The 56,024-nt window shown below is 59.3% G+C and carries 55 protein-coding genes, 4 tRNA genes and 1 pseudogene (1 of these 60 cut by a window edge); 23 read left to right on the top strand and 37 right to left on the bottom strand.

All coding sequences use genetic code 11. The features are described from left to right. The 5 genes in view from pilB to yacG are tightly spaced (at most 3 nt apart) and all read left to right on the top strand, a layout consistent with a single transcriptional unit that may run on beyond the window. On the top strand, positions 1-496 hold the 3' end of the coding sequence (gene pilB / locus AC3WK5_RS06500; protein ID WP_103320181.1) for a type IV-A pilus assembly ATPase PilB. The gene continues 1,205 nt to the left of window position 1, outside the view; 496 of the gene's 1,701 nt are visible here — the last part of the coding sequence; its start codon lies off the left edge, out of view; its stop codon occupies positions 494-496. 3 nt (positions 497-499) lie between these two features. Next, on the top strand, positions 500-1,717 hold the full coding sequence (locus AC3WK5_RS06495) for a type II secretion system F family protein (RefSeq protein WP_103320183.1): 1,218 nt from the start codon (positions 500-502) through the stop codon (positions 1,715-1,717). 2 nt (positions 1,718-1,719) lie between these two features. Further along, positions 1,720-2,592 (top strand): prepilin peptidase, encoded by an 873-nt coding sequence (locus AC3WK5_RS06490; RefSeq protein ID WP_103320185.1) that lies wholly within the window; start codon positions 1,720-1,722, stop codon positions 2,590-2,592. Continuing rightward, positions 2,589-3,212 (top strand): dephospho-CoA kinase, encoded by a 624-nt coding sequence (coaE, locus tag AC3WK5_RS06485; protein WP_103320186.1) that lies wholly within the window; start codon positions 2,589-2,591, stop codon positions 3,210-3,212. The genes AC3WK5_RS06490 and coaE overlap by 4 nt, the downstream gene beginning before the upstream one ends. Beyond that, entirely contained in the window at positions 3,209-3,409 is a 201-nt protein-coding gene (gene yacG / locus AC3WK5_RS06480) for a DNA gyrase inhibitor YacG (RefSeq protein ID WP_054595543.1), read from the top strand. Before coaE ends, yacG begins: the two co-directional genes overlap by 4 nt. A 9-nt stretch (positions 3,410-3,418) precedes the next feature. Here the strand turns inward: yacG and AC3WK5_RS06475 are convergent, their stop codons facing one another. From AC3WK5_RS06475 to AC3WK5_RS06465, 3 genes are all read right to left on the bottom strand, one after another. Then, complete coding sequence (locus AC3WK5_RS06475; RefSeq protein ID WP_054595542.1) at positions 3,419-3,634, bottom strand: hypothetical protein; 216 nt, start codon at positions 3,632-3,634, stop codon at positions 3,419-3,421. A 63-nt stretch (positions 3,635-3,697) separates the two neighbouring features. Continuing rightward, positions 3,698-4,384, bottom strand: coding sequence for an energy-coupling factor ABC transporter permease (locus AC3WK5_RS06470; protein WP_103320189.1), 687 nt, complete (start codon positions 4,382-4,384; stop codon positions 3,698-3,700). A gap of 130 nt (positions 4,385-4,514) precedes the next feature. Beyond that, a complete protein-coding gene (locus AC3WK5_RS06465) occupies positions 4,515-5,447 on the bottom strand; it encodes a LysR family transcriptional regulator (RefSeq protein WP_103320191.1) in 933 nt (310 codons plus the stop codon). A gap of 121 nt (positions 5,448-5,568) precedes the next feature. On the opposite strand from AC3WK5_RS06465, the gene AC3WK5_RS06460 reads away from it, so the two are divergent. Then, positions 5,569-5,808, top strand: coding sequence for a DUF2790 domain-containing protein (locus AC3WK5_RS06460; RefSeq protein WP_103320193.1), 240 nt, complete (start codon positions 5,569-5,571; stop codon positions 5,806-5,808). Positions 5,809-5,828: 20 nt separating this feature from the next. Here the strand turns inward: AC3WK5_RS06460 and AC3WK5_RS06455 are convergent. From AC3WK5_RS06455 to AC3WK5_RS06445, 3 genes and pseudogenes are all read right to left on the bottom strand, one after another. Further along, a pseudogene (locus AC3WK5_RS06455) lies at positions 5,829-6,221 on the bottom strand (methyl-accepting chemotaxis protein); the annotation flags it as partial. A gap of 494 nt (positions 6,222-6,715) precedes the next feature. Next, positions 6,716-7,984, bottom strand: coding sequence for an OprD family porin (locus tag AC3WK5_RS06450; RefSeq protein ID WP_103320196.1), 1,269 nt, complete (start codon positions 7,982-7,984; stop codon positions 6,716-6,718). Between the two features lie 74 nt (positions 7,985-8,058). Further along, on the bottom strand, positions 8,059-9,402 hold the full coding sequence (locus AC3WK5_RS06445) for an aromatic acid/H+ symport family MFS transporter (protein WP_103320198.1): 1,344 nt from the start codon (positions 9,400-9,402) through the stop codon (positions 8,059-8,061). Between the two features lie 252 nt (positions 9,403-9,654). Here AC3WK5_RS06445 and AC3WK5_RS06440 point away from each other — a divergent pair, with 252 nt between their 5' ends. The 3 genes from AC3WK5_RS06440 (at position 9,655) to AC3WK5_RS06430 (ending at position 11,890) form a co-directional block, all read left to right on the top strand. Beyond that, complete coding sequence (locus AC3WK5_RS06440) at positions 9,655-10,281, top strand: DUF1780 domain-containing protein (protein WP_054595535.1); 627 nt, start codon at positions 9,655-9,657, stop codon at positions 10,279-10,281. A 76-nt stretch (positions 10,282-10,357) separates the two neighbouring features. Continuing rightward, the gene (locus AC3WK5_RS06435; RefSeq protein ID WP_054595534.1) at positions 10,358-10,531 is read left to right on the top strand and encodes a DUF3094 family protein; all 174 of its coding nucleotides are present in this window, start codon (positions 10,358-10,360) and stop codon (positions 10,529-10,531) included. 60 nt (positions 10,532-10,591) lie between these two features. Beyond that, the gene (locus AC3WK5_RS06430; RefSeq protein ID WP_103320200.1) at positions 10,592-11,890 is read left to right on the top strand and encodes an NAD(P)/FAD-dependent oxidoreductase; all 1,299 of its coding nucleotides are present in this window, start codon (positions 10,592-10,594) and stop codon (positions 11,888-11,890) included. 177 nt (positions 11,891-12,067) lie between these two features. Here AC3WK5_RS06430 and AC3WK5_RS06425 read toward each other — a convergent pair. From AC3WK5_RS06425 to rluD, 7 genes are all read right to left on the bottom strand, one after another. Continuing rightward, a tRNA-Pro gene (locus tag AC3WK5_RS06425) sits at positions 12,068-12,144 on the bottom strand. A gap of 98 nt (positions 12,145-12,242) precedes the next feature. Then, positions 12,243-12,318, bottom strand: a tRNA-Lys gene (locus AC3WK5_RS06420). A 5-nt stretch (positions 12,319-12,323) separates the two neighbouring features. Next, positions 12,324-12,400: transfer RNA gene (locus AC3WK5_RS06415), tRNA-Pro, on the bottom strand. A gap of 9 nt (positions 12,401-12,409) precedes the next feature. Further along, positions 12,410-12,485 (bottom strand) — tRNA-Asn (locus AC3WK5_RS06410). Positions 12,486-12,781: 296 nt separating this feature from the next. Further along, complete coding sequence (gene clpB / locus AC3WK5_RS06405; RefSeq protein ID WP_103319395.1) at positions 12,782-15,346, bottom strand: ATP-dependent chaperone ClpB; 2,565 nt, start codon at positions 15,344-15,346, stop codon at positions 12,782-12,784. A gap of 129 nt (positions 15,347-15,475) precedes the next feature. Further along, on the bottom strand, positions 15,476-16,201 hold the full coding sequence (gene pgeF, locus AC3WK5_RS06400) for a peptidoglycan editing factor PgeF (protein WP_103319397.1): 726 nt from the start codon (positions 16,199-16,201) through the stop codon (positions 15,476-15,478). Next, a complete protein-coding gene (gene rluD / locus AC3WK5_RS06395; protein WP_054595530.1) occupies positions 16,198-17,160 on the bottom strand; it encodes a 23S rRNA pseudouridine(1911/1915/1917) synthase RluD in 963 nt (320 codons plus the stop codon). Before rluD ends, pgeF begins: the two co-directional genes overlap by 4 nt. 152 nt (positions 17,161-17,312) lie before the next feature. Here rluD and AC3WK5_RS06390 point away from each other — a divergent pair, with 152 nt between their 5' ends. The 4 genes from AC3WK5_RS06390 (at position 17,313) to AC3WK5_RS06375 (ending at position 21,609) form a co-directional block, all read left to right on the top strand. Further along, entirely contained in the window at positions 17,313-18,329 is a 1,017-nt protein-coding gene (locus AC3WK5_RS06390) for an outer membrane protein assembly factor BamD (RefSeq protein WP_054595529.1), read from the top strand. A 124-nt stretch (positions 18,330-18,453) separates the two neighbouring features. Continuing rightward, complete coding sequence (locus AC3WK5_RS06385; RefSeq protein WP_054595528.1) at positions 18,454-18,687, top strand: PP0621 family protein; 234 nt, start codon at positions 18,454-18,456, stop codon at positions 18,685-18,687. Beyond that, a complete protein-coding gene (locus AC3WK5_RS06380; protein ID WP_103319398.1) occupies positions 18,677-20,266 on the top strand; it encodes a sensor histidine kinase in 1,590 nt (529 codons plus the stop codon). The genes AC3WK5_RS06385 and AC3WK5_RS06380 overlap by 11 nt, the downstream gene beginning before the upstream one ends. Further along, complete coding sequence (locus AC3WK5_RS06375) at positions 20,263-21,609, top strand: sigma-54-dependent transcriptional regulator (protein ID WP_103319400.1); 1,347 nt, start codon at positions 20,263-20,265, stop codon at positions 21,607-21,609. The genes AC3WK5_RS06380 and AC3WK5_RS06375 overlap by 4 nt, the downstream gene beginning before the upstream one ends. 52 nt (positions 21,610-21,661) lie before the next feature. Here the strand turns inward: AC3WK5_RS06375 and thiO are convergent, their stop codons facing one another. Genes thiO through AC3WK5_RS06340 form a run of 7 tightly spaced genes read right to left on the bottom strand, consistent with a single transcriptional unit; the run spans position 21,662 to position 28,499 of the window. Further along, complete coding sequence (thiO, locus tag AC3WK5_RS06370) at positions 21,662-22,762, bottom strand: glycine oxidase ThiO (protein WP_103319402.1); 1,101 nt, start codon at positions 22,760-22,762, stop codon at positions 21,662-21,664. Positions 22,763-22,819: 57 nt separating this feature from the next. Further along, entirely contained in the window at positions 22,820-23,221 is a 402-nt protein-coding gene (locus AC3WK5_RS06365; protein WP_054595524.1) for a type IV pilin protein, read from the bottom strand. Positions 23,222-23,236: 15 nt separating this feature from the next. Then, a complete protein-coding gene (locus tag AC3WK5_RS06360) occupies positions 23,237-26,398 on the bottom strand; it encodes a pilus assembly protein (protein ID WP_103319404.1) in 3,162 nt (1,053 codons plus the stop codon). After that, on the bottom strand, positions 26,385-26,870 hold the full coding sequence (locus AC3WK5_RS06355) for a pilus assembly PilX family protein (protein ID WP_371917639.1): 486 nt from the start codon (positions 26,868-26,870) through the stop codon (positions 26,385-26,387). The genes AC3WK5_RS06360 and AC3WK5_RS06355 overlap by 14 nt, the downstream gene beginning before the upstream one ends. A 5-nt stretch (positions 26,871-26,875) precedes the next feature. Beyond that, entirely contained in the window at positions 26,876-27,586 is a 711-nt protein-coding gene (locus tag AC3WK5_RS06350; protein WP_103319406.1) for a PilW family protein, read from the bottom strand. Continuing rightward, a complete protein-coding gene (gene pilV, locus AC3WK5_RS06345; protein WP_103319407.1) occupies positions 27,583-28,029 on the bottom strand; it encodes a type IV pilus modification protein PilV in 447 nt (148 codons plus the stop codon). Before pilV ends, AC3WK5_RS06350 begins: the two co-directional genes overlap by 4 nt. After that, positions 28,026-28,499, bottom strand: coding sequence for a GspH/FimT family pseudopilin (locus AC3WK5_RS06340; protein WP_054595520.1), 474 nt, complete (start codon positions 28,497-28,499; stop codon positions 28,026-28,028). The genes pilV and AC3WK5_RS06340 overlap by 4 nt, the downstream gene beginning before the upstream one ends. Positions 28,500-28,622: 123 nt before the next feature. Between AC3WK5_RS06340 and AC3WK5_RS06335 the strand changes: the two genes are divergently transcribed. Continuing rightward, entirely contained in the window at positions 28,623-29,171 is a 549-nt protein-coding gene (locus AC3WK5_RS06335) for a GspH/FimT family pseudopilin (protein WP_054595519.1), read from the top strand. On the opposite strand, the gene ispH is transcribed toward AC3WK5_RS06335, so the two are convergent. The 6 genes from ispH to murJ form a co-directional block, all read right to left on the bottom strand. Further along, positions 29,148-30,095: a 4-hydroxy-3-methylbut-2-enyl diphosphate reductase gene (gene ispH / locus AC3WK5_RS06330; protein WP_103319409.1), complete on the bottom strand. Its 948-nt coding sequence runs from the start codon at positions 30,093-30,095 to the stop codon at positions 29,148-29,150. The genes AC3WK5_RS06335 and ispH overlap by 24 nt on opposite strands. Positions 30,096-30,228: 133 nt before the next feature. Beyond that, positions 30,229-30,666, bottom strand: coding sequence for an FKBP-type peptidyl-prolyl cis-trans isomerase (gene fkpB, locus AC3WK5_RS06325; RefSeq protein WP_173860013.1), 438 nt, complete (start codon positions 30,664-30,666; stop codon positions 30,229-30,231). 7 nt (positions 30,667-30,673) lie between these two features. Continuing rightward, positions 30,674-31,186, bottom strand: coding sequence for a signal peptidase II (gene lspA / locus AC3WK5_RS06320; protein ID WP_019691622.1), 513 nt, complete (start codon positions 31,184-31,186; stop codon positions 30,674-30,676). Continuing rightward, the gene (gene ileS, locus AC3WK5_RS06315; protein ID WP_103319411.1) at positions 31,179-34,010 is read right to left on the bottom strand and encodes an isoleucine--tRNA ligase; all 2,832 of its coding nucleotides are present in this window, start codon (positions 34,008-34,010) and stop codon (positions 31,179-31,181) included. The genes lspA and ileS overlap by 8 nt, the downstream gene beginning before the upstream one ends. 13 nt (positions 34,011-34,023) lie before the next feature. Continuing rightward, positions 34,024-34,962: a bifunctional riboflavin kinase/FAD synthetase gene (gene ribF / locus AC3WK5_RS06310; protein WP_054595515.1), complete on the bottom strand. Its 939-nt coding sequence runs from the start codon at positions 34,960-34,962 to the stop codon at positions 34,024-34,026. Between the two features lie 129 nt (positions 34,963-35,091). After that, positions 35,092-36,630, bottom strand: coding sequence for a murein biosynthesis integral membrane protein MurJ (murJ, locus tag AC3WK5_RS06305; protein ID WP_103319413.1), 1,539 nt, complete (start codon positions 36,628-36,630; stop codon positions 35,092-35,094). A gap of 251 nt (positions 36,631-36,881) precedes the next feature. Between murJ and rpsT the strand changes: the two genes are divergently transcribed. After that, on the top strand, positions 36,882-37,160 hold the full coding sequence (gene rpsT, locus AC3WK5_RS06300; protein WP_003185593.1) for a 30S ribosomal protein S20: 279 nt from the start codon (positions 36,882-36,884) through the stop codon (positions 37,158-37,160). A 184-nt stretch (positions 37,161-37,344) separates the two neighbouring features. Here the strand turns inward: rpsT and AC3WK5_RS06295 are convergent, their stop codons facing one another. The 5 genes from AC3WK5_RS06295 to rplU form a co-directional block, all read right to left on the bottom strand. Further along, the gene (locus AC3WK5_RS06295; protein WP_103319415.1) at positions 37,345-37,809 is read right to left on the bottom strand and encodes a CreA family protein; all 465 of its coding nucleotides are present in this window, start codon (positions 37,807-37,809) and stop codon (positions 37,345-37,347) included. Positions 37,810-37,820: 11 nt separating this feature from the next. Then, positions 37,821-38,939, bottom strand: coding sequence for a glutamate 5-kinase (gene proB, locus AC3WK5_RS06290; RefSeq protein ID WP_103319417.1), 1,119 nt, complete (start codon positions 38,937-38,939; stop codon positions 37,821-37,823). 123 nt (positions 38,940-39,062) lie between these two features. Continuing rightward, positions 39,063-40,286 carry an Obg family GTPase CgtA gene (gene cgtA, locus AC3WK5_RS06285; protein WP_019691616.1) on the bottom strand — a complete coding sequence of 408 codons (1,224 nt, stop codon included), beginning with the start codon at positions 40,284-40,286 and terminating at the stop codon, positions 39,063-39,065. Between the two features lie 195 nt (positions 40,287-40,481). Continuing rightward, positions 40,482-40,739 (bottom strand): 50S ribosomal protein L27, encoded by a 258-nt coding sequence (rpmA, locus tag AC3WK5_RS06280; RefSeq protein ID WP_003176049.1) that lies wholly within the window; start codon positions 40,737-40,739, stop codon positions 40,482-40,484. Between the two features lie 35 nt (positions 40,740-40,774). Next, complete coding sequence (gene rplU / locus AC3WK5_RS06275; protein WP_003176051.1) at positions 40,775-41,089, bottom strand: 50S ribosomal protein L21; 315 nt, start codon at positions 41,087-41,089, stop codon at positions 40,775-40,777. Between the two features lie 240 nt (positions 41,090-41,329). On the opposite strand from rplU, the gene AC3WK5_RS06270 reads away from it, so the two are divergent. The 3 genes from AC3WK5_RS06270 (at position 41,330) to AC3WK5_RS06260 (ending at position 43,297) form a co-directional block, all read left to right on the top strand. Continuing rightward, positions 41,330-42,298, top strand: a complete 969-nt coding sequence (locus tag AC3WK5_RS06270) for a polyprenyl synthetase family protein (RefSeq protein ID WP_054595512.1) — start codon at positions 41,330-41,332, stop codon at positions 42,296-42,298. A 194-nt stretch (positions 42,299-42,492) separates the two neighbouring features. Then, on the top strand, positions 42,493-42,834 hold the full coding sequence (locus tag AC3WK5_RS06265) for a zinc ribbon domain-containing protein YjdM (RefSeq protein WP_054595511.1): 342 nt from the start codon (positions 42,493-42,495) through the stop codon (positions 42,832-42,834). A gap of 205 nt (positions 42,835-43,039) precedes the next feature. Continuing rightward, positions 43,040-43,297, top strand: coding sequence for a PA4570 family protein (locus tag AC3WK5_RS06260; protein ID WP_054595510.1), 258 nt, complete (start codon positions 43,040-43,042; stop codon positions 43,295-43,297). 161 nt (positions 43,298-43,458) lie between these two features. Here the strand turns inward: AC3WK5_RS06260 and bamJ are convergent, their stop codons facing one another. The 3 genes from bamJ to AC3WK5_RS06245 all read right to left on the bottom strand — a co-directional run bounded on the left by bamJ (position 43,459) and on the right by AC3WK5_RS06245 (position 45,199). Next, a complete protein-coding gene (gene bamJ / locus AC3WK5_RS06255) occupies positions 43,459-44,076 on the bottom strand; it encodes a BamJ family beta-barrel-assembly machinery protein (RefSeq protein ID WP_054595509.1) in 618 nt (205 codons plus the stop codon). A gap of 127 nt (positions 44,077-44,203) precedes the next feature. Next, positions 44,204-44,497: a DUF6482 family protein gene (locus AC3WK5_RS06250; protein ID WP_103319432.1), complete on the bottom strand. Its 294-nt coding sequence runs from the start codon at positions 44,495-44,497 to the stop codon at positions 44,204-44,206. A gap of 213 nt (positions 44,498-44,710) precedes the next feature. After that, on the bottom strand, positions 44,711-45,199 hold the full coding sequence (locus AC3WK5_RS06245; protein WP_019691610.1) for a TIGR00645 family protein: 489 nt from the start codon (positions 45,197-45,199) through the stop codon (positions 44,711-44,713). A 161-nt stretch (positions 45,200-45,360) separates the two neighbouring features. On the opposite strand from AC3WK5_RS06245, the gene AC3WK5_RS06240 reads away from it, so the two are divergent. Beyond that, a complete protein-coding gene (locus tag AC3WK5_RS06240; RefSeq protein ID WP_103319419.1) occupies positions 45,361-47,190 on the top strand; it encodes a hypothetical protein in 1,830 nt (609 codons plus the stop codon). Between the two features lie 3 nt (positions 47,191-47,193). Here the strand turns inward: AC3WK5_RS06240 and AC3WK5_RS06235 are convergent, their stop codons facing one another. Both AC3WK5_RS06235 and AC3WK5_RS06230 read right to left on the bottom strand, forming a co-directional pair. After that, a complete protein-coding gene (locus AC3WK5_RS06235; RefSeq protein ID WP_019691608.1) occupies positions 47,194-47,535 on the bottom strand; it encodes a PA4575 family protein in 342 nt (113 codons plus the stop codon). Between the two features lie 271 nt (positions 47,536-47,806). Next, a complete protein-coding gene (locus tag AC3WK5_RS06230; protein ID WP_054595507.1) occupies positions 47,807-50,251 on the bottom strand; it encodes a Lon protease family protein in 2,445 nt (814 codons plus the stop codon). 278 nt (positions 50,252-50,529) lie between these two features. Between AC3WK5_RS06230 and AC3WK5_RS06225 the strand changes: the two genes are divergently transcribed. From AC3WK5_RS06225 to AC3WK5_RS06210, 4 genes are all read left to right on the top strand, one after another. Then, a complete protein-coding gene (locus AC3WK5_RS06225; protein ID WP_054595506.1) occupies positions 50,530-51,018 on the top strand; it encodes a DUF3015 domain-containing protein in 489 nt (162 codons plus the stop codon). Between the two features lie 85 nt (positions 51,019-51,103). Then, on the top strand, positions 51,104-52,957 hold the full coding sequence (locus AC3WK5_RS06220) for an Lnb N-terminal periplasmic domain-containing protein (RefSeq protein WP_103319421.1): 1,854 nt from the start codon (positions 51,104-51,106) through the stop codon (positions 52,955-52,957). A gap of 159 nt (positions 52,958-53,116) precedes the next feature. Further along, positions 53,117-53,422, top strand: coding sequence for a chorismate mutase (locus AC3WK5_RS06215; RefSeq protein WP_103319423.1), 306 nt, complete (start codon positions 53,117-53,119; stop codon positions 53,420-53,422). Positions 53,423-53,538: 116 nt separating this feature from the next. Next, positions 53,539-54,030: a GreA/GreB family elongation factor gene (locus tag AC3WK5_RS06210; protein ID WP_103319425.1), complete on the top strand. Its 492-nt coding sequence runs from the start codon at positions 53,539-53,541 to the stop codon at positions 54,028-54,030. A 76-nt stretch (positions 54,031-54,106) separates the two neighbouring features. Here AC3WK5_RS06210 and ettA read toward each other — a convergent pair whose 3' ends face one another. Continuing rightward, entirely contained in the window at positions 54,107-55,771 is a 1,665-nt protein-coding gene (gene ettA, locus AC3WK5_RS06205) for an energy-dependent translational throttle protein EttA (protein ID WP_054595502.1), read from the bottom strand. Between the last annotated feature and the right edge of the window lie 253 nt (positions 55,772-56,024).

The raw sequence follows: 56,024 nt of genomic DNA, 5'->3' as shown, positions 1-56,024 counted from the left end.
CGCCGAAATCGCGATCAAGGCTGCGCAAACCGGCCACCTGGTGCTTTCCACCCTGCACACCAACAGCGCAGCTGAAACCCTGACCCGGCTGCACAACATGGGCATCCCGGGGTTCAACATCGCCACGGCCGTGCACCTGATCATTGCCCAGCGCCTGGCCCGCAAGCTGTGCCCCCACTGCAAAAAAAACCTCTCGATTCCCGACGAAACTCTGATCAAGGAAGGCTTCCCACGGGAACGCATCGGCTCCTTCACGATCTACGAACCCGTCGGTTGCGATCTCTGCAACAACGGCTACAAAGGGCGAGTCGGTATCTATGAAGTGGTGAAAAACACCCCGCAGCTGCAACGACTGATCATGGCTGAAGGCAACTCTCTGGAAATCGATACGCAGATGCGCAAGGACGGCTTCAACGACCTGCGCACCTCGGGCTTGCTCAAGGCCATGCAGGGCATCACCAGCCTCGAAGAAATCAACCGGGTCACCAAGGATTGAGTCATGGCGGTCAAAGCAATCAAGGTCAGCGTCTACGCCTGGGAAGGCACCGACAGGAAAGGCAGCAAGGTAACCGGCGAGCTGAGCGGTCATAACCCGGCCTTGATCAAGGCGCAGCTACGCAAACAAGGGATCAACCCGGGCAAAGTACGGAAAAAAACCGCTTCGCTGTTCAACCTCGGCAACCGTATCAAGGCGCTGGACATTGCTCTCTTCACCCGGCAAATGGCGACCATGATGAAAGCCGGTGTGCCACTGCTGCAGTCGTTCGACATCATCGGCGAAGGCTTCGACAACCCGAACATGCGCAAGCTGGTGGACGAGGTGAAACAGGAAGTCGCCGCCGGCAACAGCTTCGCCACCGCACTGCGGAAAAAGCCGCAGTACTTCGATGAGCTCTACTGCAATCTGGTCGACGCAGGCGAGCAGGCCGGCGCGCTCGACACGCTGCTGGAGCGGATTGCGACCTACAAGGAGAAAAGCGAAAGCCTCAAGGCCAAGATCAAAAAAGCCATGACCTATCCGCTGGCCGTGGTCTTTGTCGCAATCATCGTCACCGGCATTCTGCTGGTCAAAGTGGTCCCGCAATTTCAGTCGGTGTTTTCCGGATTTGGTGCAGAACTCCCGGCCTTTACCCTGATGGTGATCGGTCTGTCCGAGTTCATGCAGGCGTGGTGGTGGCTGTTACTCGGCGGCCTGATCATCGGGGCCCTGAGCTTTCGCCATGCGCTCAAGCGCTCGCAACGCTTTTGCGACTGGCTGGATGCCAAACTGCTGAAAATGCCGATACTCGGCGCACTGCTCTACAAATCGGCGGTGGCGCGCTTTGCCCGTACCCTGTCGACCACCTTCGCCGCAGGCGTCCCCCTGGTCGAAGCTCTGGATTCGGTAGCAGGTGCTACTGGCAATATCGTGTTCAAACGGGCGGTTCTGCGCATCAAACAGGATGTCTCCACCGGCATGCAATTGAACTTCTCGATGCGCACCAGCAGGATTTTCCCCAACATGGCGATTCAAATGGCCGCCATTGGCGAGGAGTCTGGCGCACTCGACGATATGCTCGACAAAGTTGCGATCTACTATGAAGCTGAAGTCGACAATATGGTCGACAGCCTGACCAGCCTGTTGGAGCCGTTCATCATGGTGGTGCTCGGCGTCATTGTCGGCGGGCTGGTGGTTGCCATGTACCTGCCCATTTTCCAACTCGGTTCAGCGATTTGAACATGCCCTTGAGTGAATTCATGGCCGGTTACCCACTGGCATTCGTTGTCAGTGCGCTAGTGCTTGGGCTGGTGATCGGTAGTTTTCTCAACGTGGTGGTCTGGCGCCTGCCGAAAATGCTTGAGGGCGACTGGCGGCAACAAGCCCTGGATGTACTGGGTTTACCCCCTGAAGCACCGGGCCCGACCTACAACCTGATGTTGCCGCATTCACACTGCCCGCAGTGCGCCCATCGAATCCGCGTCTGGGAGAACATTCCGCTGCTCAGTTACCTGGCACTGCGCGGCCGGTGCTCGAATTGCAAAGCACCGATCAGCGCCCGCTACCCCTTGACCGAACTGGCCTGCGGCGTGCTCTCGGCGTTTGTCGCCTGGCACTTCGGCTTCGGTTGGACAGCTGCGTGGGTGCTGGTCCTGAGTTGGGGGTTATTGGCGATGTGCCTGATCGACGCCGACCACCAATTGCTGCCGGATGTGCTGGTGTTGCCGTTGTTGTGGCTGGGTCTGATCGTCAACAGCTTCGAGCTTTTCGTGCCTTTGCAGGCGGCGATGTGGGGGGCGGTAGCCGGCTACCTGCTGCTGTGGTCGGTGTATTGGCTGTTCAAGCTGATGACTGGCAAGGAAGGTATCGGTCACGGCGACTTCAAGCTCCTGGCGCTGCTCGGTGCCTGGGGCGGTTGGCAGATTCTGCCGCTGACGGTCCTGCTTTCATCGCTGGTGGGTGCTGTGGGGGGAGTGATTTTACTGCGCCTGAAAGACGCCAACACCTCGACGCCGATCCCCTTCGGACCCTATCTGGCAATTGCCGGCTGGATTGCCTTGCTCTGGGGTGGTCAAATAACCGGCTTCTATTGGCAGTTTGTCGGTTTCAAATGAATACCCCTGTGGAAAAACCCTGGATTCTCGGCCTGACCGGTGGCATCGGCAGCGGCAAAAGCGCGGCGGCCCAGCACTTCATCGATCTGGGTGTGCACGCGGTGGATGCCGATCATGCCGCGCGCTGGGTGGTCGAACCCGGTCGCCCGGCGCTGGCGCAGATTGCCGAGCACTTCGGTGTCGGCGTGCTGCAAGTCGATGGCCAATTGAATCGCGCGGCACTGCGCAAGCTGATCTTTGAAGTCCCCGAAGAACGCCGCTGGCTCGAAGCGTTGCTGCATCCGCTGATCGCTCAGGAAATCGCCGCGCACCTGGCACGCGCACAATCACCTTATGCGATTCTGGTGTCGCCGCTGTTGATCGAGTCCGGGCAGTACAAAATGACCCAGCGAGTGCTGGTGATCGACGCACCGGAACACTTACAGATCGAACGAACCTTGCAGCGCGACCAGACCAGCGAACAGCAGGTCCAGGCGATCCTCAAGGCCCAGTCCAGCCGTCAGGACCGCCTCAGCCATGCCGACGATGTGGTGGTCAATGACCGCGACCTCGCCTGGCTGCACAGCGAGGTCGAACGCCTGCATCACTTTTACCTTACTTTGCGTGGAGGCCAGTCATGAGCCAACCCCCTGTCGTCGAATGTCCAACCTGCGGCGCCCCTGTTGAATGGAGCGCGACCAGCACCTTCCGGCCGTTTTGCTCGGACCGTTGCAAACTGATCGATCTGGGCGCCTGGGCCTCGGAAGAACACAAGATTCCGGTCAGCCCCGACTCTGAAGACGAGTTGTTCTCGGAAGATTTCGACCCGCGCCACTGATCCCGCCCCTCAGGGCCGCATGAACCCGTAGTCCTGGCTGTCATCGAGATTCTCCGCCAGAAACTGCAACTCATCGGCCAGATCCTCGACACTGCGTACGCCCTTGCTCTGCTGCACCACCGCACTGAGCAAGGCACGCAGGCTCAACCCCGGTTCAAACCCCGCCTCATGCGCCGACTCGAGACTGTTGCGCAATTCCTGCCTTGCCCATTCGTAAACGCTCATGCCACTGCTCCTGAGGATTTTCCAGAGCATGGAATCGCAGCCGATTCGAACATTTGATATGGATCAAGGCTTGTCGTCGTCCTTCCACGGCGCCGACAAATAACGCGTGCGGTTGAAGGTCTCCAGCCACTCGGGACAGAACACCACCAGCGAACTGATCACCATGCCGTTGATAAACGCCTCGGGGAAAATGATCAGCCACAGGTAACCGACAAAATCCTCCAGCCATTCCGGCATCGCAAAACGCTCGTCGAACCACAACAGCCCCAACCCCGCCAGCAGGCAGAGCAACGCCGAAAGCCCGGCGGCCAAAAAGCCCGAGCAAAAGATATACACAAAGGGATTACGCGGTTGCGCCCGCTCCACCAGGATCGCGCAGCCTTCGGTGACCAGCACCGGCAACAGAATCAGCAACGCGCCATTGACCCCCATTGCGGCCAGGTCCTGACGCCCGAGCAGCACCAGCCCCACCTGCGCCACCAGCCCGCCGACAATCGCCAGCGGCCAGTCCAGCAATAACGTCACCGCCGTCATGCCGATGATGTGATAAGACACGCCGGTGTCGAAGTCCCGTCGCACCAGCCAGAGGACGAACAACGCGAACACCGTACCGAACAGCAAATGCTGACGCCGACTGTCCGTGAACAACTCGACCCACGGTGCTCGGGCAACGGCCCAGATCAGCACTGGCACGTAGATCAGCCAGCCGACCGTGAGGGTTTCGGGCGAGAGCAATGCGGCACCGATCATCGCGGCAGGCACTCCCACGCCCACAACGGCACAAAACCCGGTAACCCTACTGAGCAGACCTTCACTCCAGACTCCTTCCTGAACCGAAACAAGCCTTGAGTCTACACCGCCCTGCGCGCGCCCTCAGATCTCAGGCCCAGTGGCGTGGATCGCTCATCACTGCCTCATGCTCGGCGAACAGGCGCGGTAACTCCGCCTTGAGAAAATCCACCCAGGTTCGGACCTTTGCATCGAGAAAGCGCCGAGACGGGTACAACGCGTAGACATTGCGCTCACGCGGGCGATAGGTCGGCAGCAGGCGCAGCAACGTGCCGTCGCTCAACGGCCGAGTCGCGGTATAAAACGGCAACAGACTGACCCCCATCCCCGCCTCGGAAGCCTTGACCATCGACTCGGCTACATTGCACTGAAAGGTCTTCGCCGGGCTGACGCGGTGCTCACCCTCCTCGTCATGGAACACCCATTGATCGCTGTACAACGGATCCAGCATGCGCAGGCAGCGATGATCGTTCAGGGCCAGCGGCTTGTCTGGCACCCCCTGGCGTTGCAGGTAGTCGGGGGAGGCGCAGGGCACGCTGTAGATCTGCCCGACGACCTGGGCGACAAACTGCGAGTCGGCCAGCTCATGGGCAATCGAAATCACCACGTCATGGCCTCCTTCCAGCGGATCCGGATTGCGTTGCGACAAGGTCAGCTCGAACACCACATCAGGATAGAGTTCGGTGTATCGAGCGATCAGCGGCGTGATCAGCACACCCAGGCCATGCATGCTGTGAACCCGCAACCGACCGCTGGGCTTGAGATGAGCGCCACGCGCTTCGGCCGTAGCCTCCTCCATCTCTTCGAGTATTTGCCGACTGCGCAGCAAAAAGCGCTCGCCGGCCTCGGTCAGGCTCAAACGCCGAGTGGTGCGTTGCAGCAGGCGCGCCTGCACATGCAGCTCCAGGTCCGCGACCAACCGGGACACTTGCGCGGTCGAGAGTTCGAGCGCGTCGGCGGCGGCGGTAAAGCTGCCGCTGTCCACCACGCGGACAAACACCCGCAAGTTATTGAGCAAATCCATAGGCCCTCCTCGGGCACTGACTGTTGCGTTTCACGTAAGGCTGCATCAGGCACTTGCCCCTTTATCGGTAGCGGGTAAGGCATAGACTTCAATCATCGGAACCCACACGGAGTACACAAAAATGAAAACCTTGATCAGCCTGTTTCTGACCGTTGTCGCCACCTCCGCCATGGCCGCCGGCAACGAACCCGCCACTCCGTACAACCCGGCGCAACCGCTGGACATCGCCAAGGTGCTTTCCGTGACAAACACCGCCACCGCCTGCGACGTAGTGCCGGCGACCATGGTCTACATCGATCATCAAGGCCAGACCCATCGCGTGACTTACCAGGTCATGGGCAGCTGCACGAGCGACCTGTGATCCCTGGCTCGCTGCACGACTCAAACGACCATCCGTTTCGCCTGCAAGGCCAGATCATGCAGCCCGGCCAAGCGCGCCATGATGCGCTCGACCACTTCGACCCGGGCCAGCGCACCACTTTGCAGTTCGCCCATCGAGTGCAGCGCCACTTCGGCCTTCTCCAGCCCCAGACGCGTTGAACCGGCCAACTGCTCGATACCTTGGCGCGCATGCTCGGCGGACTGTTCCAGGCCCGTCGCGATCTGCCTGATCTGCGCACTGGAATCCGCCGCCTGACGTGACAGATTGCGCACTTCGTCCGCCACCACCGCAAAGCCTCGACCATGACTGCCCGCCCGCGCCGCCTCGATGGCTGCGTTCAACGCCAGCAGATTGGTCTGACGGGAAATGTCCTGAATGCTGCCGACAATCGCACCGATGCGCATCGACTGACCGCCAAGTTCATCGAATACTTGATCGAGACGCTGCATATAGAGGTTCAGGTCCCCCAGCACACTGGCCGAAGACTGCATGCTCAGCGCACTCGCCTTCACCCGCTCACCGGCCGTGCGCGCCAGCTGATTGGCAAAACGCATGTCTTCCTCGGTTTGCAGCACCGACTCGGTCAATTGCTCCAGCGTGAGGTGCACAATCGCACCGGGCCATTCGCGCTCGGGTTGCACTGCCGGGGTCGGGGGCTCGATCAGCTCCACGCTCGGCACGGGAGTTTCAGACTCAAGCGGCAGCGTCACTGTCACCGGTGGCTGTCGACGATACAGCGCCGCAGCGAACAGCAATGCGAGGTTGATCCCGCCAGCCAGCAGCAGCCGCTCGTTATCGCCCCAGGCCAACATCACAGCGCCCACGCCAGCGCTCATCAACAGTAAACCTGCACCGATCTTGCGCGGCCGGCGTTCTTGCGCGCCGGTCATAGCAGCGTCCAGGTGTAACTGAGGATCAAGCGGTTTTCGTCGATATCACTGCGGTAGTTGGAACGCGCCACGGCGTTGCGCACGCGTATCCCGAGACCTTTGAGGGTGCCGCTCTGCAGCACATAACCGAGATCGAGATCGCGTTCGCGGTCCTTGCCTTCGAAACCCTTGCCGGTGTCGACGTTGTTGCCGGTGATGTAACGCACAGTGCTGGTCAGCCCAGGCACCCCGAGGGCGGCGAAGTCGTAGTCATAGCGCGCCTGCCAGGAGCGTTCGTCGGTGTAGGCAAACTCGTAGGTCGGCACCTCGTTGCCCAGCGGCGAGATGTTGGCGAAGACTCGTGGGAAGGCACTATCACCATACATCCCCTGATAACCGACATAGAACGTATGGCCGCCATGCTTGGCCGAGAGCAAGGAGAAGAACGCCCGGTTGTCGATGTTACCCAGCAATTTTTTGCCGTCCTCATGGGAGTCGTAGTACCCGAGGTTGGCGCCCAGGGTCCAGTCGCCCAACGGTTCACTGTGCTTGAGGCCGAGGAAGCGCTGGTTGTAGATATCTTCCAGTTGCCCGTACCAGGCGCTGACCGAGGTGCGTTTGTCATTGAAGGCGTAATCGGCGCCCGCAAAGTTGAAACCGTCACTGCTGGCCTGGCGCTGCGGCACATGACCGAGCATGGCCTGCATCTTTTGCTCGCCGGACTCGTTGCGCAGGCTGGTCGAACTCAAATGCCCAGCCTGCAAGGTCAGGCCGTTGATCTCGTTGGAGCTGATGCTCGCCCCTTGGTAGGTCGGCGGCAGCAAGCGAATATCGCTGAAGGCCAGCACCGGCAGGTTGGGTTGCAACTCACCGAGCTTCAACTCGGTACGCGAGTAACGCAGCTTCAATGCGCCGGCCAGACGACTGTAATCATCCGCCGCCCGCCCATCGCTCTGTACTGGCAACAGCCCGGTATTGACCCGGTCCGGACTGCTGTCGAGCTTGAGGCCGAGCAAGCCAATGACATCCACGCCGACACCGATAGTGCCTTGGGTGTAACCGGATTTGACGTTAAGGATGAAGCCTTGGGCCCACTCTTCGGCCTTCGACTGTTTGTTGGCCCCGACAATGTCGGAAAAGTCCCGGCTGAAGTAGTAATTGCGCGCCTGCAAGGTGGCGCTGGCGTCTTCGATAAAGCCGCCCTCGGCAGCCATCAGGCCACTGGAAAAACCCGAGACGACCGTCAGGGACACCGCTGAACCCAGTGTGGGGAGAATCTGTTTCATCGCTTTTCTCTTATTGTTATTGATCGACAGGTTGGCGTGCGCCACCCGCAGCGTTGCGATGCGGGTGGTGGAAGTCAGACGCTGGTCGGCACCAGTCTCGAGGCGAGGCCTTTGCTGCTGCGTTGGCAGCTGATGGCGAACACGGCCATGGCGATGGCGGCGATCGCCCCCGGCAAGGCGAACGCCATGAAATTCAGTTGCAGCGGCAGACTGATTCCCAGCAACGCACCGCCCAGCAGCGGGCCGACGATGGCCCCGTTGCGGCCGATACCCGAGGCCCAGCCCAAACCGGTGGAACGAATGGCCATGGAGTAAAACTGCGCGGCGCAGGCATACAACAGGATCTGCGAGCCGATCGTGGTGGCACCGGCAATGGCGATCAGCAGGTAGAGCACCGGCGTCGGGCTGTTGAAGCCGAGCAAGGTGATGGATACGGCGGCGATGCTGAAGAACACCGCCAAGACCCTCGGCAGGTTGAGTTTGTCACCCAATACGCCGCCGCCGACCGCGCCGAAGATGGCACCGAAGTTCAGTACCAGCAGGAATGACAGACTCGAACCCAGGCTATAACCGGCGTTGGCCATCAGTTTCGGCAGCCAGGAGCTCAAGGCATACACCATCAACAGGCAGCAGAAAAACGCCAGCCACAACATCAGCGTGCGCATCGCCCGACCTTCACGAAACAGCTGTAAAACCGGGGTGCCGCGGCCTTTTACTTCGGTCATGTGCAGTTGATCGGTGGCGTGCGCAACATAAGCCGGGTCAACCCGTTGGAGAACCTTGCGCGCCTGTTCATTGCGGCCCTGACGCAGCATGAAACCTACCGACTCGGGCAAGAAATACATGATCAGCGGCAACAGCAACAACGGCACAATCGCCACATAAAACACCGACTGCCAGCCAAAGCTCGGGATCAGAACGATGCCCAGCCCGGCCGAGAGCATGCCGCCCACCGAGTAGCCGCTGAACATGATCGCCACCAGGGTACTGCGGATCTTTTTCGGCGCGTACTCGTTCATCAGCGCCACCACGTTAGGCATCACCCCGCCAATCCCCAGCCCGGCGATGAACCGGCAAATGCCAAATTCAGTAGGGTTGCCGGCAAAACCATTGAGTACGGTAAAACCGCTGAAAAGCATCACGCACAGGGTGATGGCTTTTTTGCGGCCGATCCTGTCCGACAGCGGGCCGAAAAACAGCGCCCCGAACATCATGCCAAACAATGCATAACTGCCTAATGCACCTGCCTGCAGAGGACTCAGCCCCCAGTCCTTCATCAGCATCGGCAGCACCACGCCGTAGATCACCAGATCGTAACCATCGAAGATGATGATCAGGGCACACCAGCACAGCACCCTCCAGTGAAAACGGTTGAAGCGTGCGTTGTCGATAACCTCATGTACGTCGATCGTGCGCATGGCATCTTTTCTCTTGTTGTTGTTTTTTTAAGAGCTTCGGTAACGCGGTAAACGTCCGTAAAGCCGAGGGTAGGGACGTCTGGCGCGCGGAAATATCCGCTTTGTGCAGATCGCTATCCGTTTTGTGCAGTGCCCTGGACCGGGCCTTGGAGGAAAATCGCCGGATGCTTGCAACGATGAAGACTCGGGAAAGTTTTTCCTCTCCGACAAACTGTCTTCTTTGCGATCGCATTTGAACGCTAAGCTTGGCCTATGGATGACTCAGATTATTTGCGCCTGCTGACCATCGCGGCCGAGCAAGCCAACGCGTTCCTTTCCAATGCCCGCAAATGGGAGCGTGAGCGTTGGGTTTGCCAACGCCTGTTGCAAGGCTTGAACATTCCCTACCGCGTCGACGAATTCACCCCCGCCGGTGAACCGCCGGATGTACTGTTTCGCGAGGCGAATTTCGAGGTGTTCTTCGTGCTCGACGAAGGTCGACGGTTGAATGACGAGTGGCGCGACGAGCTGCAACGCCGGCGCAGTGCATTCTCCCTGAGCCAACTGGTGCGCCGCGAAGCCAAGCCCAGGCGTATTCCAGCCAACGAGTTCTTGCTGAGACTGGCACCGACCTTGCGCAAAAAAGCCCATAACTACAAAGAACGCGGGATGGACCTGGGCGAACTGGACATCATCGCCTTCGCCAGCCTCAAGCGCGAAGTGCTCGACCTCAACAGCCATTTCCCGCCGCCCACCGAATACCTGCGCCAGGGGTGGCGCTCGCTGTCGCTGGTCGGCCCGACCTTCGCTCGAGTGCTGTTCGCTCACCCGGATGCACCGGACTTTTTGCGCGGTAACCTGGGACGCAGCATCCTCTTCGACGTCGGGATCAGCTTGTGAACCCACGACAGCAATTGTTGGCGCCCCTGCTGTAGCTTCTATACATTTAGCAACGTCTACCTGACGAGGGCTTATCATGACCAGCCGCCTGAAACCCGACGACCAGCAGCATGTCGAAGAGTATCTGCAACTGTCCCAGAACCGAGTCGAGCGCCGGCCTTTCCGGCCGTGGATGCTCCTCGTGGTGGTATTGGCAGTGACCATTGGCCTGGGCCTTGTGAGCCGACTTATCAGTTACCTGACGCTATGAGCAGCGTGGCGCTCGCTCGGGTAATTGCACCGATTTCCTTTAGCCTTGCGAGATATCCCCATGACTCATCGTATTGTCATCGTTGGCGGCGGCGCCGGCGGTCTGGAGTTGGCTACCCGTCTGGGTAAGACTCTGGGCAAGCGTGGCACGGCCAGTGTGATGCTGGTCGACGCGAACCTGACGCACATCTGGAAACCGCTGTTACATGAAGTGGCGGCAGGTTCGCTGAACTCTTCCGAAGACGAACTCAACTATGTTGCCCAGGCAAAATGGAACCACTTCGAGTTCCAGCTGGGGCGCATGAGCGGGCTCGATCGCGCACAGAAAAAAATCCAGCTGGCTGCTACCTACGATGAAAATGGCCGGGAACTGGTGCCGGCACGCGAAGTGGCTTACGACTCGCTGGTGATTTCGGTCGGCAGCACCACCAACGATTTCGGCACCCAGGGCGCGGCGCAACACTGCCTGTTCCTCGACACCCGTAAACAGGCCGAGCGCTTCCACCAGCAATTGCTCAACCACTACCTGCGCGCCCACGCCGGGCAATCCGATGCGGTGCAACAGATCAGCGTGGCCATCGTCGGCGCGGGTGCCACCGGCGTCGAACTGGCGGCGGAACTGCACAACGCGGCCCACGAACTGGCGGCATACGGCCTGGACCGGATTCTTCCGGAAAACATGCACATCACCCTGATCGAAGCTGGCCCACGGGTGCTGCCTGCCCTGCCGGAGCGGATCGGCGGACCTGTGCATAAAACCCTGGAAAAACTCGGCGTCACGGTGCTGACTAACGCAGCCGTCAGTGAAGTCACCGCCGATGCGCTGATCACTGCCAGCGGCCAGGAGATCAAGGCCAGCCTGAAAGTCTGGGCGGCCGGGATCCGTGCGCCGGGTTTCCTCAAGGATATCGACGGCCTGGAAACCAACCGGATCAACCAGCTGCAAGTGCTGCCGACCCTGCAAACCACCCACGACGAAAATATCTTTGCTTTCGGTGACTGCGCAGCCTGCCCGCAACCGGGCACCGATCGCAACGTGCCGCCACGTGCGCAAGCCGCGCACCAACAAGCCTCGCTGCTGGCCAAATCGTTGAAACTGCGCATCGAAGGCAAGCCGTTGCCGACGTACAAGTACACCGATTACGGTTCCCTGATCTCGTTGTCGCGTTTTTCGGCTGTGGGTAACTTGATGGGCAACCTGACCGGCAGCGTAATGCTCGAAGGCTGGCTGGCGCGGATGTTTTACGTGTCGCTGTACCGCATGCACCAGGTTGCGTTATACGGCCCGTTCCGCACAGCGATGCTGATGCTCGGCAGCAGGATTGGTCGCGGCACTGAACCGCGCCTGAAGCTGCATTAACTCAATCCAGTGTGGGAGCGGGCTTGCTCGCGAAGCTGACAACTCGGCGCATCTGATGTACCAAGTCATCGTTCTTCGCGAGCAAGCCCGCTCCCACATTTGGTTTCGTCGCCCAGAAGATCGCTTTCTCGCAGGCAAAAAAAATCCCCGTATCTTTCGATACGAGGATTTTTAATATGGTCGGGGTAAGGGGATTCGAACTCCTGACATCCTGCTCCCAAAGCAGGCGCGCTACCGGACTGCGCTATACCCCGGTAAAAAAAAGGCACCCTTTTAAAAGAGCGCCTTCTTCGATCAGCGCTTTTGGCCTCTGATCTTAAGATTCGATTCCAGCGCTAACTGGTTTCAAAAATGGTGGGTCGTGTGGGATTCGAACCTACGACCAATTGGTTAAAAGCCAACTGCTCTACCAACTGAGCTAACGACCCAAAAATGGTCGGGGTAAGGGGATTCGAACTCCTGACATCCTGCTCCCAAAGCAGGCGCGCTACCGGACTGCGCTATACCCCGGTTTGAAATTGGCTCCGTGACCAGGACTCGAACCTGGGACCCAATGATTAACAGTCATTTGCTCTACCGACTGAGCTATCACGGAACTACATATTTCAATTACAACTGTGAAGCTTGCCTCACCTCTTCGACCCGTTCGCATCGCTGCGTTCGTGTGTCTGAGGCGCGCTATTTTACAATCTTAAGCACCTCTGTCAACCCCCTAAATTGCTTTCAAGACAATGATTTGCAACTTATTTCAGATTTCTCCTTGGGGAGAAGAAACCGCTGGGGTGACTTACTGCGGGGCGCACTTTACAAGCCTTTTCCTTACAGTTCAACACCCTAAGAAAAAAAAGGCCCCGCGATGCGGGGCCTCCTTCATTGCCGTGCAGCGAACGGTCAGTTGAAAACGATTTCGTCGTTCGCCACAGTGGCCGTCACAGTGGTGCCTGGCAAGAAAGTACCGGCCAGAATCAGCTGTGCCAACGGGTTCTCGATCCAGCGCTGGATCGCTCGTTTGAGTGGCCGTGCGCCATAGACCGGGTCGTAACCCACCGCAATCAACTTATCCAGCGCCTCGCTGCTCAGCGTCAGTTTCAGCTCGCGCTCGGCCAGACGGCTGCGCAGGCGACCCAACTGGATCTCGGTAATGCCGGCAATCTGATCCCGTGCCAATGGCTCGAAGATCACCACTTCGTCGATCCGGTTGATGAACTCCGGACGGAAGTGTGTCGACACTGCATCCATCACCGCTGCACGCTGCGCTTCACGATCACCGACCAGTTCCTGGATCTGCACCGAGCCCAGGTTGGAGGTCATGACGATCACCGTATTGCGGAAATCCACGGTACGCCCATGGCTGTCGGTCAGACGGCCATCTTCCAGCACTTGCAGCAACACGTTGAACACGTCCGGGTGGGCCTTCTCGACCTCGTCCAGGAGAATCACCGAATACGGCTTGCGACGCACCGCCTCGGTCAGGTAACCGCCCTCCTCGTAGCCCACGTAGCCTGGTGGCGCACCGATCAGCCGCGCCACGGAATGTTTCTCCATGAACTCGGACATATCGATCCGCACCATCGCCTCTTCGGTATCAAAGAGGAATTCGGCCAAGGCTTTGCACAACTCGGTTTTACCGACACCGGTCGGGCCGAGGAACATGAACGAGCCGCTTGGACGATTCGGGTCGGACAACCCGGCACGCGAACGGCGCACAGCGTTGGCCACCGCCACCACGGCTTCGTTCTGGCCGATCACGCGTTGGTGCAACAGGCTTTCCATCTTCAGCAGCTTGTCGCGCTCGCCTTCGAGCATTTTCGACACCGGAATACCGGTCCATTTCGACACGACTTCGGCGATCTCTTCTTCAGTCACCTTGCTGCGCAGCAACTGGTTTTCGCTCTTGCCATGCTGGTCGACCATTTGCAGGCTGCGTTCCAGATCCGGGATCACCCCGTACTGCAATTCGGCCATGCGGTTGAGGTCGCCTTTGCGGCGGGCAGCTTCCAGTTCCTGGCGGGACTGTTCGATTTTCTGCTGGATCTGCGCAGAACCCTGCACTTCGGCTTTTTCCGAAGCCCAGATTTCTTCCAGATCCGAATACTCACGCTCGTGCCGGGCAATTTCTTCCTGGAGCTTTTCAAGACGCTTCTTCGCCGCTTCATCGTCCTCTTTCTTCAGCGCCTGAGACTCAACCTTCAGTTGAATCAAACGCCGCTCCAGACGATCCAGCACTTCCGGCTTGGAGTCGATCTCCATGCGAATGCGGCTGGCCGCTTCGTCGATCAGGTCGATAGCCTTGTCCGGCAACTGACGGTCGGTAATGTAGCGATGGCTCAACTTGGCCGCCGCAATGATCGCGCCGTCGGTGATCGCCACCTTGTGGTGAACCTCGTAGCGCTCTTTCAGACCACGCAGGATCGCGATGGTGTCTTCTTCGCTCGGTTCATCCACCAGGACCTTCTGGAAGCGCCGCTCAAGGGCCGCATCCTTCTCGATATATTGGCGATACTCGTTGAGCGTGGTCGCGCCGACGCAATGCAGCTCGCCACGGGCCAGGGCCGGTTTGAGCATGTTACCGGCGTCCATCGAGCCTTCGGCTTTACCGGCACCGACCATGGTGTGCAGTTCGTCGATGAACAGGATGATCTGGCCTTCCTGCTTCGACAGCTCGTTAAGCAGGGATTTCAGGCGCTCTTCGAACTCGCCACGGTACTTGGCACCGGCAATCAGCGCGCCCATGTCCAGCGACAGCAGGCGTTTGCTTTTCAGACCATCCGGCACTTCGCCGTTGATGATGCGCTGGGCCAGGCCTTCGGCGATGGCGGTTTTACCCACGCCAGGCTCACCGATCAGCACCGGGTTGTTCTTGGTGCGGCGCTGCAGGACCTGGATGGTCCGGCGAATCTCGTCGTCACGGCCGATCACCGGGTCGAGCTTGCCTTCTTCGGCGCGCTTGGTCAGGTCAATGGTGTATTTGTCCAACGCCTGACGCGATTCCTCGACGTTGGCGTCATTCACCGCTTCGCCGCCACGCAGGTTGTTGATCGCGTTTTCCAGGGCTTTCTTGCTCACGCCCTGACCGAGCAGCAACTTGCCGAGCTTGCTGTTCTCGTCCATGGCAGCGAGCAGCACCAGCTCGCTGGAGATGAACTGGTCACCCTTCTGCTGGGCCAGGCGATCGGCCTGATTGAGCAGACGCGCCAAGTCCTGCGACATGTTCACGTCGCCGGTGGGATTCTGGATTTTTGGCAGACGGTCGAGCTCTTTGCTCAACTCTTTGCGCAGGCTGTTGATGTCAAAACCGACTTGCATCAACAACGGCTTGATCGAGCCGCCCTGCTGCTCCAGCAGCGCTTGCATCAGGTGCGCAGGTTCAATACCCGGATGGTCGAGGCCGACAGCCAGGGATTGGGCGTCGGACAAGGCTAACTGCAATTTACTGGTTAAACGGTCTATACGCATTGGTCACCTTCCTTTGAGCAGGCCGGAGCGATGGACACACCTAAATAGAGAAACCTGCCAGATACCCCACTAGATGCGGTCAATTCTGGAAGATTCAAGCAGCGTTTGATTGACGCAGATCAGATAAGTCTAGCGTTCGAGCCAGACCAGGGAAGCAAACCGACCGGTGCGCGGACTGCGGCGGTAAGAGAAGAAGCGTGGATCGGTCACGGTGCAGAAGCCGCCACCGTAAACCGCAGTAACACCGCAGGCTGCCAGGCGCAGGCGCGCCAGCGTATAGATGTCGGCCATGAACTTGCCGGCGTTATGGCTCGGGACGAAGGCCTGATCGGTTTCCGCGAGTTGCCGGACAAAGGCTTCGCGAACTTCCGGGCCGACTTCGAACGCTTTCGGACCAATGGCCGGGCCGAGCCAGACCAGCACCTCGGCAGGGTCTACGGCCAGGCTTTCGACGGTGGCCTCCAGCACACCCGCCGCCAGACCGCGCCAACCGGCGTGAGCGGCAGCGACACGGGTGCCAGCGCGGTCACAGAACAACGCTGGCAGACAATCCGCAGTCATTGCCGTACAGGCGATGCCCGGCGTGGCCGTCCAGCTGGCATCGGCCGTCGCCACTGCAGTCGGAGCGGCACAGGCCACGGTAACCCCGTGAACCTGTTGCAACCAGGCCGGCTGAATAGAGAAGTGATCGGTGAGACGACGGCGGTTCTCGGCAACCGCTTCAGGGTTGTCGTCGACGTGATCGCCCAGATTGAGGCTGTCGAACGGCGCCAGACTGACGCCGCCCGCCCGGGTGGTGACGCAGGCTTTTACCCCGGCCGGCGCGGGCCAGTCAGGAATCAGCCAGTCATTCATCCGATGAACGCCTCACGGTCTTGCTTGAGCAGCGACAGCAACCAGACGAAATCGTCCGGCAGTGGCGACTCCCAGCTCATGCGCTTACCGGTGGTCGGATGATCCAGTTCCAGGAAACGCGCATGCAGCGCCTGACGCGGGAAATGTTTCAGCGATTCAACCATGGTCACACTGGCTGCCGGCGGAATACGGAAGCGACCGCCGTAGGCAGGATCTCCGACCAACGGGAAGTTGATGTGGGCCATGTGCACGCGAATCTGGTGCGTACGACCGGTTTCCAGCTTGACCCGCACGTGAGTGTGGGAGCGGAAACGCTCGAGCACGCGGTAATGACTGACCGCCTGCTTGCCACCTTCCATCACCGCCATGCGCTGGCGTTGCTGGCCGTGACGACCGATCGGCGCGTTGATCTTGCCGCCGGCAGTGACCACGCCGATCACGATGCATTCGTAGATCCGGCTGACGCTGCGGCTCTGCAACTGAGTGACCAGCTGCGTCTGCGCCTGAATGGTCTTGGCCACCACCATCAGACCGGTGGTGTCCTTGTCCAGACGGTGCACGATACCGGCGCGCGGCACATTGATGATGTCCGGCACGTGGTGCAGCAAGGCGTTGAGCAAGGTGCCGTCGGCGTGACCGGCGGCAGGATGCACCACCAGGCCCGCAGGCTTGTTGATCACCAGGATGTCGTCATCTTCATAGACGATGTCCAGCTCGATGTCTTGAGCGATCCATTCGCCCTGAGCTTCCTGCTCGGCAGTGAGTTCAAGAATGGCGCCGCCGTGGACGATGTCTCGCGGGCGGATAACCGCTCCATCCACAGTCAGGCGGCCGTCTTTGATCCAGGCGGAAAGGCGCGAGCGCGAGTGCTCAGCGAATAATTGTGCGGCGACTTGATCGAGGCGTTGGCCGCCCAGTTCGGACGGCACCTCTGCGCGAAGTTCAATTTTATCGGACATGCTCAGACTAGGCGTCGGCTACAGCCTTTGGTTTCGGCTGCGCGCTTGTGGTTAAATACGGCGTCTTTTGCCCCGAGGCTTTTCAACGGGGCACTCATCATAACAGGACGGCCCCGCCCAAGACAGCGGCCGTCATAGGGACGCAAGCCGCCATGCAAGTGAAACACCTGCTGCTGATCGCCATCCTCGCATTGACCGCTGCTTGCTCATCGAAGGAAGTCGTCGACGAAAACCTGAGCGAGGTCGAGCTGTACCAGCAGGCCCAGCACGATCTGGATAACAATAGCTATACCAGCGCCACCGCCAAGTTGAAGGCTCTGGAATCGCGTTATCCGTTCGGCCGCTATGCTGATCAGGCTCAACTCGAACTGATTTATGCGAACTACAAGAACGCCGAGCCGGAGGCCGCCAAGTCTGCCGCCGAGCGTTTTATCCGCCTGCACCCGCAGCACCCGAACGTCGACTATGCGTACTACCTCAAGGGCCTGACCTCCTTTGACCAGGACGTCGGCCTGCTGGCGCGCTTCCTGCCGCTGGACATGACCAAGCGTGACCCGGGCGCCGCACGTGACTCCTACAACGAGTTCGCCCAGCTCACCAGCCGTTACCCGAACAGCCGCTACGCGCCAGACGCCAAGCAGCGCATGATTTATCTGCGCAACCTGCTGGCGTCCTACGAGATTCACGTAGCCGACTACTACCTGACCCGTCAGGCGTACGTTGCAGCGGCCAACCGTGGTCGTTATGTAGTGGAAAACTTCCAGGAAACCCCTTCGGTCGGTGACGGCCTGGCGGTGATGGTCGAGTCCTACCAGCGCCTGCACCTGGACGAACTGGCCAACACCAGCCTCGAAACCCTGAAGCTCAACTACCCGAACCACCCGACCCTGGTCGACGGTCAGTTCGTACCACGCGTTGCCGAAGCCGACAACCGTTCGTGGCTGAGCAAGGCCACTCTGGGCCTGATCGAGTCCCGCCCACCGCTGCCGCCGGGCGAAACCCGCGCCAACCAGGACGTGATGAAGCAGTTCCAGGATGCCAAGGACGCGATCCCTGCCGAGCTCAAGCCTAAAGAAGGCGATGCGGTTGAAGAACAGCCGCACGAGGCCGAAGGCAAAAGCAGCGACCGCTCGTGGTTCAGCCGCCTGACCTTCGGTGTGTTCGACTGACACCTTGGGGCACCAAAAAGGGAGACTTTCGAGTCTCCCTTTTTTATGCCCGCGTTTTATTGCGCTGTGCGCTTCTCCAGTCCTTGGCTAAACTGCCGGATTATTCATTGCAAAGCGGTTCATCATGCTTCGTTTACTGTTCTGGATTGCCCTGATTGCTGCAGCAGTATGGTTCTGGCGCAAGTTCAAGCGCCCAGACGAAACCTCCCATACGTCCAGCGAACTCGATGCACCGCCCATGGTTCGCTGCGCCCATTGCGGCGTACACCTGCCACGCGACCGCGCGCTGAGCCTTCAACAACAGTGGTATTGCAGCCAGGCTCACCTCGAGCAAGGCCCGAGTTCACGTGATCGCTGAGATCTCGAGCCCTGGCGACAAACAGGCCCAGCGACTGCTGCGCCTCTATCATCTCTACCGTTTAAGCATCGGCCTCCTTCTGGTGCTGTTGATCTCCAGCAACATGGACAACCAGTTGCTGGAGTTCACCAACGACGACCTGCTGCGCAATGGCAGTTGGTTGTACCTGATTCTGAATATCCTGCTGGTGGTATTTGCGGGAAACCCCAGACAACCCGCACAGATCTTCGGCCTCACGCTGGTTGATATCCTGCTGTTATCAGTGCTGTTCTATGCCGCAGGTGGCGTCCCCAGCGCCATCGGCAATCTGCTGATCGTGTCCGTGGCGATCGGCAATACACTGCTGCGCCGGCGCATCGGCCTGCTGCTCGCGGCAGTCGCCGCCATCGGTATCATTTCCCTGACTTTCTCCCTGAGCGGCAGCCACCCGACTGGCGCCAATCACTACTTGCAAGCCGGCACCCTGGGCGCCCTGTGCTTTGCCGCAGCCTTGCTGGTGCAAGGCCTGACCCGACAACTGGAGGTCAGCGAGAGTCTGGCCCAGCAGCGCGCCAGCGAAGTGGTCAGCCTGGAAGCGCTCAATGCGCTGATCCTGCAACGCATGCGCACCGGCATCCTGGTACTCGACAGTGAGCGCCGGGTTCAGTTGGCCAATCACAGCGCCTTGAGTCTGTTTGGCCAGACACACCTCGACGGCCAACTCATCGACGATTATTCGACAGCCTTGGTCGAGCGCCTGCAACTCTGGCTCAACAACCCGACCTTGCGCCCACAAAGCCTGAAAGTCGCCCGCACTGGCCTGGAACTGCAACCGAGCTTCATCGCGCTGGGCCTGAACGAACAACGCCAGACCCTGGTATTTCTCGAAGACCTTGCCCAGGTCGCGCAACAAGCCCAGCAACTCAAGCTTGCAGCACTGGGGCGGCTGACCGCAGGCATTGCCCATGAAATCCGCAACCCATTGGGTGCCATCAGCCACGCGGCGCAGTTGCTGAACGAGTCTGAGGAACTGATCGGCGCCGACCGGCGTCTGACGCAGATTATTCAGGACCATTCACAACGCATGAACCGAGTGATAGAAAACGTCCTGCAGCTTTCACGGCGCCAGCAAGTCGTACCGCAACGGCTCGACTTGAAGCAGTGGCTGGAGCAGTTCGTGTGCACGGTGCGCGAAGGAGCAACGGATCGCCAACAGATTCATCTGAACGCCGGTCCAGGCCCCTTCACCACTTTGATAGACCCAGACCAACTGACTCAGGTGCTCGATAACCTGTTGCGCAATGCCTGGCGCCACAGCGCCCTTGCGCACGAACAGGCCGAAGTCTGGCTCACGCTGTTTATCGACCCCGACAGTCAGCTTCCAACCCTGGATGTGCTGGACAATGGCCCCGGCGTTTCAGCGGAGCAGCAAGCGCATTTGTTCGAACCGTTCTTCACCACCAGTAGCCAGGGTACTGGCCTGGGTCTCTATCTGTCCCGTGAGCTGTGCGAAAGCAACCAGGCCCGCCTAGACTTCAAACCACGCCAAGGCGGCGCCTGCTTTCGCATCACCTTTGCTCACGGACGGAAACAAAGTTGAAGACAAGCCCACGGCAAAAAGTCCTGATCGTCGATGACGAACCGGATATTCGCGAACTTCTGGAAATCACCCTCGGCCGAATGAAACTCGATACGCTGAGCGCGCGTAATGTCGGCGAAGCGCGGTTGTTGCTGGCCCAGGAGCGGTTCGACCTGTGCCTGACCGATATGCGCTTGCCCGACGGCACCGGCCTGGAGCTGGTGCAGCACATTCAGCTGACCCATCCCTACGTGCCTGTGGCGATGATCACCGCTTATGGCAGCCTTGATACCGCCATCAACGCGCTGAAAGCCGGGGCCTTCGACTTCCTGACCAAACCGGTGAACCTCACCCGACTGCGCGAGCTGGTGGTCAGCGCCCTGCGCTTGCCGGTCGCGGGCGACGCTGCCAGTGCCATCGATCGCCGGCTGCTCGGCGACTCAGTGCCCATGCGCAACCTGCGCACACAAATCGACAAACTGGCGCGCAGCCAGGCACCGGTGTACATCAGCGGCGAATCGGGCAGTGGAAAGGAACTGGTCGCCCGGCTGATTCATGAACAAGGCCCACGTAGCAGCCAGCCGTTTGTGCCGGTCAACTGCGGGGCAATTCCGTCCGATTTGATGGAAAGCGAGTTTTTCGGTCATCGCAAAGGCAGTTTCAGCGGCGCCATCGAAGATAAACCCGGGCTGTTCCAGGCGGCTAACGGCGGGACACTGTTTCTCGATGAAGTGGCCGACTTGCCGCTGGCAATGCAGGTCAAGTTGCTGCGCGCGATTCAGGAGAAGGCGGTACGCAGCATCGGCGGACAGCAGGAAGCCATCATCAATGTGCGAATACTCTGTGCGACCCACAGGGATCTGGACGCCGAAGTGGCCGCTGGGCGCTTTCGGCAGGATTTGTACTATCGGCTGAATGTCATCGAGTTGCGCGTCCCGCCGCTACGCGAGCGCCGTGACGACATCGAGCTGCTGGCCAGTCATGTACTCAAGCGTCTCGCGGCAGGCAGCGGCTTGCCGGCCGTCCATCTCCATCCGCAAGCCCTCGATGCACTCAAGCACTACCGTTTTCCGGGCAACGTCCGCGAGCTGGAAAACATGCTCGAACGCGCGTACACCCTGTGCGAAAACAAGCAGATCGAAGCCAGCGACCTGCGCCTGACTGATGGCAATTGCAGCGCCGATACCGGATTGCCGGACCTGACGAAAATCGACAACCTTGAGCAGTATCTGGAGAACGTCGAACGCAAACTGATTCTCCAGGCGCTCGAAGAAACCCGCTGGAACCGCACAGCGGCGGCCCAGCGGTTGAACCTGTCGTTTCGGTCAATGCGTTACAGGCTGAAAAAGCTGGGGCTGGACTGAGGCCGTTTTATATAGACGACCCTCGCCACAGGCTGTGCTTTTGCCTGAAGGACTAGATTCGCCCGGTCGGTGCATAAGGCGCCGGATCGATAACCGGTTCGCGCCCCAGCATTACATCCGCAAACAACTGGCACGACGCCGGCGCCAGCACCAAGCCGTTGCGGTAATGCCCGCAATTGAGCCATAACCCGGCAAATCCGGGCACTTCGCCAATATACGGAATCCCTTCCGGCGACCCCGGCCGCAGCCCCGCCCAATGCCCGACCACTTCGGCCTCGGCCAGCGCCGGAATCAGCTCGACCGCCGAGGCCTTGAGGCTTTCCAGCGCGGACTCGGTCGGTGTCTTGTCGAACCCTTCATGTTCCAGCGTACTGCCGATCAGGATATGCCCGTCTCGGCGCGGAATGGCGTAACGGCCCTTGGCCAGAATCATGCTCGACAGGAAGTCCGACGCGCACTTGTAGAGAATCATCTGCCCCTTGACCGGCTCGACCGGTAGATCCAGGCCCAGGGTTTTCAGTAAATCACCGCTCCAGGCGCCGGCGGTCAGTACCACCTGATCGCCATGGATCGGGCCTTTTGAAGTCTCGACGCCCACCACCGCATCGCCTTCACGGATGAACGCGCTGACCTCGCACTGTTCATGAATGGTCACGTTGGGCAGCGCCAGCAAGGCTGCCTTGAGCGACTTCACCAGTCGCGGGTTACGCACATTAGCGACATCGGCCATGTAGATTGCCCGCGAGAACCCCTGCCCCAATACCGGCACGGCATCATGAGCAGCCGAGATATCCACAGGGCTCAACGGACGATTTTCGCGTTTTGCCCAAGCCAGGGCCTCGGCTTCGTCATCCAGATCCAGCCAGTACAGGCCCGTGGTGTGCACCTCGGGATCGACCCCGGTACTCGCAAACAGACGTTCAGCCAGTTGTGGATAAAAATCCTGGGACCAGTGGGCCAATGCGGTGACCGCCGGGCTGTAGCGCCACGGGTACAGCGGCGAAACGATGCCGCCACCGGCCCACGAAGATTCCTGCCCCACGTTCGAGCGATCCAGCAGGACCACGCTCTGCACGTGCGACGCCAGATTAAACGCGGTCAGCAGGCCGATCACCCCACCGCCGACAATCACCACTTGCTGTTGCTTGGCCATCATCTGATCCAACAATAAAAAAGACAGGGGGCGCCAAACGCGCCCGAGGAAAGGTACTCAGCGACCCCAGCAATCCTTGGTGGTCAGCCCGGTCGTCGCATTGTTCATGCCTCTGACGCCGGTGTTGCTGAGGGTGAAATCCCCACACTTGTCACTGGCCATCGTTGACCCGGCCTTGCGCACGGCGGTGAGCAAGAAGGTCTGATCGGTCAGTGTCGGGGTAATGGTGTAGTAGTCATTGCCGGCACTCAGCCCGGTAGCGTTGCTGTACACATTGTTTTTCGAATAGAACCGTTCAAGGTTTTGTGCCTGCTCGGACAGCAGCCCTGCAATTTCGGTGCGATGGCTGCGCTTCACGTACTCGGTAAGGAGTGGAGCGGAAATGGTCACCACAATCCCGATGATCGCGATCACGATCATGATTTCGATCAGGGTAAAACCTTGGTTGGATCTGCGCATTGCCTCAACTCTCACTTACTGTATTTGTCGCCACATGATTCGACGGCTGCCGCCGCCGGATTTTTCAACCAGAGTGGTGATGCCGCCACTGGAGTCGTTCACGATTTTGCGGGCTGCACTGTTGACGATCGCATTCAGCGTCGGAATACCACCGGTAAAAATCACCCCGCTGGAGATCGTGTCGTTCGTGTCGACCAGGCCATCGCCATTGGTGTCGAGCACCGCATAGTTGAGCATCTTACCGCTGAACGCATCGAGTTCGACCAGTTTGCCGTTGCCAAAGCTTGAACAGGGATCCGTGGTGTCGATGCTGGCCGTGGTAAATACAATTCGCCCGAGCACCAGGGCCGCCTGATTGATCACCCGCTCACCGGTCAGGGCATTGTTGTACACCAGCGGCAAGTACCAGCCGTTCTGCGCCGGATAGGTCACCGGATTCTGTGAGGTAGAGATGAACTGCCCCCCGGCGGTCCCCGTGAAGACCCCGGTCACAGCCTGCGCCTGCAAGCTCGACACGCTGATCTGCCCCGAGCCTCCATCGGCATCCCAGACCCCATAGAACGCTTGCAGGTCCTTGCTGAGTTTGTCAGCGGTCTCGTTGAATTTCCCGGTGCCGAAAAACACCTCTTTGCCGTTGATCGGATGGTCCGCCAGCAACGGTTGCGCAGTGATCGGCTGCGTCGCGCCGCCCGGTGCAGTGAATAGCGGCTTACCGGAAAAGGCCACGCCCCAGCTGGCGGGGTTCGAGCTGCTCAAGTCGAACTTCCACATCCGGCCTTTCAAATCACCGCCATAGGCCGCCTGGACAATGCTTTGCGAATCGACCTTGAGCTTGACCGATGACAGGCCGTTGGTGGTTTCGGTGCTGTCGATAACGATTTTCCTGATCAGCGAACCATCGCGAATATCCACCACGTACAGCGCGGCAACACCCGAATTGCTGCCGTAGCCATTGGAGATAAAGGCCGCCCAACGACCATCGGCCAAGCGTGCCACTTCCGGCCGTGCGTAGGCATAACCCAGATCATTGAAAGTGTTCGCGGTATTGACAGTGGTCGGCGCGCTGATTTCCCACAAGGCGTTGGTCACGTTCCCCGCCGTCCCATCAAACAGCTGCACGGCGTAAAAGGTCTTGCCGCCCGCCCCCACGCCACCCAGGGCCAGGGTTTTCCAGGCGTTATTGAGCTGGGCATCGAACACGCCAACCTGGCCATCGTTGAGAAACTTGTGGCTGGTGCCATTGATGTAGGCGGTATCGGCGATGAAATGCAGCGACGACAGCACGCTGGAAGGCATGTAGCCGTAGCGCCGCGCACCGTTGCCGGCGTTGATGACATTCACGAAGCCGTCGTTGGCATTCACCACCAGGCTGGTGTTCATGTTCGCGGCCTTGCTGGTCAGGAACGTGCTGTAACTGGTGCTGCCGGCCAGGTCCGAAGCGGTTTTGTCGGTAGGCGATGCCAGCGTCAATGGCGAGTTGATGATGTCCCCCAGCAGCACGGTACGGGTCTTCAAGCCGGCTTTGTTGGTGCCCTTGCTCCACTCCACCAGATCACTGCCGCTGATACCGGTCGGCAGGTTCTGGCTGAGGCTGGTTTGCTGGGTGCTGGAGAAGTTGCCGTAGGCCAGGGTAACCGCGGCGTTGGTTGTGGTGTTCCAGGACTGATAAGTCGGTGCCGTCGCGCCTGGAACGATGGCTGTGTCGGTGGTCCACAGCACCGAGGTGGTGTCCACGGCTCCGCTTGAGGTGAAGCCAAATGCCTTGATCGTGCCGCGCCAGTCCTTGGGGTCATAACTGGTCTGGAAATAACTGGAGCCACTGGTCACTGTGTTGCTGCTGGCGACACCGCTGCCACCCGAGCCAGCCTTGGTGGAAATGTTGCTCAAGGCTGCCGATAACGCGGTGTTGAGGCTGGCGCTGTCGGTTGCCTGATAGTACTTGCCCTGCCCGTAACGGGCGGCATCCGCCAACATCTGATTGGCGGTCGCGAACCCCACCGTGTAGGTGTTCAGGTTTTGCTTGGGGAAGTCCGGGGAACTCCAGCTTTTACCCGCCAGGTCCGTGCCGGTGGAGCGCATGTCGATGTCAAAGGCGAATTTGGCGATGTCGTCCAGGTACAGGGTGTCACCCTCGTCATCGCCGTTAAGGTCGTTACCGTCATTGTTGATCCCGTCCCAGTTGGGCAGCCGGGTACCGCCGAGTGGATCGTCGCTAGGGAAAGTTCGGTCGTAGGTCGGCAGGCCATCGGTGATGACCACCCCGTAGCTCTTCTGGCAGCGGTACTGGATCGGACTGGTGTAGGTGGCTGGCCCTGAGTTGTAGTACGGCGTCATGCCGCGAAAATAGCGGGTGATTTCGTAGTAGGTTTCTGCCAGTGGTGTATTGGATATTGCGCTCAAGCCGCCGATAGCAGAGATCAGCGCGTTGTAGTTGGCGTCCGCCTGGGCCTGGGTCACGCTGCCGCTGACCACCGTCAGATCACTGATGTCGTTGACGATGTAACCGCCATTACCGGCATTATTGTTGCCAATACCACTGCCATGGCCGTTGCCATGATTACCATCGCTGTTGCCGTGGGTATTCGGCGAATTAAAGGTTGCCAGACCGAAACGCAGCCCGCGATTACTGGTGATCAGCGCCGTGGCTACGTTGCGCGCCACGTTGATTCGGTAGTCATTGGGTATCGAGCCGTCGGTGAAGTCGCGATTGCTGCCGTTGGCCAGGCTCACCAGGTAGGAAATGTAGTTGTCGGAATAACGGGTGTTGCCGCCTCCCACCGGGTCCGGGAGCTTCAGGCACAGCGGCGTCAGGCTGTTTTTGTAGAACGCGTAGTAACCGCTGGAACACCCCGACTGGGGCAAACTGGAGAGCAGGATCGGATCGCCGACGATAGCGGAGCCACTCAAACACAAGCCCAAGAGCGCGTTACATTGCTGGGCCGGAGTTCGTGAAACGGTCGGGTCAAACCCCAAGGCATAGATGATGCTGTTCATGCTCCCCGAATCATCGAGCAACAGCAGTACGTTTGGCGCGACTGCCGACGCGCCGAGCAGTGGTGAATCCGATGGCGTGAAGGCATACGCCGGTGCGGCCAGATAAAGCCCCAGCAGCCAGCCGCAGACTAACTGCGTCAACCAATGGCGCGGCTCCCGACGACGAGCCTCAGTATTTCGCATAGATGCTCTCCACCACACTGCGCGAAGTACCCGCCAACCCGACGGCCGTGACCCGATAGAGCGTCGCCGAAGTGTTGCTCGGGATATTCACGGCGCTCAACGTAGTGCCCAGGTTCTGCACACCGTAAAAGCCGCTGCCGGCAGCGATCCAGGTCACCCCGGAGGTGGCGTTGAAGCCAGCAGCCGTGATCACTGAAGATTCGGCCGGCGGGGCACATTGGGTGGTGTTGGCGCAGGCCGCCAGGGTGTATGCGCTCAGTTGTACGGCGCTTTCACCGATCCGCAACGCTGCCTCTGCGCCCTGGAAAGATTGATTGCGCAGCGTCACGCTGCCGGCCATTTTTTCCTGGAGCGTGGCGTTCTGCATCGACGAGATACCAATCAGCGTCAACAGCAGCAGAAACACCAGGCTCATCAGCAGTGCCATGCCGCGCTGGGCGTGTGCCTTGAGGGGCGAAAGAATCATTGGCATCGCCCCTACATCAACCGGTTGCGCAAAGCGGCAACCACGTTGAAAGTCTGATTGCGCACGCGGTTGTTGGGATCCGTCAGGGTCAGCGTCAAACGCACACTGCGGATTCGCGTCGGGTCGGTCGGATTGCTGCTGTAACTCGACGCGGCAACATCGGTGGCGCTGGTGGCCATGCCGAAGGTCACGTTGAAAGCACTGACGTTGTTCACCAGTACCGCCGATGCACCGCCGGTGCCAGAGGTCATCAGGATCTGGCCATTGCTCAGGCTATAGGCCAACCGCCGGATCGGAAACGCCAGTTGCCCGGCTGCGGGGGTGTGCGCCCCTGAGTAGGCCGTTGCGCTGGTTCGGCAGTCAGACACCACAGTCCAGGTAGGCACGCCACCGTTGCCGCCGACATCCGACGTCACCAGGGTCAGTTTGAGCGCGGTGTTGTCCCAACTGATGGGGGTGATCTGGTTGGCATTGAAGTCGCCGGCCGAGCTCGCGTCGGTAATCGTCCCCAGGCAACCGAACATCCCGACCATGCGAATTTCCTGAATCATTTTGCTCAGGACAAACCGCGCATCCTCCTGCATCCCGGCAGAGGTGTTCTGGCTGACGTAGGTGCTTTTCGCCGAGATGAAAATTTGCGCTACGCCGAGCACCACGATCAGGCTGATCGCCATGGCGATCATCAGCTCGATCAGACCAAACCCTCGCGACGATCGACTCATGGCGTCACCAACGGATCGACGGTGGCACGACTGCTCAGGACAAAGCTGCGAGTCGAAGTAGCGGCGGCTGCCCGCGAGTCATCCCAGGTGATGGTGATGGTATACACCCGCTGGTTCAGGGTAATGCTGCCCGTAGCGGTCGGGCCGCCGAAGCTGATGATATTGGTGGTGAAGTCATACAGGTCCTGATCCCGGGTGACATTCAAGTTGCCCGAGGTCGGCGGCGTGACGGTGTAGTCGGCCGCAGAATTGGCGCGAATCCGGTCCATCATGTCGTAGGCAATGAAGCTCGCCTGGCTGGTCATCAGCGAGCTGTCGGTGTACTTCAGCGCATTCAGCTGAGTCGCCGCCGCGCCCAATAGCCCTACGCTCAGAATCAACAGCGCAACCAACACTTCGATCAGTGTCATGCCGTCCTGTGCACGCGATCCCGCTCCTGTCATCCGCAGCTTCCACCCAAGACAATCCGTCCGTTTAAACACACGCTGAGCGTCCGGCTCTGCGCCCCTGATACGTAATTGAACAGCACTGCCGTGGCCGGCGCCGACAACCCACCCAAGTTGTTGAAATCGATGCTGGTCACTCCAGAGGTTAGCGTCAGAGTGGCGCCGCTGCTCATCGCCGGAATAACCCGCAATACATTCGCCGGTGAACCGGTGCTGTCGTACACCGTCAACTCCCCGGTCCAGACGCTGCCGCCGGCTGTTGGCCGGATGCGCGTGGTGATGCCCCGGTCGATCGCCTCCAGGCGGGCGTAATTGAGTCCTCGCTGCAAATCACTGATTTCGGTATCGGCCTTGGCGTTCTGTATTGAACTGTTGAACGCCGGGACCGCCAGGGTGAGAAGAATCGCCATGACCGCAAGGATCACCAGCAATTCGACCAGCGTGAAACCTTTTGTACGATGATTCATCGCTGCCCTCCGCTGCCAACGACTACACCTAGCTGTATCAAGCTAGAACATTCAACCGGTAGCCGCAGGGTTGTTTTGACATTCGTTGCACAACCCAACGCCCTCTCCAGGGAAGGAGATGCCATGCATCAGAAGGGTTTCGGTCTGATAGAACTGCTTATCGGACTGGCAATCGCAGCGATCGTTCTGCACCAGGTCAGTCCGGTGCTCAGCGAGTACACGCAATCAGTGAGTCGCGAGACCGCGGCGCAAACACTCGCCAGCGGCATGCGCAACGCCCGCACCGAGGCCATCCTGCGCAATCAGACCCTTGTCATCCACGCGTTGAACGACGATTGGGGTCAAGGCTGGCGAATCATTCTGGACATTAGTGGCGAGGGGCATCAGGACAGCAGCAACCCGCTGTTGCTCGAGCGCCAGACAAGCGTCGGGGTGCCGATTGTGGGCAATCGGCCGGTGAGGAGTTTTGTACGGTTCAGCGGTCTGGGCGAGCCGCAGTTGCCCAGCGGTGCCTTTCAGGCCGGGACGTTGCACATCTGCGCGGACCGCGAGCCGGTCAGTCATCACCAGGTGGTGCTGTCCAGAAGCGGCCGCGTCAGCCTGCGCAGCGACAAGGCCGAGCAGGCCTTGTGTGCGGGAGGTGAGGAATCAGAGCAGGGAGCGAACGCGTAGCTCTTTGGGCATGGAGAAGGTGATGTTCTCCTCGCGACCGGCCAGTTCATCGGCGCCGGTAGCGCCCCAGGCCTGCAGTTGCTCGATAACGCCACGAACCAGCACTTCCGGTGCCGAGGCCCCGGCGGTGATGCCGATACGCTCGACGCCATCGAACCAGCTACGCTGCATGTCTTCGGCACCGTCGATCAGGTACGCCGGGGTAGACATGCGCTCGGCCAGCTCGCGCAAGCGGTTGGAGTTGGAGCTGTTCGGGCTGCCGACCACCAGCACCACGTCACATTCGTCAGCCAGTTGCTTGACGGCATCCTGACGGTTTTGCGTGGCGTAGCAGATGTCGTCCTTGCGTGGGCCGCCAATGGCCGGGAAACGAGTGCGCAAGGCATCGATCACACGGCTGGTGTCGTCCATCGACAAGGTGGTCTGAGTGACGAAGGCGAGTGTTTCAGGATTGCGCACATTCAACGCGGCAACGTCCTTTTCGTCTTCGACGAGGTAGATCGCACCACCGTTGCTGGCGTCGTACTGGCCCATGGTGCCTTCGACTTCCGGGTGACCGGCGTGGCCGATCAGAATGCACTCACGACCGTCGCGGCTGTAGCGCGCCACTTCGATGTGCACTTTGGTCACCAGTGGGCAAGTCGCATCGAAGACCTTCAGGCCACGGCCTGCAGCTTCGGTACGAACGGCCTGGGAAACCCCATGGGCGCTGAAAATCACGATGACGTCGTCCGGCACCTGATCCAGTTCTTCAACGAAGATTGCCCCGCGTGCGCGCAGGTCTTCAACGACGAATTTGTTGTGGACCACTTCGTGGCGCACATAGATTGGCGGCCCGAAGACTTCCAGGGCGCGGTTGACGATTTCGATCGCCCGGTCCACGCCGGCGCAGAAGCCACGGGGGTTGGCGAGTTTGATTTGCATGCTGTGCCTCGTGTCTTGCGCGCAAGAAATTAGATCATTTGTAGGAGCTGAGCTTGCTCGCGATGACTGATTGTCAGTCAACATCAATGTTGAATGTCAGGCCCTCATCGCGAGCAAGCTCAGCTCCTACAGGTTACAGCGCTTTGACGTTGATGATTTCTACGTCAAAGGTCAATGTCTTGCCAGCCAGCGGGTGGTTGAAGTCGATGGTCACCTGAGCGTCATCGAATGCCTTGACCACACCGGGCAGCTCAGTATTCGCCGCATCGTTGAAGATCACCAGCAGGCCTTCGGACAGTTCCATATCCTGGAACTGCGAACGCGGGATGATCTGCACGTTTTGCGGGTTGGGCTGGCCAAAGGCGTTTTCTGGCTGAATCGTCAGATTACGCTTGTCACCCGCCTTGAAGCCAAACAGCGCAGCTTCGAAACCTGGCAGCAGGTTGCCGTCGCCGACCTTGAAGGTCGCCGGGGCTTTGTCGAAGGTACTGTCGACGGTGTCGCCGTTCTCCAGGCGCAATGCAAAGTGCAATGTGACTTCCGTGTTCTGGCCGATGCGTTGCTCAGCCAATACCTGTTCAGTCATGAACGGCTTCTCCGGTCTTCTTGCTTTTGAACATATCCAGCGCGAGCATCACGGCCCCGACGCTGATGGCGCTGTCGGCAAAGTTGAACGCCGGGAAATACCAGCGGTTCTGCCAATGCACCAGAATGAAATCGATCACATGGCCCAGGGCAATGCGGTCGTACAGGTTGCCCAGCGCGCCGCCGAGCACCAGTGCCAGCGCAATCGCCAGCCAGGTGTCGTTGCGCCCCAGACGCTTGAGCCAGACCACCAGCACCGCACTGACCACGACCGCGATCAGGGCAAACAACCAGCGCTGCCAGCCGGAGCTGTCAGCCAGGAAACTGAAGGCAGCGCCTGTGTTGTAGGCCAGGGTCCAGCTGAAGTAATCAGGGATCACCACGATTTGCTGGTACATGGTCAACGAGCTTTCGAAGTGGAACTTGCTGGCCTGGTCAATGACCAGAACCAGCACGCTCAACCAGAGCCAGCTCAGCCGTCCGAAACGGCTAGCAGCATTAGGCATAGTGACGAACCTCGCCAGCACCGCTGATGTTGTCGACGCAACGACCGCAGATTTCCGGATGCTCCGGGTTCACGCCAACGTCTTCACGGCAGTGCCAGCAACGGGCGCACTTGGCGAAGCTCGACTTGACCACTTTGAGTTTCAGACCGCTGACTTCGGTTTCAACCGCGTCGGCCGGCGCTTGCACAAACGGTGCAATGCTGGCGGTGGAGGTGATCAACACGAAGCGCAGTTCGTTGCTCAGCTTGGCCAGGTCGGCGCTCAGCGCTTCTTCGGCAAACAGCGTCACTTCGGCTTGCAGGTTACCGCCCACGGCCTTGGCCGCGCGCTGGATTTCCATTTCCTTGTTGACCGCGACCTTGACCGCCATGATCCGCTCCCAGTAGGCGCGGTCCAGTTCGAAGCCTTCCGGCAACTCGCTGAGGCCTTCGTACCAGGTGTTGAGCATGACCGATTCATTGCGCTCGCCTGGCAGGTACTGCCACAACTCGTCGGCAGTGAACGCGAGGATCGGCGCGATCCAGCGCACCAGCGCTTCGGAGATGTGGAACAGCGCGGTTTGCGCCGAACGGCGGGCCTTGCTGTTGGCGCCAGTGGTGTACTGACGGTCCTTGATGATGTCGAGGTAGAAACCGCCCAGCTCCTGCACGCAGAAGTTGTGCACCTTGGAGTAGACGTTCCAGAAACGGTATTCACCGTAGTGCTCTTGCAGCTCGCGTTGCAGCAGCAAGGTACGGTCCACGGCCCAACGATCCAGCGCGAGCATTTCTTCTGCCGGCAGGATGTCGGTGGCAGGATTGAAACCGGTCAGGTTGGAAAGCAGGAAGCGCGCGGTGTTACGGATCCGCCGGTAGGCGTCCGCACTGCGTTGCAGGATCTGGTCGGAAACCGCCATTTCACCCGAATAATCGGTCGAAGCGACCCATAGGCGCATGATATCGGCGCCCAGGGTGTCGTTGACTTTCTGCGGCGCGATCACGTTGCCCAGGGACTTGGACATCTTGCGACCGGCTTCGTCGACGGTGAAACCGTGGGTCAGCAGCTCGCGGTACGGCGCATGGTTGTCGATGGCGCAACCGGTCAACAGCGACGAGTGGAACCAGCCGCGGTGTTGGTCGGAACCTTCCAGGTACAGGTCGGCACGCGGACCGTTGTCGTGGCCCATAGGGTGCGAACCGCGCAGGACGTGCCAGTGCGTGGTGCCCGAATCGAACCAGACGTCGAGGGTATCGCTGATCTTGTCGTACTGCGGCGCTTCGTCACCGAGCAGCTCGGCCGCGTCCATCTTGAACCAGGCTTCGATACCTTCGACTTCGACGCGCTGGGCGACCTCCTCCATCAGCTCGACGGTGCGTGGGTGCAGTTCGCCGCTTTCCTTGTGCAGGAAGAACGGGATCGGCACGCCCCAGTTGCGCTGGCGAGAGATGCACCAGTCCGGACGGTTGGCGATCATCGAATGCAGGCGCGCCTGGCCCCAGGCCGGTACGAATTTGGTGTCTTCAATGGCTTTGATCGCGCGTTTGCGCAAGGTGTCGCCAGTTGCCGGCTGTTTGTCCATGCCGATGAACCACTGCGCCGTAGCGCGGTAGATCAGCGGGGTCTTGTGACGCCAGCAGTGCATGTAGCTGTGTTCGATGATGCTGGTGTGCAGCAGCGCACCGACTTCCGTCAGCTTGTCGACGATAGCCGGGTTGGCCTTCCAGATGAACTGGCCGCCGAAAAACTCAAGCGACGGCACGTAAACGCCGTTGCTTTGTACCGGATTGAGGATGTCGTCGTTGACCATGCCGTAAGCTTTGCAGGTCACGAAGTCGTCTACACCGTAGGCCGGCGAGGAGTGAACCACGCCAGTGCCGGCGCCCAGTTCGACGTACTCGGCCAGGTAAACCGGCGACAGGCGATCGTAGAACGGGTGACGGAAGTTGATCAGTTCCAGCGCCGCACCAGTGGCGGTGGCGATGACCGAGCCTTCGAGGTTGTAGCGAGCCAGGCACGACTCGACCAGCTCTTCAGCCAGCACCAGCAGTTTGTCGCCGACGTCGACCAGGGCGTAGTTGAACTCAGGGTGAACGTTCAGCGCCTGGTTGGCCGGGATGGTCCACGGGGTAGTGGTCCAGATCACGATCGAAGCCGGTTTGCCCAACGATGGCAGGCCGAAGGCGGCAGCCAGTTTGGCTTCGTCGGCAATCGGGAAGGCGACGTCGATGGTCGAGGACTTTTTGTTCTCGTATTCAACTTCGGCTTCAGCCAGGGCCGAACCGCAGTCGAAGCACCAGTTCACAGGCTTGAGGCCCTTGAACACGAAACCACCCTTGACGATTTCCGCCAAGGCGCGGATTTCGCCGGCCTCGTTCTTGAAATCCATGGTCTTGTACGGGTTGGCGAAGTCACCCAGCACACCCAGGCGGATGAACTCGGACTTCTGGCCTTCGATCTGTTCGGTGGCGTAGGCACGGCACAGCTCACGGGTTTTATCCGCCGTGAGGTTCTTGCCGTGGGTCACTTCGACTTTGTGCTCGATCGGCAGACCGTGGCAGTCCCAGCCCGGAACATAAGGCGCATCGAAACCCGAAAGGGTCTTCGAGCGGATGATCATGTCCTTGAGAATCTTGTTGAGCGCATGACCGATATGAATGGTGCCGTTGGCGTACGGAGGACCGTCGTGCAGAACGAACTTCGGACGATCCTTACCAATCTCACGCAACTTCTGGTACAGGCCAATGCTGTCCCAGCGCTGCAGAATCTGCGGTTCGCGCTGAGGCAGGCCGGCCTTCATTGGGAAGGCGGTGTCCGGAAGGTTTAGCGTGGCTTTATAGTCGGTCATTTAAGGCTCTTCATTAGCGATTGGCGCTAGGTGCGGCTAGGGCACGGGCGGCGGCGACATCCGCATTGATCGCCGTCTTAAGCGCCTCCAGAGAGGCGAAACGCTGCTCTTCGCGCAGCTTGTGGTGGAAAACCACCGTCAAACGCCGGTCATACAGATCGCCGGCAAAATCTAGAATATGGACTTCAAGGTGGGCTTTGCCATCACCTTCAACCGTTGGCCGAACGCCAATATTGGCGACGCCTGGCCAGGTCTTGCCGTCGACTTCGACGCTCACCAGGTAAACCCCGGTCAGCGGCACACGACGACGCTTGAGTTGCACGTTGGCGGTTGGCGTACCCAATTGGCGCGCCAGCTTCTGCCCGTGCAGGACCCGCCCGGCAATCCCGAACGGATGGCCGAGCAAGCGCTCGGCCAAGGTAAAATCAGCGGCGGCCAAGGCATTACGCACTTGCGTGCTGCTGACACGCAACCCGTCCAGCTCAACGGTCTGCGCCGCTTCGACGGTGAACCCCTGGACGGCCCCGGCCTGTAGCAGGAAATCGAAATCCCCTACCCGATCACAGCCGAAACGGAAGTCGTCACCGACCTCCAGATGCTGCACACCCAAGCCATCGACCAGAATGGTGTCAACGAACTCGGCAGCGCTGAGCTTGCTCAAACGATGATTGAAAGCCAGGCACAGAACCCGGTCAACCCCTTCGGCGGCCAGCAACTGCAGCTTGTCGCGCAAGCGCGCCAGACGGGCCGGAGCCGTGTCCGGGGCGAAAAACTCACGCGGCTGCGGCTCGAAAATCACCACGCAGCTGGGTACACCCAACTCGAGCGCACGCTCACGCAGTCGGGCCAGGATAGCCTGGTGACCACGGTGAACACCGTCAAAGTTGCCAATAGTGGCGACACAGCCCCGATGCTGGGGGCGCAAATTGTGGAGGCCTCGAACCAGCTGCATAACGCGCTTCTTGCTCATAAAGTGGTCGATTATAACCACACCCGGCGGCCGACAACAGGCAACACCGTAACCCAAAGTGATCGAACCGACAAAACTGGCGCCCGACCTGCGATTATTGATGCCGCGTCTTCAGTTCAACGCCTTGCGATTGAAGTCCCGCAGACGAAAGCCCATCAACGCCAACATACCGAAATAGGTCACCACACCCGCCCCCACCAAAGCCCCCAGACGCAGGAAGCGCCCCGGCATGTGCCCTTCGCCCCAGGCCGGCATGAAATGCATCGCCCCCAGCAAGACTGCGGACATCACCGTCACCGCGATCACCAGCTTGAGCCCAAACAGGCCCCAGCCTGGCTGCGGCTGATACATCTTCTGTTTGCGCAACTGATAGAACAACAAACCGGCGTTGATACATGCACCCAAGCTAATAGCCAAGGCCAGCCCTGCGTGCTTCAACGGGCCGATCAAGGCCAGGTTGAACAACTGAGTGACGACCAGCGTGAAAATCGCGATTTTTACCGGTGTGCGAATGTTTTGTTGCGCATAGAAACCCGGCGCCAGCACTTTAATCACGATAATCCCGAGCAAACCGACCGAGTAGGCAATCAGGGCACGCTGGGTCATCGAGGCATCAAATGCGCTGAATTGACCGTACTGGAACAGCGAAACGGTCAGCGGCTCCGCCAGAATCCCCAGCGCCAGCGAGCACGGCAGCACCAGCACGAAGCACAAACGCAGGCCCCAATCGAGAATGCGCGAGTATTCGTGGCGGTCCTTGCTGGCGTAGGTTTTGGCCAGCGTCGGCAGCAAAATCGTGCCCAAAGCCACACCGAGAACGCCGGACGGCAACTCCATCAGGCGGTCGGCGTAATACATCCAGGACACCGAACCCGCCACCAGAAACGAGGCAAAAATGGTGTTGATGATCAGCGAAATCTGGCTGACCGAGACCCCGAGGATCGCCGGCAGCATCTGTTTCATCACCCGCCAGACACCGGTATCGCGCAGATTAAGGCGCGGCAACACCAACATGCCGATTTTTTTCAGGTGCGGCAGTTGATAGAGCAATTGCGCCAGGCCACCGACCAGCACGGCCCAGCCCAGCGCCATTACCGGCGGATCGAAGTACGGCGTCAGGAACAATGCGAAGACGATCATGCTGACGTTGAGCAGCGTCGGCACGAAGGCCGGCACCGAAAAACGGTTCCAGGTATTGAGGATCGCCCCGGCCAGCGAGGACAGCGAAATCAGCAATATATAAGGAAAGGTCACTCGTAACAGGCTGGAGGTCAGCTGGAATTTTTCCGGCGTATTGGTAAACCCCGGGGCCGTTGCCCAGATGACCCAGGGCGCCGCGACCATCCCCAGAATCGTGACCAGCGCCAGTACCAGCGTGAGCAAGCCCGACACGTAAGCGATGAAAGTTCGTGTCGCCTCCTCGCCCTGCTGACTTTTGTATTCCGCCAGGATCGGCACAAAGGCCTGGGAAAACGCCCCCTCGGCGAAGATTCGCCGCAACAGATTGGGCAGTTTGAAGGCGATAAAGAAGGCGTCTGTGGCCATCCCGGCGCCAAATATGCGTGCGACGAGCGTGTCACGGACGAACCCCAGAACCCGGGAAAGCATCGTGATAGAGCTGACGGCGGCCAACGATTTAAGCAGGTTCATTGAAGAGTTTTTGCCTGTCGATAAACAGCAGGCGAACAAACCGCCCACTTATGCGATACTCCGCGCCGCAACAGCACAGAGCCAAAGCTCGCGAGTTTACAGGTCAAGCGCCGGAAATAAATATCCCGCCTCTTTAGATCGACCACTCAGCGGAACGCATCACCCGCCCTTGACAAGACTTCAACTCATCGGCATGATTCGCGGCCTATTTTGTTTGCTATTTCCTAAAAAGTCTTTCGAGGAGCTCGACGGTGGCCAACACACCTTCCGCCAAAAAACGTGCAAAACAGGCTGAGAAGCGTCGCAGCCACAACGCCAGCCTGCGTTCCATGGTTCGTACCTACATCAAGAATGTAGTTAAAGCCATCGACGCAAAAGACGCTGAAAAAGCGCAAGCCGCTTACGTTCTGGCTGTGCCAGTTATCGACCGTATGGCCGATAAAGGCATCATCCACAAGAACAAAGCTGCTCGCCATAAGAGCCGCCTGAATGGCCACGTCAAGGCTCTGAACGTTGCCGCTGCTGCCTAAGCGACACGCTCATTAAAAAACCGACCCCAGGGTCGGTTTTTTATTGCCTGCGATTTAACAGGCACACCGCAAAAAAATGTGGGAGCGGGCTTGCTCGCGAAGAGGGCATAACATTCAACATCATCATTGACTGTTACACCGCTTTCGCGAGCAAGCCCGCTCCCACATTTGGATTTGCGTCAGATTACTGAGCGCGTGCCCACGGCAAAATCGGAATCGCGGTCACGGCATTCTGCGGACTGCCTTCGATCAGGCGATCGCTGTAGACCAGGTACACCAGGGTGTTGCGCTTCTTATCGAGGAAACGCACCACCTGCATGGTCTTGAACACCAGCGATGTGCGCTCCTTGAACACCTCTTCGCCATCCTTGAGCTCACCCTTGAAGCTGATCGGCCCGACCTGACGACAAGCGATGGACGCTTCCGACCGATCCTCGGCCAACCCCAGACCACCCTTCACGCCACCCGTCTTGGCTCGCGACAGGTAGCAGGTCACGCCATCGACCTTCGGATCATCAAATGCCTCGACGACGATGCGGTCATTCGGCCCGACGAATTTGAACACGGTCGATACTTGACCGATTTCTTCCGCCGACGCCAGCAACGGCATCGCCAACAGCAACCCCAACAATCCTTTTGCCATGCGCATTCGCGTTTTCCTTAAACCAGAATCAGGTTATCGCGGTGAACCAGCTCCGGTTCCGCCATGTAACCCAGCAAACCGACAATCGCCTCAGACGATTGACCGATGATTTTTTGCGCCTCAAGCGCACTGTAGTTGGCCAAGCCACGGGCAATCTCACGACCGTCCGGCGCCACGCATACCACCATTTCACCGCGACGGAAGCTGCCCTGAACCAGCTTGACGCCAACCGGCAGCAGACTTTTATTACCCCGAGACAACGCCGTGACCGCCCCCTCATCCAGCACCAGCGTGCCGCGAGTCTGCAAGTGCCCAGCCAGCCACTGCTTGCGCGCCGCCAGCAGGCCGCGCTCAGGCGACAGCAAGGTGCCGATACGCTCACCCGCCTTCAAACGATCCAGCACACGCTCAAGACGCCCACCCACGATGATCGTGTGAGCCCCCGAACGCGCCGCCAGACGCGCCGCGCGCAATTTGGTCTGCATACCGCCACGACCTAATGCACCGCCAGTGCCGCCCGCGACCGCGTCCAGCGCCGGATCATCGGCGCGCGCTTCGTAAATCAGCTTGGCATCAGGGTTGTTGCGCGGATCGGCGTCAAACATGCCGTCACGATCAGTGAGGATCACCAACAGGTCAGCCTCGACCAGGTTGGCCACCAGCGCCGCCAGCGTATCGTTGTCACCGAAACGGATTTCGTCGGTGACCACCGTATCGTTCTCGTTGATCACCGGAATGACCTTGAGATCGACCAGCACACGCAAGGTGCTGCGGGCGTTGAGGTAACGCTTGCGATCAGACAAGTCATCGTGAGTCAGGAGAATCTGCGCCGTGTGCCGGCCATGCTCGGCAAAGCTCGACTCCCAAGCCTGCACCAACCCCATCTGACCGATGGCGGCAGCCGCCTGCAACTCGTGCATCGCACTGGGTCGTGCGGTCCAACCAAGGCGACTCATACCTGCCGCTACCGCCCCCGAGGACACCAGCACCAGCTCGACACCCGCCTCATGCAGCGCGACCATCTGCTCAACCCAGACGCTCATTGCTGCGCGATCCAGACCCTTGCCGTCAGCCGTCAGCAAAGCGCTGCCGATCTTCACGACCCAACGCTGCGCACCTGTCACCTTGCTCCGCATCATCTTCAACCTTAGCTTGAGGACAGCACGACCCAGCGCTGCCCGTAACGTTATTCGTGACTACCGATTTCCAGATACCAAAACGCCGCTCGATAGAGCGGCGCTTAAGTTTACTGCAACGAATCAGTCGCGCACGTAAATGATTTCCGGACCATCTTCATCATCCACATCTTCTTCGTCCCAGTCATCGTCACCGATGTCATGGACCGACTTCACGCCGCTGCGGCGCAGGGCACGCTGGTCATCCAGCGCCTGCAACTGGGCACGGGCTTCGTCTTCGATGCGCTGATCGAGATCGGCCAACTCTTCCTTGTAGACCGGGTCGTTAGCCAGACGATCGGCACGATCCTCCAGGTAACGCATGATGTCGCGCGTCAGGCGCTCGGTGCCTTCTTTGGCAATGGCCGAGATCACGTAGACCGGACCGGTCCACTCCAGACGATCAACGATCTCCTTGACCCGCTCTTCGTGCTCTTCTTCAAGGATCTGGTCGCACTTGTTCAGCACCAGCCAGCGATCACGCTCAGCCAGCGAAGGGCTGAACTTGGTCAGCTCACTGACAATGACTTCAGCCGCGTCTGGAGCACTGGTGTCATCCAGCGGCGCCATGTCGACGAGGTGCAGCAACAGACGGGTACGCGACAAGTGCTTGAGGAAGCGAATCCCCAGGCCCGCGCCGTCGGAAGCACCTTCGATCAGACCCGGAATGTCGGCAATGACGAAGCTTTTCCAGCGATCGACGCTGACCACACCGAGGTTTGGCACCAGCGTTGTGAACGGATAATCGGCAACTTTCGGCTTGGCCGCCGAGACCGAACGGATAAAGGTACTTTTGCCGGCATTCGGCAAGCCCAGCAGGCCCACGTCGGCCAACACCTTCATTTCCAGCTTGAGGTCACGCTGCTCGCCCGGCTTGCCTGGCGTAGTCTGGCGCGGTGCGCGGTTGGTACTGGATTTGAAACGGGTGTTACCCAGACCGTGCCAGCCGCCATGCGCCACCAACAGACGCTGACCAGCCTTGGTCAGGTCGCCAATGACTTCTTGCGTAGCAGAGTCAATGACCGTGGTGCCGACCGGAACCCGCAGGACCAGCTCTTCACCTTTTTTACCGGTGCAGTCAGTGCTGCCGCCGTTGGCGCCACGCTCGGCATCGAAGTGCCGGGTGTAACGGTAGTCGACCAGGGTGTTGAGGTTCTCGTCGGCGATCATATAGACCGAGCCGCCATCACCACCATCACCGCCGTTAGGACCGCCGTTTTCGATGAATTTTTCCCGACGGAAACTCATGCAGCCATTGCCGCCGTCGCCAGCTTTTACTCGAATCGATACTTCATCAACAAACTTCATAACAAAACGCCTCTCGCCATACGGACGAGCCGAAAAACACTAAGACATAAGACTCTTGCAAAAATGAGCGCAGCGACCTCAATCAACGACCGCATAATCCAGCGCCGGCAGCCCATACAAACAGTTTTGCAAGAGACTCACCCCACAAACGAAAAAGCCCCGTCGCAAGACAGGGCTTTTCCAGCGATCGCGCAATTAAGCCGCGACAACGCTCACGTAACGGCGGTTGAACGCGCCTTTTACTTCAAACTTGATCACGCCTTCGATTTTCGCGAAGAGGGTGTGATCTTTACCCATGCCAACACCGTAACCGGCGTGGAATTGGGTGCCGCGCTGACGCACGATGATGTTGCCCGGAATGATTTTCTGGCCGCCATACATCTTCACGCCAAGGCGTTTGGCTTCTGAGTCGCGACCGTTACGGGTACTACCACCAGCTTTTTTGTGTGCCATGAGTTCAATTCTCCTAGTGAGGAATTAGGCTGAAATTAAGCCTGAATACCGGTGATTTTGATCTCGGTGTACCACTGGCGGTGGCCCATACGCTTCATGTGGTGCTTACGACGACGGAACTTGATGATGCGGACTTTATCGTGACGACCTTGGGAGATCACTTCAGCCACAACGGTAGCGCCAGCAACAACTGGAGCGCCGATATTCACGTCATCGCCATTGGCGACCAACAGAACGCGATCAAAAGTTACGGATTCGCCGGTAGCGATTTCCAGTTTCTCGATCTTCAGGTATTCACCTGGGGCGACCTTGTATTGCTTGCCACCAGTAACGATTACTGCGTACGACATGGTATTTCTCCGATAATCCTGCTCACCCAGCTCTTTATAAGAAGAGGTATTGGCTGGCATGGCTGCATGGGATGGAACGACCCAAATGCAATTGCGTAAGGCAGGTGCTGCCCAGGAAGTTCAGGGTGCGCGATTGTACGCAAGCCACGAGCGCGTTGCAAGTGGCCGTCCATCGCGCCTTGACAGGCCCGGACGTGGGTCCTAGCATGCCGCGCAACCCTTCTGGAGCGACTGTCGCTGATGCAACCCCAAGCTTTCTACCGCGCGGTGGCGGACGATTTTAACGCCGTCGACGGCATCATCAAGAAGCAGCTGACTTCCCGAGTGCCGCTGGTATCGAAAATCGGCGATTACATTACCTCGGCTGGCGGTAAACGCCTGCGCCCTTTATTAGTGTTGCTGTGTGGCAAGGCCCTGGGGCGCGAAGGCGACGACATGCGCTTGCTGGCCGCCACCATCGAATTCCTGCACACCGCCACCCTGCTGCACGACGACGTGGTCGACATGTCCGGCATGCGTCGTGGCCGCTCGACCGCCAACGCCATGTGGGGCAACGCCCCGAGCGTGCTGGTGGGTGATTTCCTGTACTCGCGCTCGTTCGAGATGATGGTCGAACTGGGCTCGATGCCGGTGATGAAGATTCTCTCGCAAGCCACGCGGATCATCGCCGAAGGCGAAGTCCTGCAGCTGTCCAAGGTGCGCGACGCCAGCACTACCGAAGAAACCTACATGGAAGTCATCCGCGGCAAAACCGCGATGCTTTTCGAGGCTTCGACCCACAGTGCCGCAGCCCTGGCTGGAGCGACGCCAGAACAGAGCGAAGCCTTGCGCACCTTTGGCGACCACCTCGGTGTGGCCTTCCAACTGGTCGACGACTTGCTGGATTACAAAGGCGACGCAGAAACCCTGGGCAAGAACGTCGGTGACGATCTGGCCGAAGGCAAGCCGACCCTGCCGCTGATCTACACCATGCGCGAAGGCACACCAGAGCAAGCGGCACTGGTGCGCCGGGCAATTCAGAAAGGTGGTATCGAAGACCTGGAAAGCATCCGCGCTGCCGTGGAAGCCTCGGGCTCGCTGGACTACACCGCACAACTGGCCCGCGATTACGTGGCCCGTGCGATCAAATGCCTCGAAATGTTGCCCGCCAGCGAATACCGGGATGCATTGGTCGAGCTGAGCGAGTTTGCGGTCGCCCGCACGCACTGACCCGCTCTTTGTAGGAGCAGAGCTTGCTCGCGATAGCGATCTCAAGAACGCCATCGCTGGCAAGCCGTGCTCCTACAGACGCCTCTACCCGACAGTGCGACATCGAAGACAGCCTGCTGCAAGTGTTGACCCCATACCCGCCTAAAACCCTATATAATGTGCGCTTTTAGCCATCCTGAATCCAAGGAGCTTTAGTGAGCACGTTGCCACCCTGCCCGAAATGCAATTCCGAATACACCTATGAAGACGGCGCCCAACTGATCTGCCCAGAGTGCGCCCACGAGTGGTCCGCCAACGGCGAAGCCGACGCAGCGTCCGATGAAACCGTGAAAAAGGATTCGGTCGGCAACGTCCTGCAAGATGGCGACACCATCACCGTGATCAAGGACCTCAAGGTCAAGGGCACATCGCTGGTGGTCAAGGTCGGCACCAAGGTCAAGAACATCCGCCTGTGCGATGGCGACCACGACATCGACTGCAAGATCGACGGTATCGGCCCGATGAAGCTCAAATCCGAGTTCGTCAGAAAAGTCTGAACCTGCTGTATTCCATCCTGCGCCCTGCGTGGGATGGAGCCTCACCCTCGCCTGATTCCCCAGCAATCCCGCCCAATAGCAAAACGCCAGCCGTTTTGACCCTCAGCAATTCCCCTACAGAAAACAGCAGAAACCGCCAATAGGTACTTGCTATTAATTGAATAGGAATTATTCTCATCAAACCATTAAAAAGGAGATGAGCATCATGACTTACTTGATCGATGCATGGCTGGATCGTCCACACCCGTACCTCAGGATCCTGCATCGGGAAACCGGGGAAGTGTGTGCGGTATTGGAAGAAGAAGCCTTGAGTGAGCTGCAGGACCAGGGCGACCTCGACCTCAATGGCCTGAGCTCCAGCGAGCCAGTGGTGCTCAAGGAGCTGGTACGCAACCTGTTTCTATTCTGCTACGCCCGGGCATTGCGCCCGATGAATGATTCGAACACCAAGTTCGAAATATGAAGGCCGTATGCAAAATATCGGAACGAGCCCTGTGGGTGCGGGCTTGTTCCGGGCGGCGTTCCGACGAAAGCGATCTGACATTCAACATTGATGTTGCCTGATCTTCCGTCTTCGCGAGCAAGCCCGCTCCCACATTATCGAGCCCGTTCCGACACTTGGTATTACAGAACGTCGAGCAGCTCGACGTCGAACACCAGAACGCTGTGCGGCGGAATGCTGCCAACGCCTTGTGCGCCGTAAGCCAGTTCGCTCGGCACGTACAGGCGCCATTTGCTACCGGCGTTCATCAGTTGCAGGGCTTCGGTCCAGCCGGCGATTACGCCGCCAACCGGGAATTCTGCAGGCTGACCACGATCGTAGGAGCTGTCGAACACAGTGCCGTCGATCAGCGTGCCATGGTAGTGAGTACGCACTTGATCTTCACGGGTTGGCTTGGCGCCTTCACCTTGAGTCAGTACTTCGAACTGCAGGCCGGAAGCCAGAGTGGTGATGCCGTCACGCTTGGCGTTTTCAGCCAGGAATGCCAGGCCTTCGCCAGCGGCCGCTTCAGCCTTGGCAGCAGCTTCGGCTTGCATGATTTCGCGGATGACCTTGAAGCTGGCAGACATTGCTTCCTGGCCAACGCGGCTTTCCTTGCCGGCGAATGCGTCGGTCAGACCTGCCAGGATCGCGTCCAGGCTAACGCCCGGTGGCGGGTTGTCGCGCAGTTGGTCGCCCAACTGACGGCCGATGCCGTAGCTGACGCGGGTTTCGTCGGTGGACAGATTTACTTCGGACATGACACTGCTCCGCTGTGCGGACGGCTCGGGACATTGCCGTGCGTGCACAGCGCATCCCGGAGCGCCCGGAACCAAAAGGGCGAGCAGACTAGCACAGATGCCATTGCGGTGATCAGGGCTGTCAGCGCTATTGGGATATGGGCACCTTCAGGCTCTCTTCCCCACTGGTGCCCAGACCGCACATCTCGTCGTGCACCGAGGTGTGAATCAGGTTGAACGTCAGCTTGGGAAAGGCATGAAGGACTTCACGAGCATGCTCTACCGAACGCAAATGCAGTGTTTGCCCATGGGTGTCGTCGATTGGATGAGCGGCGCCATGTATCCGTGCCTCTAACAGATAGATCCCGCCTTCCATCGAGATCAGGTTCAGCTCATCGACCTTCCCGGCGATGGCATAGGCGTTCAACTCTTGCAGGTTCATGAGCGCACCCCGCGCGATGGCGAGCCAAGACATTTACAGGGATATGCCTCGGCGCACAAAAGCACAAGCCAGAAACGCCGCCGCCCGTCCGTTTCACACTCATCTGCTTCTTGTAGGAGCAAAGCTTGCTTGCGATAGCCGTATCGAGAACGGCGCAAGGACCGAGTCGCGCCCATCGCGGGCAAGCCACGCTCCCACAAGGGCTGCGGCGGATCAGTGCTTGGTCAGCTTGTCCAGGTAGCCCATGGCAAACGCCGAGATCACGAAGGTCATGTGAATGATCACGTACCACTTCAGGTGCTCGGGATCGACGTTCCTGGCGTCCATGAAGATGCGCAACAGGTGAATCGAGGAAATGGCCACGATCGAGGCCGCGACTTTCATCTTCAGGGAAGAAGAGTCCATCGTGCCCAACCAGTTGAGCTTCTCCTTGCCTTCATCGATGTCGAGTTCGGACACGAAGTTTTCGTAGCCGGAAATCATCACCATCACCAGCAAGCCGCCCACCAGCGCCATGTCGATCAGCGACAACAGCACCAGAATCAGATCGGACTCGGCCATCGAGAACACGTTGGGAATAACGTGGAAGACTTCCTGAAAGAATTTCAGCGCGAGGGCCAGCAGGCCCAGGGACAAACCGAAGTAGATCGGCGCCAGCAGCCAGCGCGAGGCGTACATTGCATTTTCGACAAAACGTTCCATTGAATCTCACACAAGGGTTTTAAACGGCGGCGAGTATATCAGCCGCTCAAAACCCCATAAACCGCAGACAAATCCACAACCTGCGAGTCTGCCAAAGCGTTTTTCTGCTAGTGTCCAAAGCATTCGCATTGTTTATTTGCGTTGTAGAGGAAAACCGGAAAATGGATTTGCGATTGCCTTTAACGACTGTCGGCCTTTGCCTTGCGGTACTGATCGGCGGCTGCTCACCCAGCGATGAGAAGCGCCCGCAAAGCCTCGAGGAGAAGACCGCACAGTTCGAGAAGTCGCTGGACGCGATTCAGGATCCCCAGCTCAAGGATGCCGTGGCCAACCTCGGTGGCTCGTTGCTGCTGCTCGAGCGCGCACAGCAAAAGCTTGCCATCAAGCCGATCGCCACCGAATACGGTGAAGATGCCATGGCCCTGCTCAAGCACTATCCCAGCCCACAGGCGCTGGTCGACACCTACATCAATGGCCTGTTCGTATTGCGCAAGGACTCCAGCTCCGAGTATCTGACCGACTTGCAGCCGGTGTTTCCCTTCAGCTTCAACATGCCTTCCGAGTTCCCCTTTCCGCATGGGCTGGAATGGCAGTCGGTCACGCTAAGCAACAAGAAGGTCGTCCCTTTCCAGCCCGAATGGTCGGAAACCGATCCAGGCATTCAGTTGAGCCCTTCAAGCGCCGGCCTGACCAATCCGGATGACCTGACCGTGGCCTACCCTTTTGTCGAGGGCGAGAACATCGACAGCAAAAGCCAGCCGCAACCGACAACCCTGAAAGGTAAAGTCGAGGTCATTGCACCGCGCAAGGTATTCACCTTCGACCTGACGAAAAAGGACGTGGGCCAGACCCGCACTGACGACAACATCAGCGTCACCCTGAAGGCCCTCGAAAAGAACTACGCCGAGATCGAAGTCAACAACAGCGCAGCACTGGCACCAGACGTCAGCGATACCCCGCTCAATCCGCTGATTGTCCAGGCCAGGGACACGACCGGGCAGCTTCTCTCACGCTCGGGCTCGATCAACGAAGATGCCGCACAAATCGGGTTCTATCAAAAACAACTGGCCGAGATGCAGAAGCAGGCCGCCTGGAGCGATGCGTTCGAAAAACAGCTAGAAGACGAGCAACAGGCGTTCGAGCACAAGCAGACTCATCATTACACCAAGGTGTACTTCAACGGTCCCATCGAAAACCTCGAAGTCAACGTCCTCGACTTCTCGGCCGTCACCGTCACCCGCAAAGACCTGGAACTGCCAGTACGCCGCTTCGACCGCAATACCACGGATAAAACCATCCAGAGCCTGAACCTGCCCGTGGTCGTGTACGACGATCAGGCCGCAACCTGGCTCAAAGGCGCCGCACTGGATGAGGAACAGCTGAAAAAGAACATCCACGTCAATCAGTCCGTCGAGGACGCCAGTGCGGCACGTATCGAATTCGATCACCCGAAAACCTTCAACGACGAACTGCTCGGCTCCTCCTTCAGCCCTGGCGACACCCCCGTGACCTTCTTCACTCAGGACGATAAGGGTAAACGTGGCGAGCCCATCGAATTGCCAGCCGAGGCCTTCGAAATCGACCCGCTACGCGCCACCATTACCTACGACCTGACCTTGTTCCCCGAAACGCCGGCGTATGCTGTCGGCTCGATGCCGTTGTTTCTGGCCAATATTGCAAAAGACAACCTCGACACCCAGAAACTGCCCAAAGGCCTGGAGCTCAAAGGCAACGCCCTGGTGGTTGACCAGAAAATATTCCCCGCCCAGAACTGGCGCTTCTTCGCCAAGGACGCGAGCGGAAATTACCTGAAGGAGATTCTTGCGGTCAGCCACGACGCCAGCGCAGAAGGCCCGGCGCTGGTTGAGGTGCATTATTTCTACGGCCAGCCGACCAGCCTGGAAACCTACCAGCGCACCAACCTCAATACCGTCGAATACGGATTCGAGGTCAAGCTCGACAAGGCCGAAAACCCCAACCCTGTCGAATAGTCACTAATGCTCGGGGTTGAACTGGAAACCACCCGGATTTCGGCAGCGTCCACCATTGATTTCCCGCAGCTGGGCTTGCAAGTGCAAACACCAGATTTGCGGGTCATCGGCCAGCTGATAGCCGTGCAGAGTCAGGCTTTCAACGATGGTATCGAGTATCGACTCGGCCACGAAAGGACCATGAAACGGGCCTTGGGCCTTGATGGCGGAAGGTTGTTCACCGGCCATTCCGGCGGCAAACAACAAGGTCCACATACCGGTGTCCCCGGCAAGCGGACGAATACTGCATTCAATACGGGTAACCAGGCCCAGGCATTGGCGGGTGAGGCAGAGGTTGCGCGGCATGGCGGCGACCCTCGGTAAATCGGGTATTCAGCCTCCACGGGAAGGCTGTCTCGATCCAGTGATGACTGTCGATGTCCTTGTCCTGAGCATAGAAGAAAAGTCGAGTCAGCAAGTTGACGGAGCTTAGAAGGCGCCGAATGGTCGTTGTTGGTTTTTTGACGCCACCCGGGCGGCAAAAAGCGCTATCACAATGACGACCCAGTGCCATGCACAAACCCCGTGGCGAGGGAGCTTGCTCCCTCGCCACAATGGCTGTGTACCGCTTCGGGTGTCAGGCAGGCTTGGCCGCAGCCAATATTTCCTGCGCCTGCACATGTTCCTTCTCGGCCTCTTTCAAGTCATCTTCGCTGATCATTTCCGCGATCACCCGCAAACGCTCCACCACGCGCGCGTTGACGCTGCCCTCAGGGAACTGACCCTCTTCGTCCGGCTCGCCGGCGGCCTCGCCCACCAGCAGGCTCAGTGCCTCATCGGCCTGACGCACCGCATAGACATGGAACTGCCCGGCACGCACGGCCGCCAGCACCCGCTCATCGAGCATCAACGTGGCAACGTTGGCCTGAGGAATGATCGCGCCCTGCTCGCCAGTCAAGCCACGCGCCTCGCAAAGACGGAAGAAGCCTTCGATCTTCTCGTTGACCCCGCCCACCGCCTGCACTTCACCGAACTGATTGATCGAACCGGTAATCGCGAAGCACTGCTTGAGCGGGGTTTTCGACAATGCCGAAATCAACGTGCAGGCCTCGCCCAGCGAGGCACTGTCGCCATCGACGTAACCGTAGGATTGTTCCAGCGCGATGCTGGCCGAAATCGCCAACGGGAATTCCTGGGCGTAACGGCTGCCCAGATACCCGGTGAGGATCATCACACCCTTGGAGTGGATCGGCTGCCCGAGGTTGACCTCGCGCTCGATGTCGACGATGCCGCTGCCACCGGGGTAAACCGTGGCAGAGATTCGCGCCGGTATGCCGAACGCCGAGTCGCCGACCTCCAGCACCGTCAGCCCGTTGCACTTGCCGACCGCCGCTCCAGCGGTGTCGATCAGGATGATCCCGGCCAGCATGTCATCGAGAATCCGCGCCGACACACGCCCGGTGCGGGTGGCCTTGGCCTTGAGCGCACGTTCGATGTGCCCGGCATCAGTCATCTCGTCACCGGCCAGATCGCGAATGAAGTCCGCCTCGCTGACCAACTGGAACAGATCGCCAATGCGCGCCGACAAACGGCCCTGATGCTCGGCCAGCCGCGCACTGTAGGTCGCCAGACGCGCCACCGCATCGGCGGTCAGCGGGGCCATGCCTTCTTCCGAGGTCCGGGTCTTGAGCAACTGAGCAAACTGCTCGAGGCTCTCATCGACCATCGGGATGTCTTCATCGAAATCCACCAGAACCCGGAACATCTCCTGGAAATCCGGATCGAGGTCTTGCAGCGTGTAATACAGCTGGCGCGCGCCGATGATGACGACTTTGACCTGCAGCGGAATATGTTGCGGCGTCAGGGTCACCGTGGCCAGTCGGCCCAGCTCGCCCAGCGGCGATTCCATTTTCAGTTTGCGTGACTGCAAGGCCCGCTTCAGCGCATCCCAGACAAAGGGTTCGCTGAGCATTTTTTCGGCTTCCAGAATCAGGAAGCCGCCGTTGGCCCGGTGCAGCGCGCCCGGACGCAACTGCCGATAAGTGGTGTAGAGCGCGCCCTGATCAGTGCTGTACTCGATACGGCCGAACAGGTTGTCGTAAGTCGGGTGCGGTTCGAACACCACAGGGGCACCGCCACTGTGCGGATGACCGACCACCAGGCTCGGGCCATATTGTTCTTCGAGCAACTTACGGGCGACCGCGTCGGTCTTGCTGTCATCGACCAGTTGCTCGACCACCGTCTTGAGCAGATACACCTGCATCGCTTGCAGGTAACCGCACACCGCCGCGTTTTCTGCGTACTTTTCCGACAGCGGCGAAAGCAATGGCTGCAAGGCCAGGGTGATGGTTTCTTCGTTGAGCTGGCGCAGCTGATTGCTCGACTCGCGCTTCCACTGCGGCAAGCTGGCCAACTCTTCGTTCAGCCGTTCTTCCAGTCCGGAAATGTCGTCGTGGAAGCGCTCGCGAACGGCCTCCGGCAACTGGGCGAATTCCGCTTCGTCCAGCGCCTTGCCTTCGCTCATCGGGGTGAAAGCGATGTTGGTGCTGTCACGGTACAGCGCGACTTCTTTCTCCAGCGCCAGGCGCTCGATCACGTCCAGTGCACGGTCGTAGCGCTGATTGAAGGCGCGGTCGATGGCACTCTTCTTTTGCTGGTAGGACGGGTGCTCGAAGACCGCTGGAAACGTCGCCAGCAGGTTGTCGATCAGGCCGTTGATGTCGGTGATGAACGCACCGGCCGTCCCCGATGGCAACTCCAGTGCGCGAGGTTCGCGCGGCTCATCGAAATTGTTGACGTAGACCCAGTCCGCTGGGGTCTGCAGGCGTTTGCCTTCGGCTTTCAGGTAGCGTTTGACGAAAGAGAACCGGCCGGTACCGGGCTCACCCATGACAAACACGTTGTAACCGGGGCGTGGCATGGCCACACCAAACTGCAAGGCTTCAACCGCACGTTCCTGGCCGAGCACGCCGCGAAAAGGCTCCAGCTCATTGGTGGTAGAGAAGCTGAACTGTTCAGCGGAAAACGGACGGGTCAGCGCTTCAGGCGCTAGACGCAAGCTGGCAGCAACAGGATCGGGCATCGGGCTTCCTTACATCAGGCGGGGCAATTAAAGGCATTCTGGCGCTGCCCGTGCCCGACTGGCAAGGCGCGCCTTGGGTAAAAGCATAGTCAAGCGCCAAACCCTGGACGGGCCAGGGCTAAATCAATGGTTACTGGGAATGTTTGGCAAAAAATCACGGAACCCCCGGATCGTGCCTAGACTCCAAACTGCGCGGCTGGACCAATCACCAGCCAAATGGCGTCGGAGCGGCGCCAGAACCCCTGTCCATTGGTACGCAAACAAAAGAGAACACAGCTATGAAACGGATTCTTCTTGGTACTCTCTTCACCGTTGCATCCCTCAACGCCATGGCCCAGGCGCCAGGCGGCCCGGATTGCGGTTGGGGCAATATGCTGTTCGAAGGTCAGCGTGGCACCCCGGCACACTTCCTGGCATCCACCACCAACGGCACTTCTGGCAACGCCACTTTCGGCATGACATCCGGCACCAACGGTTGCGCAACCAACGCCGCGCTGACCTATGGCGGCAAATCCTGGATCGCCATGAACGGCATGATGAACGAACTGTCCGAAGACATGGCCAAGGGCTCCGGCGAAGCGCTGACCACCTATGCCGTGGTACTGGGCGTCGCACCGCAAGACCGTGCGTATTTCGCCACCGTCACCCACGAGCACTTCCAGCAGATTTTCAGCAAGGCTGATGTGACTGCTGAAGACGTGCATACCAATACCCTGGCGGTACTCAAAGGCGATGCTCGTCTGGCCAAATATGCCACCCCGGCTTAAGCTCGGCCTCACCCGCCCCTCACCCGGGCGGGTTTTGTTTTTTGAACCCGACCTGCTTTGGGTTTTTTTAATTAAGTAGCCCACCATGCTCAAACGCCTTGCCTGTCTGGCGCTGTTTGTCTGCGCCCCGCTGTCCGCCGCGCCTCTGATCGACAACCAACGTTTGCAGCAACTGGCCAACGACCGGTTCTGGATTTCCCTGGGCCACTACGAAAGCGCAAAACTCGGCGGCTGGCGCAGCTATGTCAGCGACAAGAAGTTCTTCCTGGCAGCCAATGGTGCCGAACATCCCGACGCAGAGCTGGCGGCCACCGTACAAGCGCTCTATGCCCCGGCCAGTAAAGGCCAGCAGCACGCGCAATGTATTTACCCGGCGCGTACCCGCTGGTTGAAAGCCCAACTGAACCTGAACGATTTGCCGACGGTGGATTGCAGCGAGTTCAAACAATGGTTCAAGGACGTATCACCCCACAGCGCGGTGATGATTTTTCCGGCAGCCTATCTGAACAGCCCGTCATCGATGTTCGGTCATACCTTGTTGCGCATCGATCAGGCTGACGTGCAAACCGACCACACGGCCCTGCTCAGTTACGCGATCAATTTCGGTGCCTATATCGAAGGTTCGGACAACAGCATTCTGTATGCCTGGAAAGGCCTTATGGGCGGCTATCCGGGGCTGTTCGCGCTGGTGCCTTATCAGGAAAAACTCTCGGAATACCGCAGCCTGGAAAACCGCGATCTGTGGGAGTACCGGTTGAACCTGACGCAGGCAGAAACCGAGCGCATGGTCGAGCATGTCTGGGAGCTCAAGCAGATTCAGTTCGATTATTTCTTCTTCGATGAAAACTGCTCCTACCGCTTGCTGGAGTTGCTGCAAGTGGCGCGACCGAGCCTCAGGCTAACCGAACAATTCCCGCTGACGGCGATCCCCACCGACACCGTCAAAGCCGTGAAAGACGCAGGCCTGGTGGAAAAAATCGATTACCGTCCATCCCGCGAACGTGAGCTGTTGAGCCGTGCCAAACCGCTCTCAGGCGATGAACAGCAATGGGTGTTGAAGCTCAGCGCCGACCAGAAACGCTTGCAGGAGCCGACCTTCAAGGCGCTGCCACGTGATCGTCAGGCATTGATTATCGACGCGGCCTACCGTCTTGAGCGTTACCGCGCCAACGGCCAGGAACGCGATCCACAGCGCGCGCAACGCAGCTTCGAGCTGCTGCGGGCGATCAATCAGAACCCGCCACCGGAGTTGTCCATCGAACGCCCTGGCTTGCCGGAAAACGGTCACGAATCGCGCACCTGGCAGGCCGGCATCGGCACCCGTGGCGACAAAGTCTTTGGTGAATATGGCCTGCGCATGGCCTATCACGACCTCAACGACAACACCGAAAGCTTTCCGCTCGGTGCGCAGATTGAAATTCTCCAGATGAAGCTGCGCCAGTACGAAGGCAATCACTGGCAATTGCAGCAACTGGACCTCGCGACCATCCGCTCACTGACCCCGCGCAACGAGCTGCTGCAACCGTGGTCCTGGCAGGTGACCGGTGGCCTGGAGCGGGTCCCGGGAAAGCATGACGACGAAACCCTGGTCAGCCATGTCAATGGCGGCGCCGGCGGTACCTGGCAACTGGGCGACGACGTGCTGGGCTTCGCCCTTGGCACCGTACGCATCGAGCACAACAGCGACTTTGCCGGTTTCATCGCGCCCGCCGCCGGCTTCAACAGCGGTGTTCTGTGGAAGAACCCGCTGGGCAATCTGAGCCTGGAAACCAAAGGTGATTACTTCACCAACGGTGAAGTGCGACGTAGCCTGAGTCTGAACCAGCAGTGGGAGCTGTCGCGTAACCTCGGCCTGCGCCTGAGCGCCCAACGGGAGTTCAGCCACATCGCGTCCCCCGAAAACGAGGTTATGCTGGAAGTGAAGTGGTATCACTATTGAATCCCGCGCCCTTGTAGGAGCACAGCTTGCTGGCGAAGGGATCACTGCCGTTCTACTGGCAGACCGAGGAGCCTGCATCGCCAGCAAGCTGTATTCCTACAAGGGGAGTGTGAATCCCCCGACGTTAAAGACTATGTTTATACAAGGAGCTCAAACTACATGGATGCCAACTGCCGCTCCCTCGAGGAAGTACGCGAAAACATTGACCGGCTGGATCGGCAAATTGTCAGCCTGTTGGCCGCGCGCGGCGCTTATGTGTCGCAGGCCGCTCGCTTCAAGAAAGACAGCGACGCGGTGAAAGCACCGCAGCGTGTTGAACAGGTCATCGCCAAAGTCCGGGCACTGTCTGAAGAGGTCGGTGCCAACCCGCAGGTCATCGAGCAAATGTATCGAGCCATGATCGCCGCGTTCATCGAACAGGAACTGGCTGAACACGCCCACCTTGCAACCACGACGATGGATTGATCACCACCTTTCAAGGGTGTAGCAAGGGGCTATCGCTCGCAGCAGGTCGTTTTCGGACAACCTTCGAAACCAGAAGCCTGCGACGATGGCCAAAACCCCATTCAGGGAGAACCGCCATGAGCCGCGCTTTCGTCAATGAAGATAACGCCACCCCACAAGCCGACCAGCCGGTAGAACGCCAGGTCAGCACGCAGCCCAACTACGTCACGCCCGAAGGCCTCGCCCTGCTGCAGGCCAAAGTCGCCGAGTTGCAAAACCAGCACGGCGAACAATCGGCCCGCGAGGAGGCTGACCCACAGTGGCTGGCCGATCTCGAGCGTGATCTGCGTTACTTCAAGCAACGCCTGCAAAGCGCTCAAGCGGTGCCACCCGCCACTTCCACCAAAAAGGTTCAGATTGGCAGCTGGGTGACCTACGCCGATGAACGGGGCACCGAACGACGCGTGCAACTGGTTGGCGAAGATCAGGCCAATGCCGCCAAAGGCCTGATCAACTGGAGCTCACCGCTGGGACGGGCGCTGCTCGGTGCACAGTTGAATGACGAAGTGCTCTGGCAACGACCCGCCGGCGATCAGTTGATCGAAATCATCCGCATCGAACCGAACTGAACCGCGCCCGGAGCCAGAGAAAGCTCACGCAAAAAAAACGGAGCCCGAAGGCTCCGTTTTTCATGTAACCAGCCGATCAGGCCAGTTTCTTGTGACGCACCCGGTGTGGCTGGGAAGCGGCATCGCCAAGACGCTTTTTGCGATCGGCTTCGTACTCGGTGTAGTTACCTTCGAAGAACACCGCTTGCGAGTCGTCTTCGTACGCCAGGATGTGAGTCGCGACGCGGTCAAGGAACCACCGATCGTGAGAGATCACAATGGCGGCGCCCGGGAAGTCCAGCAGGGCTTCTTCCAGCGAACGCAGGGTTTCAACGTCGAGGTCGTTGGACGGTTCGTCGAGCAGCAGGACGTTGCCGCCCTCTTTCAGGGTCAGGGCCAGGTGCAAGCGACCACGCTCACCACCGGACAGGTCCTTGACGAACTTCTGCTGATCGCCGCCCTTGAAGTTGAAGCGACCCACGTAGGTGCGCGACGGGATCTCGTAGTTGCCGATGCGGATCTGGTCGGAACCGTCGGAGATCTGCTGGAACACAGTCTTGCTGCCGTCCAGGTCTTCACGGCTCTGGTCAACGCAGGCCAGTTGCACGGTTTCACCGACTTCGATGCTGCCCGAATCCGGTTGTTCCTTGCCCATCAGCATGCGGAACAGCGTGGATTTACCCGCACCGTTACCACCAATCACGCCAACGATGGCGCCTTTAGGCATGGAGAACGACAGGTTGTCGATCAACACACGATCGCCATAGCCCTTGGTAACGTTCTTGAATTCGATGACCTTGTCGCCCAGGCGAGGACCGGCCGGGATGTAGATCTCGTTGGTTTCGCTGCGCTTCTGGAATTCCTGCGATTGCATTTCTTCGAAGCGTTGCAGACGCGCCTTGGATTTCGACTGACGGGCCTTGGCGCCTTTGCGCACCCACTCCAGCTCTTCCTTCATGGCCTTTTCATGGGCCGACTGCTGCTTGGATTCGGCGGCCAGACGGTCGGACTTGGCTTCAAGCCAACCCGAATAGTTGCCCTCGTAAGGAATACCGGCGCCGCGGTCGAGTTCCAGAATCCAGCCGGCGACGTTGTCCAGGAAGTAACGGTCGTGCGTGATCGCAACCACGGTACCCGGGAAGTCGTGCAGGAAATGCTCCAGCCAGGCCACGGAGTCGGCGTCCAGGTGGTTGGTCGGTTCGTCGAGCAGCAGCATGTCCGGTGCGGACAGCAGCAGGCGGCACAGGGCCACACGACGCTTTTCACCGCCGGACAGGTGTTCGATTTTGGCATCCCAGGCCGGCAGACGCAGCGCATCGGCGGCGACTTCCAGTTGGCGATCGAGGTTGTGACCGTCGCCCGCCTGCAGGATGGCTTCGAGCTTGGCCTGTTCGGCGGCCAGCTTGTCGAAGTCGGCATCCGGGTCGGCGTATTCGGCGTAGACCTGATCCAGACGCGCTTGCGCGTCCTTGATCACGCTGACCGCTTCCTCGACCACGTCACGCACGGTCTTGGTCGGATCCAGCAGCGGCTCTTGCGGCAGGTAACCGATGTTCAATTCCGGCATCGGACGGGCTTCGCCGTCGAACTCGGTGTCGACGCCGGCCATGATTTTCAACAGTGTGGATTTACCCGAGCCGTTGAGGCCGAGTACGCCGATCTTGGCGCCCGGGAAGAACGACAGCGAAATGTTTTTCAGGATTTCCCGCTTCGGCGGAACAACTTTGCCCAGCCGATGCATGGTGAAGACGTATTGAGCCATGGAGAACCTAGGGTCAGTGACTGATGAATATAAGCACGGGCGAAGCCCGGGCCAGGCCATACGCGCCGCCTGCGATTGATTGCTATCAATACGTGCGCGCGAAAAAAGCCTGAGTCTAAGAGCTGGAACGCTCCCGCGTAACCGGCAAAGCTACCTTAATGACGGAAGGCAGTCCAGCCGAGAGGGGCTGGCACTTTGCCACAACTCAAGGCATGCTAGCCGCCCTCCGGGCGTCCGGCTTATAGTGCACGTC

The sequence above is a fragment of the Pseudomonas sp. FW306-02-D09B genome, from assembly GCF_058782685.1.
The sequence above is the reverse complement of the archived record's forward strand: the minus strand, read 5'-3'. Positions and strand labels throughout refer to the sequence as shown.

Bases quoted from the DNA above. Each gene is read 5' to 3' on its own strand.
- AC3WK5_RS06450 (WP_103320196.1), bottom strand. From the start codon at position 7,984: ATGAAACAGATTCTCCCCACACTGGGTTCAGCGGTGTCCCTGACGGTC.
- AC3WK5_RS06490 (WP_103320185.1), top strand. From the start codon at position 1,720: ATGCCCTTGAGTGAATTCATGGCCGGTTACCCACTGGCATTCGTTGTC.
- coaE (WP_103320186.1), top strand. From the start codon at position 2,589: ATGAATACCCCTGTGGAAAAACCCTGGATTCTCGGCCTGACCGGTGGC.
- AC3WK5_RS06245 (WP_019691610.1), bottom strand. From the start codon at position 45,199: ATGGAACGTTTTGTCGAAAATGCAATGTACGCCTCGCGCTGGCTGCTG.
- pgeF (WP_103319397.1), bottom strand. From the start codon at position 16,201: ATGAATGACTGGCTGATTCCTGACTGGCCCGCGCCGGCCGGGGTAAAA.
- AC3WK5_RS06295 (WP_103319415.1), bottom strand. From the start codon at position 37,809: ATGCGCATGGCAAAAGGATTGTTGGGGTTGCTGTTGGCGATGCCGTTG.
- AC3WK5_RS06335 (WP_054595519.1), top strand. From the start codon at position 28,623: ATGCATCAGAAGGGTTTCGGTCTGATAGAACTGCTTATCGGACTGGCA.
- ispH (WP_103319409.1), bottom strand. From the start codon at position 30,095: ATGCAAATCAAACTCGCCAACCCCCGTGGCTTCTGCGCCGGCGTGGAC.
- AC3WK5_RS06385 (WP_054595528.1), top strand. From the start codon at position 18,454: ATGCTTCGTTTACTGTTCTGGATTGCCCTGATTGCTGCAGCAGTATGG.
- AC3WK5_RS06230 (WP_054595507.1), bottom strand. From the start codon at position 50,251: ATGCCCGATCCTGTTGCTGCCAGCTTGCGTCTAGCGCCTGAAGCGCTG.
- AC3WK5_RS06445 (WP_103320198.1), bottom strand. From the start codon at position 9,402: ATGCGCACGATCGACGTACATGAGGTTATCGACAACGCACGCTTCAAC.
- ribF (WP_054595515.1), bottom strand. From the start codon at position 34,962: ATGCAGCTGGTTCGAGGCCTCCACAATTTGCGCCCCCAGCATCGGGGC.
- AC3WK5_RS06270 (WP_054595512.1), top strand. From the start codon at position 41,330: ATGCAACCCCAAGCTTTCTACCGCGCGGTGGCGGACGATTTTAACGCC.
- AC3WK5_RS06475 (WP_054595542.1), bottom strand. From the start codon at position 3,634: ATGAGCGTTTACGAATGGGCAAGGCAGGAATTGCGCAACAGTCTCGAG.
- ettA (WP_054595502.1), bottom strand. From the start codon at position 55,771: ATGGCTCAATACGTCTTCACCATGCATCGGCTGGGCAAAGTTGTTCCG.
- AC3WK5_RS06250 (WP_103319432.1), bottom strand. From the start codon at position 44,497: ATGAACCTGCAAGAGTTGAACGCCTATGCCATCGCCGGGAAGGTCGAT.
- AC3WK5_RS06220 (WP_103319421.1), top strand. From the start codon at position 51,104: ATGCTCAAACGCCTTGCCTGTCTGGCGCTGTTTGTCTGCGCCCCGCTG.
- AC3WK5_RS06390 (WP_054595529.1), top strand. From the start codon at position 17,313: ATGCAAGTGAAACACCTGCTGCTGATCGCCATCCTCGCATTGACCGCT.
- AC3WK5_RS06210 (WP_103319425.1), top strand. From the start codon at position 53,539: ATGAGCCGCGCTTTCGTCAATGAAGATAACGCCACCCCACAAGCCGAC.
- AC3WK5_RS06350 (WP_103319406.1), bottom strand. From the start codon at position 27,586: ATGAGTCGATCGTCGCGAGGGTTTGGTCTGATCGAGCTGATGATCGCC.
- AC3WK5_RS06470 (WP_103320189.1), bottom strand. From the start codon at position 4,384: ATGATCGGTGCCGCATTGCTCTCGCCCGAAACCCTCACGGTCGGCTGG.
- clpB (WP_103319395.1), bottom strand. From the start codon at position 15,346: ATGCGTATAGACCGTTTAACCAGTAAATTGCAGTTAGCCTTGTCCGAC.
- AC3WK5_RS06495 (WP_103320183.1), top strand. From the start codon at position 500: ATGGCGGTCAAAGCAATCAAGGTCAGCGTCTACGCCTGGGAAGGCACC.
- ileS (WP_103319411.1), bottom strand. From the start codon at position 34,010: ATGACCGACTATAAAGCCACGCTAAACCTTCCGGACACCGCCTTCCCA.
- AC3WK5_RS06235 (WP_019691608.1), bottom strand. From the start codon at position 47,535: ATGCCGCGCAACCTCTGCCTCACCCGCCAATGCCTGGGCCTGGTTACC.
- AC3WK5_RS06340 (WP_054595520.1), bottom strand. From the start codon at position 28,499: ATGAATCATCGTACAAAAGGTTTCACGCTGGTCGAATTGCTGGTGATC.
- AC3WK5_RS06465 (WP_103320191.1), bottom strand. From the start codon at position 5,447: ATGGATTTGCTCAATAACTTGCGGGTGTTTGTCCGCGTGGTGGACAGC.
- rpmA (WP_003176049.1), bottom strand. From the start codon at position 40,739: ATGGCACACAAAAAAGCTGGTGGTAGTACCCGTAACGGTCGCGACTCA.
- proB (WP_103319417.1), bottom strand. From the start codon at position 38,939: ATGCGGAGCAAGGTGACAGGTGCGCAGCGTTGGGTCGTGAAGATCGGC.
- AC3WK5_RS06260 (WP_054595510.1), top strand. From the start codon at position 43,040: ATGACTTACTTGATCGATGCATGGCTGGATCGTCCACACCCGTACCTC.
- AC3WK5_RS06225 (WP_054595506.1), top strand. From the start codon at position 50,530: ATGAAACGGATTCTTCTTGGTACTCTCTTCACCGTTGCATCCCTCAAC.
- AC3WK5_RS06430 (WP_103320200.1), top strand. From the start codon at position 10,592: ATGACTCATCGTATTGTCATCGTTGGCGGCGGCGCCGGCGGTCTGGAG.
- AC3WK5_RS06440 (WP_054595535.1), top strand. From the start codon at position 9,655: ATGGATGACTCAGATTATTTGCGCCTGCTGACCATCGCGGCCGAGCAA.
- rluD (WP_054595530.1), bottom strand. From the start codon at position 17,160: ATGTCCGATAAAATTGAACTTCGCGCAGAGGTGCCGTCCGAACTGGGC.
- cgtA (WP_019691616.1), bottom strand. From the start codon at position 40,286: ATGAAGTTTGTTGATGAAGTATCGATTCGAGTAAAAGCTGGCGACGGC.
- bamJ (WP_054595509.1), bottom strand. From the start codon at position 44,076: ATGTCCGAAGTAAATCTGTCCACCGACGAAACCCGCGTCAGCTACGGC.
- rplU (WP_003176051.1), bottom strand. From the start codon at position 41,089: ATGTCGTACGCAGTAATCGTTACTGGTGGCAAGCAATACAAGGTCGCC.
- AC3WK5_RS06355 (WP_371917639.1), bottom strand. From the start codon at position 26,870: ATGCCAATGATTCTTTCGCCCCTCAAGGCACACGCCCAGCGCGGCATG.
- AC3WK5_RS06215 (WP_103319423.1), top strand. From the start codon at position 53,117: ATGGATGCCAACTGCCGCTCCCTCGAGGAAGTACGCGAAAACATTGAC.
- AC3WK5_RS06365 (WP_054595524.1), bottom strand. From the start codon at position 23,221: ATGCGCAGATCCAACCAAGGTTTTACCCTGATCGAAATCATGATCGTG.
- AC3WK5_RS06360 (WP_103319404.1), bottom strand. From the start codon at position 26,398: ATGCGAAATACTGAGGCTCGTCGTCGGGAGCCGCGCCATTGGTTGACG.
- thiO (WP_103319402.1), bottom strand. From the start codon at position 22,762: ATGGCCAAGCAACAGCAAGTGGTGATTGTCGGCGGTGGGGTGATCGGC.
- yacG (WP_054595543.1), top strand. From the start codon at position 3,209: ATGAGCCAACCCCCTGTCGTCGAATGTCCAACCTGCGGCGCCCCTGTT.
- AC3WK5_RS06240 (WP_103319419.1), top strand. From the start codon at position 45,361: ATGGATTTGCGATTGCCTTTAACGACTGTCGGCCTTTGCCTTGCGGTA.
- pilV (WP_103319407.1), bottom strand. From the start codon at position 28,029: ATGACAGGAGCGGGATCGCGTGCACAGGACGGCATGACACTGATCGAA.
- AC3WK5_RS06435 (WP_054595534.1), top strand. From the start codon at position 10,358: ATGACCAGCCGCCTGAAACCCGACGACCAGCAGCATGTCGAAGAGTAT.
- AC3WK5_RS06460 (WP_103320193.1), top strand. From the start codon at position 5,569: ATGAAAACCTTGATCAGCCTGTTTCTGACCGTTGTCGCCACCTCCGCC.
- murJ (WP_103319413.1), bottom strand. From the start codon at position 36,630: ATGAACCTGCTTAAATCGTTGGCCGCCGTCAGCTCTATCACGATGCTT.
- lspA (WP_019691622.1), bottom strand. From the start codon at position 31,186: ATGCCTAATGCTGCTAGCCGTTTCGGACGGCTGAGCTGGCTCTGGTTG.